Below are 55847 nucleotides of genomic sequence, written 5' to 3' on the forward strand. Positions count from 1 at the left end.
TTGATATGAGCCCATGTTTTCTCGATGGGATTGTACTCAGGTGAGTACGGAGGAAGTGGTAAGACTCTATGCCCCTGCTCCTTAGACAAGACCTTTAGCCTGCTCATTCGATGAAACTTTGCATTGTCCATAATGATAACTGATGGCGTCTCCAAAGTGGGTAGTAAGAATTTTTGGAACCAAGCTTCAAAAAAGTCGCTAGTCATAGTATCTTTGTATGTCATCGGAGCTATAAGCTCACCATTTATGAGACCTGCAACTAAAGATATCCGCTGGTATCTTCTTCCAGAGACCTTACCTTTTATCAACTGACCTTTCAAGGAGCGACCATATTCTCGATGAAAATATGTCTCAAACCTGTCTTATCAATATAAACAGGAGTCAAGTGGCTCAAGTTATTCAATTCTTTAAGGAACTGTTCTACTTTTTCAGGGTCTTGTTCGTAGTAGGTACAGCTCTTTTTTTTCGAGTATATCCCATGGATTTGAGAGCGTAATGAATAGCGGTTGGGTGACAGCCGAATACAGAAGCTATTTCAGTCAAATAAGCATCTGGATGAGTTTCAAGATAGTTCTTTAATTTCTCTCTATCAACTTTTCTTGGCTTGGTTCCTTTAACTTGGTGATGAAGCTCGCCTGTTTTTTCTTTTAATTTTAGCCATTGATAAATGGTGTTGCGTGAGATTTGGAATACAGCAGACGCTTCAGAAATACTGCCAGTTTTGTCACAGTATGCGAGAACTTTTTTACGAAAATCTAGTGAATATGCCATAAGAATATGATATCACAAATGTACTGATTTTACTTCATTTTACTATAACCTTGATAAGATGATAAAAATAATTATGGCTGACGAGGTGCTGAACTATAAACAAAGAGGAGAAAAATCTATCTATGACGATTTGGAAGTTCTCTTAACTCAAACGGATGCTAGTTATACTCCATTGTTATTTACTCCCTTTTTGTATGGCAGTAACCGACATCAAGCTGCAACCTCTCTTTTTATCGGAATGACGACAGCTAGCTCTAAATCTCAGATGATTAGGGCAGTTTATGAAGGAATTGCCTTTGCACACAGGGAACATATTCAGGGATTGATTGCAAGCAAAGGTAAAAAACCAGAAGTCATTCGAATGCTGGGGGCCACTAATTCTAAGGCATGGGTACAGCTGTTTGCTGATGTTTTAGAGATTCCGATTGAAACGGTTGAAGGATCTGAAATAGGGGGACTTGGAGGAGCAATCGCTTGTCTACAGGCTATCGAACATTTGTCTTTAGCACAAGCTATTCAGACGATGGTAACTGTTAAGGAGCGCTTTGTTCCAAATTCGAAAGAGTCGCTTATCTATACCAAAAAGTATGAGGTCTATCAGCATTTGCTAGATCAATTGGATCCTGTTTGGGAATCTGTCAAATCCTTACAAATATTGGCGAATAAAAAGGAGGGTGAAAAGTGAGTCAGGAATGGATTATCAACAGTATCGTCTTTAAAGAAAAATTAACACAAGGAGTATCGCAGTTGGATCTCTTGGAGTTTGCGTCCTCACTTGGAATTGATTGCTTTGAAATACGTCGAGAATACTTGACGCATCCTAGAAGAGAATTGATAAGTATTAAGAAACGAGCTGAAGGCCTAGGGATAAAGTTATTTTACAGTGTTAATGAGGATTTTTTTAAGAATCATGGTCTAAATCCATACTTGGAACAGTTCGTAGAGGAAACTCGTTTGTTAGACGCTCCTTTTCTTAAAATGAATATTGGTTATTTCGAACCGCTGTCTGAGGAGAATCGAATTCAATTGCGAGAATTGTGTCAAGAGGGTTTTAAGATCAGTCTTGAAAACAATCAAGACGTGTACAATGCTAGTATACCTAACTGCTATAAAGCTATGTCTTATTTAACCACACATTCCTATGAGATTGATTTTGTCTTTGACACGGGCAATTGGTTGGTAGTTGGTGAAGATCTAGATGAGGCTATTCGAATAATGAAAACATTTACTCATTATTTGCATTGTAAAAATGTTATTAAGACTTCCGCAGGCTATCAAGTCAGTTCCAGTCTTTTTACTGGTGCTATCAACATGGAAGAGATTCTAGGGCATTTTTTCTGATATGCCATATAAAGCTTTAGAATATGCGACAACAAAATCTCAGTTAGTCAAGGATAGAATGATCCTACAGCAGTATTAAATGCTTGTATCTTGGACGCTAATAAGAGTTAAGGTCTATGTGATTTTCTTCTATTCGCTAGCATTAATTTATGCTATAATATTTCTAATATTTTGACTATTTGGAGATGATTATGAAGACACCTTTTATTTCTCGGCAAGAGCTGGATAAGATTACTGAGCAATTCCCAACACCATTCCATCTTTATGATGAGAAGGGGATTCGTGAGAAAGCACGTGCTTTAAACAAGGCTTTTGCTTGGAATAAGGGCTTTAAAGAATATTTTGCAGTTAAGGCAACACCAACTCCTGCCATTTTGAAAATCCTTCAAGAGGAGAATTGTGGTGTGGATTGTGCGACAGGCGTGGAACTACTGATGAGTCATAAATTAGGATTTACAGATATCATGTTCTCCTCTAATAACACCACAGCATCAGAGTACGCATATGCCAAAGAAATCGGGGCAACAATCAACCTAGATGCTTATGAAATGATTGCTTTTGTCAAAGAAACCGTTGGTTTACCGGAGACAGTATCGCTTCGTTACAATCCAGGAGGTGTTTTCTCACTTGGAACTGATATCATGGATAATCCAGAAGAATCTAAATTTGGTATGACCCGTGCTCAACTGATTCAAGGTTTCAAAGACTTGAAGGCAGAGGGTGTTAAAGAATTTGGTATTCATTCTTTCTTGGCTTCCAATACAGTTACCAATGATTATTACCCAGAGTTGGCACGTCAGCTATTTACTTTAGCTGTGGAAATCCGTGAGGAAGCAGGTGTAGATCTTAGCTTTATCAACCTATCTGGCGGTATCGGCGTTAACTATCGCCCAGAGGAAGAAGCCAATGACATTGCGGTTATTGGTGAGGGTGTCCGTAATGTCTATGAAGAAGTGTTGGCACCAGCTGGTCTTGATGATGTCAAAATCTTTACGGAACTGGGGCGCTTCATGCTGGCACCACATGGCCTTTTGATCACTAAAGTGCTTCACCGTAAAAAAACTTACCGCGACTATGTGGGCGTCGATGCCTCAGCGGTTAACCTGCTGCGCCCAGCCATGTACGGTTCTTACCACCATATCACCAACATCAGCAATCCTGCTGGTCCTGTAGAAGTAGTTGATGTAGTCGGCTCACTCTGCGAGAACAATGATAAATTTGCCAAGCAACGCGACTTGCCAGAGGCGCGTGTAGGCGATACCTTGGTCATCCATGATACTGGAGCACATGGTTTCTCTATGGGTTATCAGTATAATGCGCGACTGCGTTCAGCAGAGATTCTTTATCAAGAAGATGGTACAGCCCGTCTTATCCGTCGTGCAGAGACGCCAGAAGATTACTTTGCGACCATCACAGGATTTGATTTTGAGTAGTCAAAAAACAGAATGCTATTTTATAATGAGTGATAAGAACTGGAAGTGGTTGTCCAGCTCTTTGTAACAAAAAAGGAGTTTTATGGTAGGATTAGGAACCCTTATTAATACTGGGGCTATTGTTTTAGCAGGTATTATCGGTAGTTTTTTTGGGCATCATCTCAAGCAAAAGCATCAAGAGACGCTTATGGTGGCTTCTGGTATCAGTGTGCTCTTTATTGGGATTGCAGGTGCTATGGAGGGCATGCTTAAGGTCAGCGATTCAGCCCTAGTCAGTGGTCAGGCCATGCTTGTGGTGCTATCTTTAACGATAGGTGGTTTGTTAGGGGAATGGTTAGGCATTGAAGAGGGATTTGATCATTTCGGTCAGTGGCTCAAGGAAAAATCGGGAAATGCCAAAGATACGAGCTTTGTCAATGCTTTTGTGACAGCTTCCTTAACCGTTTGTATCGGCGCTATGGCCATTGTAGGTGCTATCCAAGATGGGATTTTGGGAAACCCGAGTATATTAATCACCAAGGCGGTTCTTGATTTTATCATCATTTTGGTCATGTCGACTGGTCTTGGAAAAGGTTCTGGGTTTTCAGCTGTTCCTGTTTTTCTCTTTCAAGGAACGATTACCCTCTTGGCACAAGTGATAAAGCCCATCATGACAGAAGAGGCTTTGGCTAATATCAGTCTTGTCGGTTCTGTTTTGATCTTCTGTGTGGGGATTAACTTAGTCTTTGGGCAAAAAGTTAGGGTGGCAAACCTCTTGCCCAGTATTCTTGTCGCTATTCTTATGGCTTACTTAGGATCTATTTTCTAAATTTGTAAACCCTTGATTTTTCTGCTATAATAGAGCGGTAAAAAAGACTAGGAGTAAGAATTAATCATGTCAACACCACTATGGATTTTAATTGTTGTATTAGCTGCTATTGCCGGCGTTTTTGGAGGTATTTTCATTGCCCGCAAGCAAATTGAAAAAGAGATCGGAGAGTACCCACGTTTGACACCGGACGCTATCCGTGAAATGATGAGCCAAATGGGTCAAAAGCCAAATGAGGCTAAAGTTCAACAAACTTATCGTAACATCGTCAAACAATCAAAAGTAGCCGCTGCAAAAAAGAAAAAATAAAAAAGTAGAACTCATCTAAAATCAAGACAAGATAGCAGATTAGGTGATCATCAAAAGTGATTGCTGCTGCCAAACTGTCACAAGGGAGTCAGTTTCTCTGATGCGGGTTGTTATGATTTTAAGGAATGTAAGAGGGGTTGGGAGTTTGATTCTCAACCCTTTTTAGAAAGAAGAGACTATGGATAATCGCCCCATTGGTTTTTTAGATTCAGGTGTGGGAGGCTTAACGGTTGTTAAAGAATTGATGCGCCAACTTCCGCATGAAGAGATTGTTTATATCGGGGATTCAGCGAGAGCGCCCTATGGACCGAGACCAGCTGATCAAATTAGAGAATATACCTGGGAGTTGGTCAACTTTCTCCTAACCAAGAATGTCAAAATGATCGTTTTCGCTTGTAATACAGCGACAGCTGTTGCTTGGGAAGAAGTTAAGGCTGCCTTGGATATCCCTATTATTGGTGTTATCTTGCCTGGCTCTAGCGCTGCCATAAAGGCAACACGTCATAAAAAGATTGGTGTTATTGCAACTCCGATGACGGTGACATCAGATATTTATCGCAAGAAAGTAGAGAGTTTGGACCCTAGTGTTCGAGTGACTTCCCTCGCTTGCCCACGTTTTGTGCCACTGGTAGAATCCAATGAGACAGGTTCTAGCTTGGCTAAAAAGGTTGTCTATGAGACCTTAACACCCCTAAAAGGGCGCGTGGATACATTGGTTTTGGGCTGCACCCATTACCCCTTATTACGCCCGATTATTCAAAATGTGATGGGGCCAGATGTCAAACTGATTGATAGTGGTGCTGAAACAGTTCGTGATATTTCGGTTCTGCTTAACTATTTTGAAATTAACCGCAGTCGAGAGCTGAACCATAAGCAAGATGTTTTCTATACCACAGCCGGCGTGGCGAGTTTCCAAACCATCGCAGAAAATTGGTTACATCAGTCAATATCGGTTGAACATGTTAGTTTAAAGGAGGCGCTAAGTGACGAATAAAATATATGAATATAAGGACACTAATAATTGGTTTATTGCCAAGTGGGAATCATTTAATTATCTGACTTGTTTCGGCAATGATGAGGACTACGATAAGAGTCAAGAGATCTTTCATCCCCTCGTAAAGCAATTGGCTGTAGAAGGATTGCAAGTTCATATTATTAGTCTAGCCTCTGATTTTCAGTTGATTGCCTTTTTAGTAAATACTATTGCTACCGAAACCAAACGCCAGCTAAGTGTCAAGCAACACCAAGGCGCGGTTTTGGTTACCGACGGAGACAGACTTCTCTGGCTTCACCTGCCTAAGCAAGGTCTTCCTCTAGATACTTTTTGGGGGCAAGATCAGTCTGGATTTGGTGATAAGCTCCTTATTGCGACGCATAATGAAGGAAAAGTCAAGGAATTCCGCAAGATGTTTGCTTCGTTAGGCATTGACGTGGAAAGCCTCAATGACTATCCTGATTTGCCAGAAGTGGCTGAAACAGGAACAACCTTTGAGGAAAATGCCCGACTTAAGGCTGAAACCATCTCGGAATTGACTGGCCGCATGGTCTTGGCAGATGATTCCGGCTTGAAAGTAGATGCACTAGGTGGGTTGCCTGGTGTGTGGTCGGCTCGTTTTTCGGGACCAGATGCGACAGATGCCCAAAATAATGCTAAATTACTGCATGAACTAGCTATGGTTTTTGAACAGAAGGATCGCAGTGCCCAGTTCCATTCCACTTTAGTAGTGGCAGCGCCGGGTAAAGAAAGTTTAGTTGTTTCAGCAGACTGGCCAGGCTACATTGCTTTTGAAGAAAAAGGCGAAGGGGGCTTTGGCTATGATCCTTTATTCTTGGTTGGAGAAACTGGGCAACGTGCTGCAGAATTATCACCAGATGAAAAGAACGCTATATCGCACCGCGGTTTAGCAATGAAACAACTGATGGAGGCATTTGCAGAATGGCAGAACAAACGTTAATTGTTATGAGTGACTCCCATGGCGACAAGGCAGTCGTTCAAAGCATCAAAGACCATTATCAAGGAAAAGTCGACGCTATTTTTCATAATGGTGATTCTGAGCTCAAGTCATCCGACCCTATTTGGCAAGGAATTCATGTTGTGAAAGGTAATTGTGATTATGACAGCGGCTATCAAGAAGATTCTTTGGTCTCATTAGAGGGAGTAAGAGTTGCCCAGACGCACGGGCATCTTTACCATATTAACTTTTTATGGGATCGTTTGGTCTACTTTGCAGAGGAAGCCCAGGCAGATATTTGTTTATATGGTCATCTTCACCGTGCAGATGCCTGGCAAGAGGCGGGCATTGTATTCATTAATCCAGGGTCTGTTTTACAACCTCGGGGGGATATCAATGAGAAGCTATATGCCAAGATACATGTCACTGATGAGCGTATCACGGTTGATTTTTTAACCCTTGATCACCAAGTATTTCCAGGATTATCACAGGAATTTATGAGATGATAGCAAAAGAATTTGAAGTGTTTTTGACCGGATATACAGACCATTTCCTAGTACCTGCAAAAGATCTGGCTATTGTGGTCGGAACGCATAATATGGATCATGTCTTACTCCTAATGATGAGTAATGGCTATTCTAGGATCCCTGTTATCGATAAGGAAAAGCGTTATTTAGGGACGGTCTCCATATCCGATATCATGAATTATCAGTCTGAAAATGAATTGACAGATGATGCACTAGGCAATACTGACGTGGCCTTAGCTGTCTCAGACATTATTGAAACGATCAGTTCCAATGCTTCTTTAACGGAAATCATGCATAAACTGGTAGATAATTCCTTTTTACCGGTCTTAGATGAAGAGACGCAGTTTTTAGGGATTATTACTAGGCGTTCCATTTTAAAAGCGGTCAATGCTTTATTGCATGAATTTACTGAGGATTACGATATTGTCTCAAAATCTTAAAACGTTTATTGCCCCTTTTTTGTCAACGAAAGCCATTTCAGAGACTTCGCGGCTAGCTTATGGCTATGACCTGGAGCAGTTTGTGGATTTGATTGAGGCTGATATCACTGAGGCTCGCTTACTTTACTATCAGGAATACCTCAAATCCCTGAAAGTCAGTGCTCAAAAACGCAAACAATCCTCTGTTAATCAATTTTTGCTCTATCTTTATGATCAGGGGATTTTGGACCGCTATTACAGGTTGCAAAAAGTGACGAAAGATGAGGTATCAGCTCCTAGAGTAACCTCACTGTCTCTGGCCTTTTTAGAAGAACCAACTCCTGAAGTTTCTGGTCGTTTGATAGCCAGTTTAATCGCTTTAGGTGGACTGACGATAAAGGAAATAGCTGCTTTGGAATGGGATAAACTAGATATTGATTTTAAAGTGTTGACGGTTGAAAGAGCTGGACAAATTCGTGTTCTCAATCTTCCAGATCTTATTCTAGAACAATTATTACCTGATGCCCAGGCGCGTTTTGTCTTTGATAATGGTGGAAAGCCTTATTCAAGACAATGGTTTTTTATTCACCTGAAAGCCTATTTAGCTCATTTTAATCTCGAACATGTAACAGCACAGGATTTGAGAAAGCAGTATATTCTTGACCAGAAAGCGTCCGGCAAGACCATAAGTGATGTCGCCAAACAGCTAGGTTTAAAGTCAACACAAACCTTAGAAAAATATTTTAACGAATGGATATAAAAGTCAAAGATTTTGAAGGCCCTCTAGACCTCTTACTTCATTTGGTTTCAAAATACGAAGTGGATATTTATGATGTGCCCTTAGTAGACGTTATCGAGCAGTATTTAGCCTATTTAGCCACGCTACAAGCTATGCGGCTGGAAGTGGCTGGGGAATATATGGTCATGGCTAGTCAGTTAATGCTCATTAAGAGCCGTAGATTGTTACCTACGGTGGTTGAAGAAGCACCGTCAGAAGACGATTTAGAGATGGCTTTGTTGTCACAATTAGAAGAGTACAAGCAGTTTAAAGCTATTGGAGAGGTCATGGGACAGCAACATCAAGATAGGGCCAGGTTATTTTCCAAATCTAAAACGGAGTTTGTTTCAGAAGATATACAGTTAAATCATGATAAAACAACTCTAGATTTGTACCTGGCATTTTCTAAAGTAATGTCTCAAAAACAGATCGTTTTCAATCAAGAACATACCACTATCACGGCAGATGATTACCGTATTGAAGATATGATGCATTTTGTGGAGAAACAGTTGTTGCCCGATCAGCCAAAACCTTTAAGTCAGCTTTTTGAGAAATCTGAAAGTAAGGAACAGATGATCACAATCTTTTTAGCAGTATTAGAATTGGTCAAAAGACAATTGCTGAGCGTCCAACAGGACCATAATTTTTCAGATGTAACATTAGTACGGGAGGTTACATGACGACACTATCACGGATAGAAGCTTTGCTTTTTGTTGCTGGTGACGAGGGTCTGACCTTGCGGCAATTAGCGGAACTGATCGAGATTCCTCCTTCAGGGATGCAACAATCACTCGAAAAGCTTGCTGAGAAATATGACAATGATGACGACTCTGCCCTATGCCTTATTGAGACAGCCAATAGCTTTAAATTAGTGACAAAAGAACGCTACGCAGAACTTTTAAAAGCCTATGCCCATACACCGGTTAACCAAAGTTTATCGCGAGCTAGCCTAGAAACCCTATCAATCATAGCTTACAAACAGCCTATTACGCGTATTGAAGTAGACGGCATTCGCGGGGTAAATTCCAGTGGGGTGATTGGGAAATTGCAGGCTTTGGGTTTGGTCCAAGAAGTTGGTAAAAAAGATGTTTTAGGTCGTCCTAATTTATATGCAACGACAGATTACTTCTTAGATTTTATGGGAATTAATCATTTGGAAGAGTTGATCGATGTATCAACTATTGATATCAAAGAGGAAGAAGTCGCCTTATTTGCGGAAGTCCCTCCTCTAGAAGAATAAGGAAAAAAGATGAGAATTAATAAATATATTGCCCATGCAGGGGTTGCTAGTCGCCGAAAGGCAGAGACATTAATTAAGCAAGGACTAGTCACGATCAATGGGAAACGGGTGACAGAATTGGCTACGCTAGTCAAATCTGGAGATGTTGTCGAGGTTGAAGGCAGCCCCATTTACAATGAAGAAAAAGTTTACTACTTGCTCAATAAACCTAGGGGAGTTATCTCAAGCGTTTCGGATGAAAAAGGACGTCAGACCGTGATTGACTTGCTACCCGATGTGAAACAGCGCATTTACCCTGTCGGTCGTCTTGACTGGGACACGTCTGGTTTGCTATTACTGACCAATGACGGTGACTTTACGGATAAGATGATCCATCCACGAAATGAAATTGATAAAGTTTATTTAGCGCGTGTAAAGGGGATTGCGACTAAAGAAAATCTTAGACCATTGACACGTGGTGTGAGCATTGACGGAAAGAAAACCAAGCCAGCTCGTTATAACATCATCAAGGTTGAACCTGATAAAAACCGCTCAGTGGTTGAGTTAACGATTCATGAAGGACGTAATCATCAAGTGAAAAAAATGTTTGAATCCGTAGGCTTATTGGTCGATAAACTATCACGAACACAGTTCGGAACCTTAGATTTGTCAGGGTTACGTCCAGGTGAAGCCAGACGCCTCACTAAAAAAGAAGTCAGTCAATTGCATAATTTAGCCGTCACTAAGAAAAAATGAAACACTATGTTATTGTAAGCATCCGCTGGTATCAAAAATACCTATCGCCACTCTTTCCAGGAACGTGTCGCTTTCGTCCGACCTGTTCCAATTACATGATTGAAGCCATTCAAAAGCATGGTTTTAAAGGGATCTTGATGGGGATTGCCCGTATTTTACGTTGTCACCCCTTATCAAAGGTCGGTTACGATCCTGTCCCTGATCATTTTACCTTAAAGCGGAAAACGAAAAGCGACTCCTAACAGGGAATCGCTTTTTTGTCGTTTTTAGTAGTTAGACCAGGTCCGTTTTAAAAATAGCAAGAGCATAGGATAAATTTCGAGACGTCCGGCTATCATGGCAAAACTCATCAATAATTTTGAAAAAGGATTAAAGATGGCGAAAGTTTCGCTTGTTCCTAAAATAGGGCCGATGTTATTAAAAGTCGAAGCAGCAGCGCTAAGAACAACCATGAAGTCTTTTTGGTGATCGATCGTTAAGCAAAAGACCAATCCGATAAAAAGAATGACGTAAATCGCTAAATATTTCAAGACGCTATGCTGCGTTTCTTTATCAATGATATCTTGGCCGACATGTAGGGACATGATTCGTCTAGGATAAAGGGTTTTCAAGACCTCATTTTTAACAATCTTGGAAATGATAAGGGCCCTTATGACCTTAAAACCGCCAGCAGTAGACCCAGCTGACCCTCCCAAAAACATCAAGAGTAGGAGGATAAACTGTGGGAATAAAGGCCAGGTTGTCAGATCCGTAATGCCAAATCCAGTGGTTGTTATAATGGTGACAACTTGAAAGAAAGCATATCGGATTGATTGGCTTAGACTAGGGTACAGTTGCACAATATTCAGGGTTACCAATACTGTCGAAAGTAGGATAACCCCTAAATAAAGCCGCAGCTCGGCATCTTTGAAAAAGAGTCTAAATTTCCGAATTAAAATAAGGTAATAAAGGTTAAAATTGATCCCGAAAAGAAGTGTTCCGATAGAAACGACATACGTAATCAGAGGACTTTGGTAATGAGCGATAGAATCATTATAAACAGCAAATCCACCGGTTCCTGCTCCTCCCATAGCGGTTACAATGCTATCGAAAATAGGCATTCCACAGAGCCATAGAATGACGGCGAAAATGATGAACATGGCTAGGTAGATGATGTAGAGGATTTGCGCAGTGTCTTTTAATTTAGCCACCACTTTACCAAAAACGGGACCAGGAACTTCAGCACGCATCACCTCATGATGGCTGTTTTTACTATTAGTCATCATAGCCAGAGCAAATACCAATACCCCCATCCCTCCGATAAGGTGGGCAAAACTTCTCCAAAAAAGGAGAGAGTGGGATAAAACAGAGACATCTGGCAGTATGGTGGCACCAGTTGTTGTAAAACCGGAACTCACTTCAAAGAAAGCATCAATTAGACTTGGGATCTGACCAGAAAAGACGAACGGAAGTGCTCCAAATAAGGACCAGAGCACCCAACAAAGAGCAACGATGAGTAATCCTTCCTTGGTGTAGATATGGTGGTTACGTGGTTTAAAGAAACTTCCTAAGCCACCTAAAAATAAGAGGAGAACGATAGTCTTTACAAGGCTTAGTTTAATGGCCCAGTCTTCCTGATAAATAAATGAGACAATGAGAGGGACCAGCAAAAGAGCAGCCTCTATCATTAATAATTTCGATAAGAGATAGCGAACCATAGCTTTATTCATTTCGTGACCTCTTCATCAAATCGTAAATATGGGTAATGTTTTTCAACATCGTGATAACCACGATTTTATCTCCGACTTCTAGCACATCTTCTCCTGTGGGATAGATGGTGCGTCCTTTACGGATGATAGCTGCAATCAAAACATTGTCTTTTAGTCTGATAGACGACAGCTGTTGTCCAGCCATTTTATTTTTTTCGCGGATCTCAAATTGTAAGGTTTCAATGCGCCCGTTAGCAATATGGTGCAGAGCATCAAGGTTGGAATCTTGGGCATTGTCGCGTCCTCTAATGAAGTGCATAACAGCGTCAGCAGCGATACTTTTTGGAGTGACAATACTCGAAGAAACAAAATCATGATCAATGATCTCTAACAGGCTAGTTCGATTAACTTTGGTGATATTTTTTTGAACACCTAGTTTTTCTAAAAACAGGGAAGCAATAATATTTTCTTCATCCACACCAGTTAATGTTGCAACAGCGTCGTAGCTGGCAGCACTTTCTTCTAGTAAGACATCTTTAGCTGTACCATCTCCAACGACAATATTGAGTTGAGGGAATTCTTGGCTGAGCCACTGGGCATGCGCTTCATCTCGCTCAATGACCTTCAAGTTAACTTTTGTACTGTGCAGTAAATAAAGCAAGTAGTAGCCTATACGTCCGGCGCCGATAATCATCATATTTTTAATCAGTTTGCGTTTAACAAAGTTATGAAATAGCGCCATTTCAACACGGTTACCTGTCACAAAAATGCGATCACCGGGTAAAATTTGATTCTCACCATCTGGAATGAGAATATCTCCTTGCCTTTGAACGGCACAGATGACAATATTACCAAATTTTTTCCGAAATTGGCTAATGGTCAGATGAGTCAGGTTACTTTCTGCTGAAATTGAAAATTCCATGAGCATGACACGTCCGTTGACAAAATGTTCGACAGATTTCGCATTTGGAAAATCGATGCTATTGGCAATATAACGCGCAGTTAGCAACTCTGGGTTAACCACTAATGAGAACCCTAAAAAATTCCGCTCTTTAAAATAGGTATTGGAGTATTCAGGATTTCGAACACGAACAATGGTATCTTTAGCGCCCATCTGTTTGGCTAAGACAGCAGCGATCATATTAACCTCGTCTTTGTCTGTCATAGCAATAAAGATATCACATTCCTGAATATCCGCTTGCTCGAGAATTTTATGATTGGCACCATTTCCTAGAAGTCCCATGATGTCATATCGCTTGGTTAGGTGCTTTAGGACACTTTCTTTCTGTTCAATAAGGATGACATCGTGATTTTCTTCGACCAGAGAGCGGCAAAGGGCAGCACCGACCTTGCCTCCGCCAACTAAAATAATTTGCATGATTTTCCTCCAAAGTAATCACCTCCTATCTTACTCTTTTTTAGAGAAATGTACCATAGGAAACTATTATTTAAAAAAATGCATTTGAAATAGTTGACAGCGTTCGAGAAAGTGATATACTATCAATTAAGCTATTCGTTGGTTTAAATCAAACCTGTTATGATTTAAGGTAACGAATCATCACCAACCACGCTATCTGCCGAGCTTGACTCCGGGTAGCGTGGTTATTTTTATGGCTAAAGCATTAAGGAGTAACTGATTAATGACCGATTCAACAACGCAAAAAGGACGTAATCATGTCGTTCTTTACCAACCTCAGATTCCTCAGAATACGGGGAATATTGCAAGAACTTGTGCGGCAACTAATAGTCCACTGCATATTATTAAACCAATGGGATTTCCAATTGACGATAAAAAAATGAAGCGTGCAGGCTTGGATTATTGGGATAAACTGGAGATTTATTATTATGATTCTTTGGACGCCTTTATGAGCAGCGTGAAGGGAACTGTCTATCTAATCTCTAAGTTTGCTGATAAGACATATTCAGATGTCAACTATAACCAAACGGAAGATTACTATTTTATGTTTGGAAGAGAAGATACAGGCTTGCCAGAATCCTTTATGCGTGAGCATGCGGATCATGCCCTTCGTATTCCGATGAATGATGAGCATGTCAGAAGCCTTAATGTTTCGAACACGGTATGTATGATTGTCTACGAGGCTCTCCGCCAACAACAGTTTAAGGGATTGGAAATTTCGCACAAATACCAGAATGATAAATTAAAATAAATTTTTGGATTTTGAATAGACAATCCTGACTGAAAACAGAGGATATATTTGCCTTCAGTAAACTCGGGAATCCTAATAGAAATGCTAAAAATTGATGGTTTTAGCGAACTGAGCGAGCCCAGAATCAAAGGTGTGACTGCTCGGAGGATTTGAGGAGCTGCCGTACCGCTTCCTATTGCTAACCTCTTACTGTTCCCCCCCCTATTATTGAAGTTGCCTAATATCGCCTAAGGAAATCCTAAAAAAGATTCAGTCTCCAACATCAAGCTTCAATCGATGAAGCTTGTTTTTTATCTGGCTGTACGGTAAATTTAAACGATTTTATGAATGAGTAATAGGAACTATTGTTTGATGGCAAGTGACTATCGCATGAAGCGCCTAACCATTAAAAAAATATGCTATAATGAACCTATTAATTAGAAGGGAGATGACACCACTTTAGGCCTTCCCCTCTTTAAGATAACACATGCTTAAATAAAAAAACTAGTTTCCATCGGAGACTAGTTTTTTTCGGTCTTTTTGATAGTTAGGTGATTTTGTAGGTGATCGGTGTGGTCTTTGATAATCTTCAGTCTTGGTTCTAAGTCCTGCTGAAAAACTCTAGTGTTATATCCTATCTCTTGACTGATGGCATTGACTTTAGCCAGTTCGGATTTGATGATGGCCACTTGCTTTTGGATATTGTCTTTATCTTTAGACATGCTATCAAATCTTGCTTTTTCGATGGTATAGGTCTGTTTAATGTCATGCCGACGACTGAATGCCTTGTAGCTGATATAGGCTGCAACTGCAGTAGCTAGTTTCGTTTTGAGCCCCATTACTCCACCTCTTTTGCAATTTTTTCGGAGAGTGTACCTAAGGCCTGAAAATCAGGCTCGTGTGTTGTGTAGTTGATAGAGATGCCATCGTTGCTGTCAAATCGAGGAACCAAGTGAATATGGGCATGGAAAACGGTTTGACCGGCAACCTCCTCATTATTGTTAATAATATTCATTCCAGCTGCTCCCGTAGCTTTTTGAACAGCACGCGCTATCTTAGGAAGTTGGACAAATAAATCTTGTGCAGTCTCTGGATCCATTTCAAGGACATTGCGGACATGTTTTTTGGGGATGAGCAAGGTATGACCGTTAGTGGTTTGAGTGATATCCAGAAAAGCCATAACCTTATCATCTTCATAAACTTTTGAAGAAGGGATCGTACCAGATACAATTTGGCAAAAAATACAATTTTCCATGCGTGAGACCACCTTTTTACTTGAATTTGTTATAATAAATCTAGTATATCAAAGTTAGGAAAAATCGTCATGTTAAAAATTGATCACTTAGTGGGTGGTTATGTCAATATTCCAGTATTAAAAGACATCTCTTTTGAGGTGGCTTCAGGGGAAGTGGTTGGCTTGATTGGATTAAATGGTGCAGGAAAGTCAACTACAATTAACGAAATTATAGGTCTTTTACAACCCTACCAAGGGACAATTACCTTGGAGGGTCAGCAATTATTAGAAGACCCACAAACCTATCGCCGTAAAATCGGTTATATCCCTGAGACGCCCATTCTCTATGGAGAGCTGACCTTGCGAGAGCATTTGCAGACAGTGGCTCTGGCCTATGGTTTAGAGGATTATGATAGCCTGCAAGACAAACTCTTGAAGCTCTTTCGTTTAGAGGATAAGTTAGACTGGTACCCAGTCAATTTTTCAAAAGGGATGAAGCAAAAGGTCATGATCATTGCAGCTTTATTGATTGAACCGAGTTTGTTAATTGTCGACGAACCTTTTTTAGGTCTAGATCCTTTAGCTATCCGCGATTTGACCCAGCTGATCCAGGAAGAAAAGGAAAAGGGCACAGCTATCCTTATGAGCACACATGTTTTGGACTCAGCAGAGAAGATGTGTGACCGTTTTGTGATCTTGCATCATGGTCAAGTTCTTGCTAGTGGTAGCTTAGTTGAGTTGAGACAGCATTTTAATCTATCGACAGCTAGTTTATCGGATATTTACATGCAGCTGACGCAGGAGAACTAAAATGGAAAAAGTCTTTCAGAAGCGTCGTTCGCAATTCCTCCAACAAACGGCTAGGTATTTACGCTATGTTTTCAATGATCATTTCGTCTTAGTGCTGCTGTTTTTATTGGGATTTTTAGTGGTACAGTATACAAACTTCATCAATCATTTTCCAAAAACGTCTCGTCTCCCCTTGGTACTGGTCTTGCTAGTGACATTTTTTTTCAGTTTTATTGGGAAAGTGGCTACTTATTTGCAAGAGGCTGATCGTATTTTTTTATTGCCACAGGAGTCTTTTTTAAGGCAACATCTTACCAATGCGACACATAGAAGTTACCTCATATGGGGCAGTATTCAAGTAGTGTTCACGCTCTTATTTACCCCTATTTTTCTCTTATCAGGTTGGCAACCATGGCATTTGGTCTTGTATATTGTTGTTTTGTTAGGTGTCAGAGCACTTTGGTTACAGAGGCAGAAAAAACGAGCCTATCTTGGCGGTCTTCTTGATTTGGAACAGCTTATTCATGACGAAAAAACACGGCAACAAAACATTCTAATCTTCTTCTCACTATTTACAGGAGTCAAAGGTTTGTCAGCGACGACAAAACCAAGGGGGTATTTGACGCCTTTTATTACCCTCATATCGTTTACCAAAGAAAGTTCTGTTTGGTTTGGCCTATTTGTTAGAGCCTACTTAAGAAACGGGGATTATTTTTGGTTGAGTGTTCGCTTAATGCTTTTGGCTTTAGGTTTAGGGCTCATCATGCCAAACTGGTGGGGGATCGCTGTAGTCGCCTTGCTAGATTATCTTTTGTTATTCCAACTACTGGGTCTTTATCGTGTTTATGACTATCAGGTGATGACCCAGTTGTACCCGTTGAAAAAGGAACTCAAGCTAGCGGATTTTCGCGTTTTTCTACAGCGTTTATCAATCATCATTATGGGGATTCAGCTGCTATTGGTTATGGTAGAATGGCGGTTTATTATCATTCTACCGGTTATGGCCCTTCTTAATTGGGTTTACCTACCAAGTAAGTTGAAGAAGTTTGTTGACTAAGTCTTAAAAAACAAGTAAAATAAAAGTCAAAGTGACATAAAAAAGGAGGGTACGGTGACGGTTATTGATAACGATTTAACGTTGACCCCCATGCGTGGTAAGAGTAATAAAGCCTATATGGGAACCTACCCATCTGGGAATCGTGTTTTTGTCAAAAAAAATACAACGCCTATTTTAGCAGCTCTGGCTAAAGAGCAGATTGCACCACAGTTGCTCTGGGCAAAACGTCTGGGTAATGGAGACATGATCAGTGCGCAGGAGTGGCTCGATGGCCGTACTCTCTTGAAGCAAGATATGATGAGTAAGCAGATTGTTCAAGTGCTTTTACGTTTACATAAGTCTAAGCATTTGGCCAATCAGTTGTTGCAACTCAAGTATCAGATTGAAAATCCTTATGAATTATTAGCTAAGCTAGAGCGAGAAATGCCCCTTCAATTGCGAGAAAATACGTTTATTCAGACAATTGTTAAAGGTTTAAAGCAAAGTTTGCCGGATTTTGACCGTGAGGATGCGACGATTGTACATGGTGATGTCCGTCATAACAATTGGATTATCACGACTACGGGTTTGATTTATCTTGTTGATTGGGACTCTGTTCGTTTGACAGACCCTATGTACGATATTGGGCACTTGTTAAGCCATTATGTGCCTCGGGCAGCTTGGTCTGACTGGCTGATGTATTATGGCTATGATAATCCGAAAGCTATTATGGATAAGGTTTACTGGTACGGGCAGTTATCTTATTTGTCGCAAATACAAAAACATTTTGATAACCGTGACATGGAGCGCGTTAATCGCGAAATTTATGCCCTTAGAAAATTTAGAGAGTTATTTAATAAATGAGAGTGCGTAAGCGCAAAGGTGCTGAAGACTATTTAGAAAGTCATCCCCAGTACGTTATTTTAAATCCCGAAGATGCCAAGGGAAAGTGGCATCAGGTTTTTGGAAATACTAACCCCATTCATATTGAAGTTGGCTCGGGTAAGGGCGCGTTCATTACAGGAATGGCTTTGAAGAATCCTGATATCAATTATATAGGAATTGACATCCAGGTTTCAGTATTGAGTTATGCTTTAGATAAGGTATTGGAAAGCCAGGCGCCGAATGTCCGTCTGCTTCGTGTGGATGGATCTAGTTTGGTTAATTATTTTGAAAAAGGTGAAGTCGCACAGATGTATCTGAATTTCTCAGATCCTTGGCCGAAAACCAAACATGAAAAGCGTCGCCTGACCTATAAAACTTTCTTGGATACCTACAAAGATATCTTACCGGAGAATGGCGAAATTCATTTCAAAACAGATAATCGTGGTTTGTTTGAGTATAGTTTGGCGAGTTTTTCGCAGTATGGTATGATTTTAAAACAGGTATGGTTAGATTTACACGCTAGCGATTTCGAAGGAAACGTGATGACCGAGTATGAACAGAAGTTTTCATCAAATGGTCAAGTGATTTACCGTGTTGAAGCACAATTTTAATGAATAGCGGAATTGTTATCCGCTTTTTATGGAGAGGTCGCATAGTGGCCGAGTGCGCACGCTTGGAAAGCGTGTAGTCCTTAACGGGGCTCGGGGGTTCGAATCCCCTCCTCTCCTTTTATCTCCCTGATTTCATGGGCTTTGTCGGGGTTTCACCCACCATTCACCAAACAAATGTGATTTTTGAGACAATCGCTATCATGCGGTTGTCGTTTTTTGATGAAAACTATGCTATAATAACGGTGTGAAACGATTTCAAAAAGGGGGTCTTTACAATGCAAGTTAAGGAAATTTTAAATTTACTGGAAACAAAGATGTCACCATCTGTTTTTGCGACGACTGACAAAGATGGTAAGCCTCACGCACGTTTTATTCATGTAGGACTGGCTAACGAGAAAGGGATTTTCTTTATGACTAGCCCGAAGACCCATTTTTATCAACAGTTACAAAATAATCCACAGGTTGCCATCACAGGTATTAACCAAGAAGATTACCTCATTCAGGTGATTCGTATTGAAGGTCGAGTTCGTGAAATGGGGCAAGAGAAATTAGAAGAGCTTCTTGCTGGTAATCCATTTGTTGAGCAGGTTTACCCTGACCACAGTGAAAGAGAGAACGTCCGTGTGTTTCAACTGTATGAAGGTGAGGGATTTTACCAAAGCTTGACGCAAGGACACAAGTATACTTTTGCTATTAAAGCTGACCATGGTGCTTAGATCTATGAATGTATAATGCTTTAACTTGCATGTTTTTTCAGATTGTGCTATTATAGTTAAAAATAACAAGAAAGGGGCGGGGTTATGACTTCGCCTCTTATCTGTGTAAGGAGGGATTATTATCGCAACGATTGTCGAACAGGTGACAGAATTGGTTAGCCCCCATATCAAGGCTCCATATGAGCTTGTTGATGTTGAGTATGGAAAGATGGGTGGCGATTTTGTCCTTAGTATTCTAGTGGATAAACCTGGTGGTATTTCAGTAGAAGATACGGCAGATTTGACGGATGTTATTAGTCCCTTGCTTGATACGATCAAACCAGATCCCTTCCCGGAGCAATATTTTTTGGAAGTGTCAAGTCCAGGTCTAGAGCGTCCCTTAAAAACGAAGGAAGCACTTGAGAATGCTGTTGGTTCTTATGTAAACGTTAGTCTCTACAAAGCTATCGATAAGGTGAAAATTTTTGAAGGTGATCTCGTCGCTTTTGACGGAGAGACATTGACGATTGATTATTTAGATAAAACACGTCATAAGACCGTGGATATTCCTTACCAAACCGTCGCTAAAGCGCGTTTAGCTGTGAAATTATAAGCGTTAGTCATTGAGAAGAAAGGAATTGCCTTATCCCTAAGGCGAGACAAACATGAGCAAAGAAATGTTAGAAGCCTTCCGTATTTTGGAAGAAGAGAAGCACATTAACAAAGAAGACATCATTGATGCTGTAACAGAATCATTGAAATCAGCCTACAAACGTCGTTACGGTCAGTCAGAGAGTTGCGTGATTGAGTTCAATGAAAAAACAGGTGATTTTCAAGTTTATACTGTCCGCGAAGTTGTTGACGAAGTTTTTGATAGCCGTCTTGAAATTAGTTTGAAAGATGCCTTAGCTATCAGTTCGGCTTATGAGCTTGGTGACAAAATTCGTTTTGAAGAGTCTGTAGCTGAATTTGGACGTGTAGCGGCACAGTCTGCTAAACAAACGATCATGGAGAAAATGCGTAAGCAAATGCGTGAAGTGATGTTTAATGAGTACAAGGAACATGAAGGTGAAATCATGACTGGTACTGTTGAACGTTTTGACCAACGTTTTATCTACGTCAACCTTGGTTCACTTGAAGCGCAATTGTCACACCAAGATCAAATTCCAGGTGAAACTTTCAAATCTCACGATCGTATTGAAGTTTATGTCTACAAGGTTGAGAACAATCCTCGCGGTGTTAATGTCTTTGTTAGCCGTAGTCATCCTGAGTTCATCAAACGCATTATGGAACAAGAAATTCCAGAAGTTTTCGATGGTACTGTTGAAATCATGAGTGTTTCTCGTGAGGCTGGTGATCGTACAAAGGTTGCTGTTCGTAGCCATAATCCTAATGTGGATGCTATTGGTACGATTGTCGGTCGTGGTGGCTCAAACATCAAGAAGGTTATCAGCAAATTCCATCCAACACGTCTAGATGCTAAGACAGGTATTGAAGTTCCTGTTGAAGAAAACATCGACGTGATTCAGTGGGTAGAGGATCCAGCAGAGTTTATCTATAATGCGATCGCTCCCGCGGAAGTTGACATGGTTCTTTTCGATGAGGAAAATAGTAAAAAGGCTACTGTTGTGGTTCCAGATAGTAAACTGTCGCTGGCTATCGGTCGCCGTGGACAAAATGTTCGCTTAGCGGCTCATTTGACAGGGTATCGTATTGATATCAAGTCAGCATCAGAGTACGAGGAGATGGAAGCCCAACAAGCCTTAGAACTCGAAGCGGCTAGCACATCATTTGCAGAAACAGAGGTCGCTCAAGATTTTGTGGTTGAGAATAACAGTGATGTGACATCAACTGAAGAAACATTGAACGAAGAATAAAAAATCGAGGTGTTTATGGCCAAAACACGTAAAGTACCTTTAAGGAAGTCTCTTGTTTCCGGTGAGGTTATTGACAAGCGTGATTTATTGCGGATTGTGAAAACCAAAGAAGGTGAGATTTTTATCGATCCAACTGGAAAAGCTAACGGCCGTGGGGCATACATCAAATTAGATAATCAAGAAGCTCAAGAAGCTAAAAAACGCCGTGTTTTTGATCGTAGCTTTAAAGTTGCAGTGGCTGATGATTTCTATGATGAGCTGATTGCCTATGTGGACCATAAAGTGAAAAGAAGAGAGCTTGGCCTTGAATAATGATCAAAAATTAGCCAATTTAATCGGATTAGCACAAAGGGCTGGAAAAGTTATTTCGGGAGAAGAGCTTGTTATTAAAGCTATTCAACACCAGGAAGCTAACTTGGTCTTTCTAGCCAATGATGCTGGTGATAATTTGACTAAAAAAATTACTGATAAAAGTAACTACTATCAAATAGAAGTCTCCACAGTGTTTAATGCACTGGAATTAAGCATGGCAATTGGTAAGCCTAGAAAGGCGATCGCCATTGTAGATGCTGGATTTTCAAAGAAAATGAGGACTCTTATGGCATAAAGAATAGGAGGACATCACGTGTCAAAAAAACGCTTATATGAAATTGCGAAAGAAGTCGGTGTCGCGAGTAAAGAGGTTGTTGCGAAAGCGCAAGAGTTTGGACTGTCTGTGAAAAGTCACGCATCGAGTGTAGAAGGCAATGATGCTGAACGATTAGTGGCGGCATTTCGACCAACATCAATCTCTAAAGTGGCTGATCAACAGTCGCCGATTTCCAAAGTAATAGAAGAAAAGAAAAGCCCTGTAGCCACTGGGGTTCAAAAAACTGAAGCAGAAGGAACGACCGCTGGTAAATCATCAGAGGCAACTTCAGAAAAGACGGCTCCTGCTGCTGCGACTCCCAAACCTAAAAGTCGAAACTTTAAGGCTGAGCGAGAAGCTAAAGCTAAGGCTGAAGCGGAGCGTCGTGCTCAATCGGGAAATCGTACAACCCATTCAGGGCAAAAACGCCGAGACAATCGCCAAGCAGATCGTCATCAAGATAATCGCTCACAAGTTGGAGGACGTCAGCAGGATCGTTCTCGTCAAAATAATCGACGATTTGATAATACTGCTAATCGTAATGATCGCAACCGCGATAACCGCTATAACGATAATCGTCAATCTCAAACGGCTCCCAAAATTGACTTTAAGGCACGTGCTGCAGCTTTAAAAGCGGAACAAAATGCCGAGTATTCTCGTCAAAGTGAAACCCGTTTTCGTGAACAAGAAGAAGCTAAACGTCAAGAGAAAATAGCTCAAGAGCAAGCACGCAAAGCGAAACAACTAGAAGCCGAGCGCGAACAAAAAGCTAATGAGATGGTACGAAAAGAGCAGGTGAAACCTGTGACAACCCCAGTCTCATCAGCACCTGTGCAAACAGATGTTCGCCGTAAAAAACAGGGACGTCCTGAAAAATCTCGTGATTTTGACAAACAGAATGAAGACGGACCAAAACAAAGTAAAAATAAGAAAAATTGGACAAATCAAAACCAAGTGAGAAATCAAAGAAATAGTAACTGGAATAAAAACAAACAAACTAAAAAAGGTAAAAATAATCGTAACGGTAATAATGCTCCTAAACCAGTAACCGAGCGTAAATTCCATGAACTACCGAAGGAATTTGAATATACCGAAGGGATGACGGTTGCCGAAATTGCAAAACGTATTAAACGTGAACCAGCTGAGATTGTCAAAAAACTCTTTATGATGGGAGTCATGGCAACACAAAACCAATCTTTAGATGGCGACACTATCGAACTATTGATGGTTGATTACGGTATTGAAGCCCATGCTAAAGTTGAAGTAGATGATGCTGATATCGAACGCTTCTTTGCTGATGAAGGCTATCTAAATGCTGATAAGATGGTTGAGCGTGCACCTGTTGTAACTATCATGGGACACGTTGACCATGGTAAAACGACCCTTCTTGATACCCTTCGTAATTCTCGTGTCGCAACGGGTGAAGCTGGTGGTATCACTCAGCATATCGGTGCTTACCAGATTGAAACAAAAGGTAAAAAAATTACCTTCTTAGATACGCCAGGTCACGCAGCCTTTACGTCAATGCGTGCGCGTGGTGCCTCTGTGACAGATGTTACTATTTTGATTGTGGCAGCCGACGACGGTGTCATGCCACAAACAATTGAAGCAATTAATCACTCAAAAGCTGCGGGTGTTCCAATCATTGTTGCGATTAACAAGATTGATAAACCTGGTGCTAACCCTGAGCGTGTTATTGGTGAATTAGCTGAGCATGGTGTTATCTCAACTGCCTGGGGTGGCGATTCTGAGTTTGTTGAAATTTCAGCTAAATTCGGTCAAAATATCGATGAATTGTTAGAGACAGTTCTATTGGTTGCCGAGATGGAAGAGTTAAAAGCCGATCCAACCGTTCGTGCCATTGGTACAGTCATTGAGGCTCGTCTTGACAAAGGAAAAGGTGCGGTTGCGACCCTCCTTGTTCAGCAAGGGACACTTAATGTTCAAGATCCTATTGTTGTCGGAAATACCTTTGGACGTGTTCGTGCTATGGTCAACGACCTTGGACGTCGTGTCAAGACAGCAGCCCCATCAACCCCAGTTTCCATTACTGGTTTGAATGAGACACCGATGGCGGGTGATCATTTTGCGGTTTACACTGATGAAAAAGCTGCTCGTGCTGCAGGTGAAGAACGTGCCAAACGTGCCCTATTGAAACAACGTCAAAATACACAACGTGTTAGCCTTGAAAATCTCTTTGATACCCTTAAAGCTGGTGAAGTTAAGACGGTTAACGTTATCATCAAAGCTGATGTACAAGGTTCGGTCGAAGCTTTGGCAGCATCGCTTCTTAAAATTGAAGTGGAAGGTGTTCGCGTTAATGTGGTTCACTCAGCTGTAGGTGCGATTAATGAGTCAGATATTACCCTAGCTGAAGCTTCTAACGCTGTTATTATTGGTTTCAATGTTCGCCCGACACCACAGGCGCGTCAGCAAGCAGAAGCTGATGATGTTGAAATTCGCCTTCATAGCATTATCTATAAAGTCATCGAAGAAGTCGAAGAAGCTATGAAAGGGAAGTTGGATCCTGAATATCAAGAAAAAGTTCTTGGTGAAGCGATTATCCGTGAGACCTTTAAAGTGTCTAAGGTTGGTACGATTGGTGGATTCATGGTCATCAACGGAAAAATTACACGTGATTCAAGTGCCCGTGTTATCCGTGATGGCGTGGTTATCTTTGATGGAAAACTGGCTAGCTTGAAGCATTATAAAGATGATGTTAAAGAAGTTGGTAATGCCCAAGAAGGTGGTCTTATGATCGAAAACTTCAATGATCTTAAAGTGGATGATACGATTGAAGCTTATATCATGGAAGAAATCGTAAGAAAATAACCAACATAATTATTGAAATACTGAATAAAGCTAGGTGAGTAGCCTAGCTTTTCTTTAAAGTATTGGTTCACAGATAATATGAGTGTATTAAAAAAATAATAGAAAGGATTAATCCGTCTTAGACGTTGAGTGGAAGGGTGTTTGGTAACTTGAAATGTATTTACCACATCTTGTTTCTTCAGCTTATTTTGACGGACTTGGTAGCATAGTTATGGGAAATCATCGTGTTGACCGCGTTGGAATGGAAATCAAACGCGAAGTGAATGAGATTTTACGTTTAAAAGTGCGTGACCCTCGTGTTCAAGGTGTAACAATTACAGATGTCCAAATGTTGGGTGACTTATCAGCAGCTAAGGTCTATTATACAATCATGAGTGATCTTGCTTCAGATAATCAAAAAGCCCAGATGGGTTTGGAGAAGGCAACAGGAACTATCAAGCGTGAACTTGGAAAAAATCTTCAGATGTATAAAATTCCAGATCTAACCTTTGAAAAAGATGAATCGATCCAATATGGAAATAAAATTGACGAACTCCTACGTCAACTAGATCAAAAAGATTAAAAAAGAGCGTAAATTAAGTTTTGAGATTGAAGGCTATCATCTATTGGGATGATTCTTCAATCTTTTTTCATTAGAGGCAGTTAGCTTTCTAAATTCAATCTCATGATGGTTGTGCTGAATAGTGCCAGTATGAGTGTTAGTGTGTTAGAAGCGATGGAAAAGAAGCTGCTTTATCTTTTCATTGACATCTGGAGGAGACTTCGGTATACTTTATTTACAATTGTAAACGAATTGGAGATAGAGATGTTGCAGATTGCTAATGCTGAGTGGGAAGTGATGCGTGTAGTGTGGGCATCAGAAGAAGTGACTAGTTCCTATATTATCGATGTTTTGCAGCAAAATCATGATTGGTCTGATTCTACTATCAAGACGATGATTACGCGTCTTTCTGAAAAAGGTCTTTTAAGCAGTCGGCGGGAAGGACGACGATTTTGGTACCGTGCTGTGATTTCGGAAGAAGAAGGGCAATGGAAATGTATCGAAGAAACGTTTGACAAGATTTGCATTACTAAGCGTGGGAAGTTGCTAGCAGCCCTGATGACTGATACGCCGATGACTGAGCAAGATATTGCCATGTTTGAAAGTATTTTACAAGCTAAAAAAGCTACTCCGGTATCTAAGATTGTGTGCCAATGTTTGCCTGGACAATGCTCTTGCCATCATTAACCCCTAAGAGGTGGTATTAAAAAATAAAATAAGTCAAGAAGCCCAAATCAAGAATATAAAATCTTGATTTGGGCTTTTTGTTTGTAAATAACTACTATAGAGTTTCTTTTACTAGCTTGTTCTCTATAGACGTGAATTAATCGTGTTTGCGTTTAGCAACCATCCCAGCCATTCCGAGAATAGTAATACCTGTCAGAATAAACGTAGCTGAGTTATGCTCGCTAGTTTCCGGTAAGTTACCAGTTTTGCTCTGATAATGTTCAGTATCTTTGTTAGTTACTTTTCGGTTACCAAGACTTTGAACACTGGCAATATTTTGTGCTTGGAAAAGTGGTTTTTGGCTGTTCACTTTTGGTGCATTCACGGACGCTGGGGTAACGGATTCTTCAGTTGTTTCTGTTGCACCTGTCTCAGACTCTGTAGTTGTACCAGTATTAGTATCTGATGGTGATGGCTCATCTCTTGGTAGTTCTGCTAGGTATCGTTTCACATTGTTGATTCCAGCAGTTATTTTTTCTCCTTTGGCTTCTAGTTGACTAATGTACTCAATAAAGGTCTCTGTATCAGGGTTGATCGCACCCACTAAGGTAGCATTTCTAAAACTTGCAAATCCATCTCCACCACCGTATAAGAAATCATTGATTACCAATGTATAAGTGGCACTTGGGTCAATTTCTTCGTCATTATCTTTGTAGGCTTTAACGACCTTAAATGGGACCTCTTCGCCTCCGTCAGGATTATCTGTGTAGGTATAGTATAACCCTGACATTTGAAGAAAGTAATTTTCCTTGCCATCATATTGTTCGTTTAGAACTTTATAAATATTCTCGCCGGACATTTGAACAATTTGAAGGATGTTGCCAAATGGTTGTACAGCTTGAGCAGCTCCCCAAGTAATGCTACCGTCATCAGTGACGATAAGGTCCGCGCGAATACCACCGTTATTTGTCATTGCAAAGTCAACGGGGATGTCAGAAGTTTGGTTAGCAATAGTGAGCTGAGCTGTCGTTACTAAGTTTCCGACGGGACTTTCCTTGAAATCATTTACCTCACGGCTGATAGTGTCAGATGAAAGGGCAGTACCTATTTTGGTATCGGTCACTTGTTTAACGATGGCATTAGCCTCATCTACGATGGCTTGGATGTCTTTGCTACCAGTTTTCACATCAGGTGCGACAGCGACAACTTCAGCACCCGGTACAGCTACAAAATCCTGAGTATCGGTATCTAAAATACCACGGACGTCAGCATAAGCTTTCCCTTGTGATAATGCTTGAACGATGCGCGTGTTACCAACGAGTCCGTTAGTGTATTGGTGACTGTGACCCGCAAAGAGGATATCAATGCTATGCTCAGGGAAAATCTCGTTCACCCGATTCATAATATCTGCAGCATCCCCTACAACGGTATCACCATCGTTAGCAGCTGGAACATGGGCTAAAACGACAATAGATTTGACGCCTTTTTTCTGCAATTCTAAAGCGTAGGCAGCAATGGTTTCTGCTTCGTCCAAAAAGTCATATTGTTCGTAATTTTGGCGGAGAACTAAGTTAGGGATCTCTTTGGTAACGATACCGATGAAGCCAACTTGAACGTTTTTGTCATTGATCGGAACATTTTTAATGGCATAGGGTTGCCAGTTGTTAGGAATTTCGCCGGTTGCTTTATCAACTACATTAGCGATGACGATTTCTTGGGTCGCAGGGACGTGCTCATAGTCGTAAACAATTGTGTTGTATCCGGCTTCAGGACTAGGTGCCTGACCTTGTACAATACGGTTATATTCGTCTAATCCTTCATCAAATTCATGGTTGCCGATGGTGCCATAGGCAACATCCATTTGGTTAAAGACTTTGATAGTAGGTTCGTCTTGCAATAAGCCAGAGTTAGCTGGACTAGCACCGACCATATCCCCTGCTTGAACACGGATGGAGGTTGCATCTGGGTTTTCAGCAATAAATGCTGTTTCCGCATCGTCCATGTAGGCGTCTAGCTGAGCAGCTGTTCCTGCATTAGAGACCTTGCCATCTGGCATGTAGGCAGAACCAGTTGTATCTAAAGCGCCATGGAAATCATTGATGCCGAGGATTTGAATCGCTCCTTGATCGGCGAAAGCGGGACTAGTTGCCAAGCCAAAACCAGCGACCACAGCCAAGAGACTACTTTTTAGGATTAACTTCTTTTTCATCATAACTCCTTTTTGAATGCCATAAAGTAATGTCCACAGATAGTTTACTATGCCAAAATGTAAAATTCAAGTGTTTTTTAGGTAAAAAACGAATATTGTTTGTTTCTCTTATCAAAAACAGACGTCATTTAAACGATTTCAGTGGTGTTTTCTGAGCATAAAGCCAGTGTTTTAGAGAGAAGATCGTGAAATCATGGGTAAAAAATGGTATACTTCTTGTATAAAAAACGATATGGAATAGTGAAGGAGAACAAGATGTTGCAAGAAATTGGACAGACGACATTAAAGGGATCACGTATTGTTTTGGGAGCTATGCGTATGGGAGCACTGGAGATCTCAGAAGCAGAAAAAGTCATTGCTAGTGCTGTAGAGTCAGGGATTAATTTTTTTGATCATGCTGACATTTATGGTGGTGGTGAGTCTGAAATATGTTTTAGAGATGCCGTTAAGCAGCTTGGACTTAGTCGTCAGGACCTGATTTTACAATCTAAATGTGGGATTCGAAAAGGTTTCTTCGATTTTTCAAAAGAGCATATAGTGACTTCGGTTGACGGTATTTTACAACGCTTAGGAACTGATTATCTGGATATTTTAGCCCTACATCGTCCAGATGCTCTTTGGGAGCCAGAAGAGGTAGCGGAAGCTTTTACACAACTTAAAAAAGAAGGAAAAGTGAACCATTTTGGTGTTAGTAACCAAAATTGTAGTCAAATAGCTTTCTTACAATCCTATTTGGAAGAACCGCTTGCCGTCAATCAATTACAGCTATCGCCTGTGCATGCCCCGATGATCTCGGTGGGCCTCGAGGTTAATATGACGACTCCTGGTGCTACTGATCGCGACGGTGGTATCATTGATTATTGTCGTCTTAGCAAGGTCACTATCCAAGCTTGGTCACCATTCCAGATTGACCTTTCAAAAGGATTGTTTTCTGGAAATCCAGATTATAAAGTGTTGAATGATACTATTGCTAAATATGCGGAACAATATCAGGTTTCTGATGAGGCTATCGTTGTTGCTTGGATTCTTCGTCATCCTGCTAAAATTCAGACCATAGTGGGATCTATGAATCCAGAACGGATTAAGCGCATTGCAGAAGCAGAAAAAGTCGTTTTAACACGTCAAGAATGGTATGACATTTACACTAAGGCTGGTCATATTTTGCCTTAAAATGGGGAGTGAAAACCATGTCCAATCATGAGTCTAAATCCAAAAAGAGAAAGAACTTTTGGTTACAATTTAGCTTTTATTTGCTCCTATTTGCGCTCATCAATGTGATTGCTAAAGGACTCTTTTATTTCTCTGTCTATGAGCGACCGCTTTCTTCTTCAGAGCTGCAATTCGGAACAAGTCTTGGTTTTGCCTTTGGCTTTAGTGTCTGGGGAAATGACAGTCTAGCCTTATGGAAGAAATGCTTGGGCTCTGTTTTCTTGATACTCATAGGAGCGCCACTAAGTATCCTAATTTGGGAGCTGGTGCCCCCATTTGTTCTACAGTTTTGGCAATGGGGTATGCTTGTGATGATTGGTGGTCTGAGTTTAGCGATTTTTTACCGACGATTCAAAGCTTATTTGAAATAATGCCTAAGGAAAAAGTACCTCAAAATTGGGGTACTTTTCTTATCCTTCGATATATTCACTCAAGGTTTGTCCCTCAAGTCCAGCATTAATAGCGATTAGTAATTTAAGGCGCGCTTTTTGACTGTTGAGTTCTTTGACAAACATAATCCCGTTAGTGGCGAGATCCACACCACCACCTTGATAGGCATAGACAGGTTCTGCGATGCCATTAAAACAGCGCGATACCAAGACTATCGGAAGGCCTTCTTGAGCAAGGGTAATGAGGGTTTTTGCTGCTTCTGGAGGGAGATTACCAGCCCCTAGAGCTTCAATAACGACACCGTCAATATGACTAGCACGTAAGAGTCTTAAAATCCCATCACCCATACCAGCATAGGCCTTGATAATCGGAATGGTTCCCTGTATGTGATCGAGATCAAAGCGTACACGAGGTTCAGTAGTTTGAAAAAATAAAATCTCATGTTTCATAATAATCCCAAGGGGGCCATGGGTGGGTGTTTGAAATGTTGAGACATTGGTTGTATGTGTTTTGGTAACATACTTGGCAGCATGTATCTCGTCATTCATCACAACGAGAACCCCTTTTCCGAGAGATTTTGGATGGCCTGCGACGCGAAGGGCTGATAGGTAATTGTAAATCCCATCACTTCCTAACTCATTTGATGATCGCATGGCACCGGTAATAACTATAGGAATAGATGGGAGGTTCATCGTATCCAGAAAGTAAGCTGTTTCCTCTAAGGTATCGGTTCCATGTGTGATGACGATTCCATCATAATTAGCCCCGATGGCTTTGATTTTCTGGTAGAGCTCATACATATGGTACTCTGTAATATGGGGGCTAGGTACATTGAAGAGATCAATGGTTGTGATGTTAAAGTCATTAAGTTCGACTGCGACATGGTTCATGGGATTGTCATTAGAAGAATTGACGTGTCCCATTTCATCTGCGGTCATTGAAATAGTCCCACCAGTATGTAGGACCAGAATATTTTTAGTCATTGAAATACTTCTTTCAAAATTGTGATATAATTTATTCTAACATAATTTAGGAAAATGGAGATTGGTATTGGCGATCAAGGCTGTGTTTTTTGATATTGATGGCACGCTATTAAATGATAGTAAACGCGTTGAAAAGGCGACTGTCCTTGCCATTAAAAATTTAAAAGAACAAGGTATCCTTGTCGGTGTTGCTACTGGACGAGGACCTGGTTTTGTGCAACCCTTTATGGATAATTTGGGGCTTGATTTTGCAGTAACTTACAATGGGCAGTATATATTCACGCGTGATAAAGTGCTCTACCAAAACCAACTTCCTAAATCTTTGATTTATCGTGTCATTCGTTATGCAGGGGACAAAAAAAGAGAAATTTCTTTAGGAACAGCTTCGGGATTAGTAGGTTCAGGTCTCATCGAAATGGGGACTAGCAACTTTGGGCAATTGGTCAGTCGCTTGGTTCCTAGTCGCTTGACCAAGCTTGTCGAAAATAGCTTTAAGAAAATCATTCGCCGAATCAAACCACAAAATATGGACTATCTTAAGACTATCATGCGTGAGCCGGTCTTTCAAATTGTTCTTGTCGCTACAGAAGGGGAAAGTCAAAAACTCCGTGAGAAATTTCCGCAAATTACGATCACGCGTTCTAGTCCTTACTCCATCGACCTTATTTCTCAAGGACAATCAAAGCTAAAAGGTATTCAAACGGTCGGTCGACAATTTGATTTTGAATTGAATGAAGTGATGGCATTCGGGGATTCTGAAAATGATATGGAAATGCTGACAGGTGTTGGTGTGGGTATAGCCATGGGAAATGGTCAAGATACCTTGAAGTCCGTAGCTGATTATACGACTGATAGTAACAATCGTGATGGGATTTCAAAAGCATTAGCGCATCATGGGCTTATCCATTTGGATCCAGAACAAGGTTTCAAGAGTCGTGATGAAAACTTTAATAAGGTTAAAGACTTTCATATGTTGATGGATGGATCAGTCAATCACACCCCACGACTCTATCAAATTGAAGAAGGCGAACATCGTGCCGGTTTTAAAGTTGAAGAAATTGTTGAATTTTTATATGCCGCAAGTCAAGGTGATCAACATGATTTTACGCAAGCTATTTTAAATCTACATGCCGCTGTGGACCATGCCGCCTATAAAGTGCAACATAAGCCTCATCCTGAAACGCCTTTAGTAGGTGAAGTGGATGCCCTGACGGATTTGTTATATTTTACTTACGGTTCGTTTGTCCTCATGGGAGTTGATCCTAGGCCTTTTTTTGATATTGTGCACGAAGCCAATATGGGTAAAATTTTTCCAGATGGTAAAGCACATTTTGATGCCAAAACACATAAAATCTTAAAACCTGATCATTGGGAAGAGACTTTTGCACCGGAGCCTGCGATCAAAAAAGAGTTAAACCGACAAATTCATAAATCTTTACAACGTACAGAAAAATAAAAAGCTTGCTGAGGCGACTTGGCCTCAGTCAGCTTTTTGGGCTGGTTATAAAATTTTTTCCTTATCGCGTACGACAAGAATATCGATTTTAGCATTGCGTAGAATGTATTCGGATGATGATCCCACCAAGAGTCGCTCGAAAGCATTGAGTCCGGTCGCACCTAGCATGATAAGGTCCGCCCCCTCACGATCAGGAATATCAATGGCTAACAGAGACTTAGGATTTCCAAATTCAACAATTTGTGTGACCTTTTCAAGTCCAGCTGCCCGAGCTTTTTCCTTTAATTCATTTAAGACGTCGTGTGCCTCACGTTCCAGTTTTTCGTAGACGGTTGCATCGAATGTCGCAACACTCTGAAGGGCACGTGTATCAATAACGTGAGTTAACAGCAGGGCAGCATCATTTCGCTTGGCAACATTGACAGCTTTCTCGAAAGCTAGTTCAGACTCTGCAGACCCATCGATAGCAACTAGAATTTTTTCGTATTGATAAGACATATATGCGACCTCCTTTTTTCCTATAAGTTCATTATACTCTTTTTTTGATTTTTTGAAAGCGTTTCACATTCTCTTTCTGAAAAAAGGTTTTTGGAAACTTTTGGATAATCCTTTTAAAAATTAAAATGAAAAAATGTGTTATTTTAAATAAAATGCGCTATAATATCAAAAAATGAGGTAACGCATATGAAGACTTTTGAAAAATCATCAAAATTAGAACATGTTGCTTATGATATTCGTGGTCCAGTCTTGGATGAGGCCAACCGAATGCGAGCTAATGGCGAGAAAATTCTACGATTGAACACTGGAAATCCTGCGGAATTTGGATTTACGGCTCCTGACGAAGTAATCAGTGATCTTATTATGAATGCGCGTAGTAGTGAAGGATATTCAGACAGCAAAGGTATTTTTCCAGCTCGAAAAGCCATCATGCAATACTGTCAGACAAAAAACATTCCTAATGTCGATATTGATGATATCTATATTGGTAATGGTGTCTCTGAGTTAATCACTATGTCTATGCAGGGGTTATTAGATAATGGGGATGAAGTCTTAGTGCCTATGCCAGATTATCCTCTTTGGACAGCAGCAGTTAGCCTGTCTGGGGGGCATGCTGTGCATTATATTTGTGATGAATCCGCTAATTGGTACCCTGATTTAGCTGATATTGAAAGCAAAGTATCTGGTCGAACAAAAGCCATTGTATTGATTAATCCTAATAATCCCACAGGAGCCCTTTATCCTAAAGATGTTCTAGAAGGTATTGTGGATATTGCCCGTCGTCATAATCTAATTATTTTCTCAGATGAGATTTATGACCGTATGGTTTTTGATGGAGCGACACATATTCCAATTGCTAGTCTAGCTCCTGATCTTTTTGTTGTGACTATGAATGGTTTGTCAAAATCGCATCGTATCTGTGGTTTCCGTGTGGGATGGATGGTTCTTTCGGGACGTAAGGATCATGTCAAAGGTTACATTGAAGGGCTTGATATGTTATCTAATATGAGGCTGTGTTCCAATGTGTTGGCTCAACAGGTTGTTCAAACCTCTCTAGGAGGTTATCAGTCTGTCGATGAGTTGTTGATGCCGGGTGGTCGCCTTTATGAGCAACGTGAATTTGTCACTAAAGCCATTAACGATATTCCAGGATTGACTGCTGTAAAACCTCAAGCTGGTCTCTACGTCTTTCCTAAAATTGATCAGACTATGTATAACGTCGCAGATGATGAACAATTTGTTTTGGAATTTCTCAAGCAGGAAAAAGTCATGTTAGTTCATGGAAGAGGCTTCAATTGGAAGGATCCTGATCATTTCCGAATAGTTTATTTGCCTAGAGTTGAAGAGTTGGCGGAGATTCAGACTAAGATGGAGCGTTTCCTAAAACAATATCGCCGCTAAAAATCTTAAATTAACCGAAAAATTAATGTAAAAAATGAAAATTCTGTGTTTTTGCTAGTATTGTAAGCAATTTTCTGACAATTACTTGCCATTTTGAAGCCTGCTTGTTATAATGATTTGTAATATATTTTCATAGATAGAAAGGTTTCTTATGCCTAATTTATTATCAAAGACACGAAAAATCACCTCGATTTTGCAACGCTCTGTAGATAGTTTAGAGAATGAACTGCCTTATAATCTGATGGCGACTCAGCTCGGGGATATTATTGACTGTAATGTTTGTATTATCAACGGAGGCGGTACCATTTTAGGGTATGCTTTGAAATACAAGACTAATAACGATCGTGTCGAACACATGTTCGAAGAGAAAAAACTTATAGATGATTACGTCAGAACAGCTAGTCGTGTCTATGACACAGAGGCAAACTTGCCTGTTACACACGACTTGAGTATTTTTCCGATCGAACTTCAGGATGAATTTCCTGATGGTTTAACAACACTTGCTCCAATATACGGAGGCGGTATGCGCTTGGGAACGCTTATTATTTGGCGTAATGACCAAGATTTTAAAGATGATGACCTTATCTTAGCAGAAATAGCCTCTACAGTAGTCGGGATTCAACTCTTAAACCTCCAAACAGAAAACCTTGAGGAAACGATTCGTAAACAGACAGCTGTAACAATGGCGATTAATACACTATCCTATTCAGAAATGAAGGCTGTAGCAGCCATTTTAGGTGAACTGAATGGAACGGAAGGACGCTTAACAGCATCAGTGATTGCGGATCGTATTGGTATTACACGTTCAGTGATTGTAAATGCTCTTCGTAAGCTTGAGAGTGCTGGTATTATTGAAAGCCGCTCTCTTGGTATGAAGGGGACTTACCTTAAGGTCATTAATGAAGGTATTTTTGATAAAATCAAGGATTATAACTAATAATGTCTAAAGCCCTTATTTCAATTGACTATACAGTAGACTTTGTCGCAGATGACGGGAAATTAACAGCAGGCAAGCCTGCTCAAGCTATTGAAAGTGCGTTGGTGAATGCAACACGTCAAGCCTTTGAGACTGGTGATTATATTTTCTTTGCGATTGATCGTCATGATGTAGATGATAAGTTTCACCCAGAAAGCAAACTTTTTCCACCTCATAATTTAGCCGGTACTTCAGGTCGGAATTTATATGGCACTTTGGCTCCCCTATACCAGGAAATCAAAGATGATAGCAAGGTCTTTTGGATGGATAAACGCCATTACTCTGCCTTTTCTGGTACGGATCTGGATGTGCGTTTGAGAGAACGTGGGGTCAAGACGCTTGTTTTGACTGGTGTACTGACCGAGATTTGTGTACTACATACGGCTATAGATGCTTATAACCTAGGGTATGAGATCGAAGTGGTGGCTGGAGCAGTGGCCTCTTTGACGCCTGAAACTCATCAATTTGCTCTCAATCATATGGCATCTGTTTTAGGGGCTAAGATTATTGAAAATTAAAACATAAAAAAGGCTCGTGCAAAATCTTTTTAAATGATTTTGCACGAGCCTTTTTTATGAATTTTAGGTTTATATACCCCTGTGGGTAAAATATTATTTTTTGATAATCATCTTTAATGCTTCTTGAATACGCTCTTCTTGGTCCTTAGCATCTTCTTCTGGGTGGTGAATAACTTGAGATATGCGGTTACTGATGACGACACCGAGCGTACTATTGATACTGGATCGGATGGCAGTTAATTGGGTAACGATATCAATACATTCTTGATCCTCTTGGATCATTTTTTGGACACCGCGCAGCTGTCCCTCAATACGTTTGAGGCGATTAATGACCTCTTTTTTTTCAGTTTGCATAGACACCTCATTTCTGAAAATTTATTATACTGAAGCCTTTTTGGTTTGTCAATTCTTTCTGTTGACTTGGATAAAGGCTCATGATATCATTTATATACCTATAGGGGTATATAAAGTTGGAAGGTAAATAATAAACTTATGAAAATTATCATTGTAGGTGGTGTAGCAGGTGGTATGTCTGCTGCAACCCGTTTGCGCCGTTTGATGGAAGATGCGGAAATCGTTGTTTTTGACAAGGGCCCATATGTGTCCTTTGCGAATTGTGGTTTGCCTTATCATCTGTCTGGAGAAATTGAAGAACGCTCTGATTTGCTGGTTCAAACACCGGAGCGGCTTAAGGAGCGTTTTCAATTGGACGTTAGGCCCGAAAGTGAGGTAACAGCTATTGATCCTGTGACAAAAACAGTTACTGTCGGCTATAAGGGACAGAGTTACAGAGAGTCTTATGATCGCTTGATTTTATCGCCAGGAGCCAAACCTGTTGTTCCCAATCTGGAAGGATTGGATAAAGCTACCAATGTGTTTACCCTACGCAATATACCAGACTTGGATTATATCATGACACATTTAAAAGGTAGATCAGGTGGCAAGGCAACTCTTATAGGGGCCGGCTTTATTGGTCTTGAAATGACTGAGAGCTTGGTTAAAAAAGGATTTGACGTGACTATTATTGAAAAAGCACCGCATGTCTTACCGTCTTTCGATCAGGAAATGGCTGCCTTTGTTAGAAAAGAATTGTTATCAAAAGGTGTGACGCTACATACCAATCAATCCGTAAAAAGCTTTAAACAAGAAGGCAAAGTCATTGTTTTAGACGATGGCACAGAAGTGCTTTCCGATGTCACCATTCTTTCTGTCGGCGTTACGCCAGAAACAAGTCTAGCTGCATCAGCTGATATAGAGTTGGGACTTCGAGGAGGAATTCTTGTAGATCAGCATTATGAAACCAACCAAAAAGATATTTTCGCAGTTGGAGATGCTATCGTGGTTAAAAATCAAATTACTGAAGAAGATGATACCATAGCCTTGGCTAGTCCTGCTAATCGACAAGGCCGCCAAGTAGCAGATATCCTTGCGGGTATTCCACGGGAACATAAGGGAAGTATAGGGACTGCTATTGTGCGCGTTTTTAATTTAGTGGCGGCATCGACCGGGATAAACGAAATAAGAGCTCGAGAAAATTTTGAGCACGTGGCAGTCGTTCATACTAACGGAAAAGACCATGCTAGCTATTTCCCAGGCGCTACAGATATTACCATAAAGCTGGTCTTTAATCCTAAAACGGGAGCTATCTATGGTGCTCAAGCGGTTGGTCAAAAAGGCGTAGATAAGCGCATTGATGTCTTGGCAACAGCTATTAAGGCTGGTATGACTATCTTTGATTTACCGGAGTTAGAACTGACTTATGCGCCACCATTTGGATCGGCAAAGGATCCTGTCAATATGATTGGCTATGCGGCCAGCAACCTAGCTGAAGGACAAAGTGAATCTATCCAGTGGTATGATTTAAAAGGGGCATTGGCGCAAGGAAGCATCTTAATTGATGTGCGAAACCCAGGAGAAGTCGTAAAGGGACGCTTTGCTGATGCTCTAAATATACCACTTGATCACTTACGAGAGCGACTTGATGAATTGGACCACTCTAAAGACTATATTGTGTCTTGTCACAGCGGGTTGCGCTCTTATATTGCTGAACGCCTCTTGAAACAGAAAGGTTTTAAAGTTCGTAACTTAGATGGGGCTTATTCACTTTATCAAACAGTTCTTCCGGAGGAAATGATATATGATTAAATCGCTAACGATGAGACAAGCATTATCTCTTATCAAAGATGGCGAATTACACTTGATTGATGTTCGTGAGATGAATGAGTATGCAGGAGGCCATATACCTGGCGCCATCAATCTCCCTTTAAGTCAGTTGGCGGCTCGTTTTGAAGATCTGTCCAAAGACAAGACCTACTACATTATCTGTCAGTCAGGGATACGCTCTGAACGTGCCTGCTCCTTTTTAGAGAACCAAGGGTATGATGTTATTAATATTCAGGATGGTATCAAGGCATGGCAAGGCTCTTTAATATAAAAGTGTCAAAGGCCTTAGTACATGCCGGTATCAGGCAGAACGGGTTCGGAGTGTCACTAGCCTAAAAGCCCCTTCTAGCTTAATGTTTGCGGGTTGCAAAGTACTCTTAGCCCTAATTTTTTGTCGTTCTTAATTTTTCAATCGTAATAAGAGAGACTAGAGATACTGGCTTGTGTTACTTACTATCGCAATCAATCTCCTTTTTTTACACGCCATCTTTTCGAAAAAATAGTTTGAAATATGGTATACTATTTGAGACTATGCAAACTTTGAAAGAGGAGAGGTCCAATGAAAATTTCTGAAGAAGAAGTACGTCATGTTGCCAAATTGTCTAAACTGAGCTTCACAGATCAAGAAACCAGTGAATTTGCTCAAAGTTTAACCAAGATTGTCGATATGGTTGAGTTATTAAACGAAGTGGATACTGAAGGTGTGCCCGTGACAACAACTATGGCAGATCGAAAAAATGTTATGCGTGAGGACGTGGCTGAGCAAGGTCAATCGCGTGAGGAGCTCTTTAAAAATGTTCCTGAAGCCAAAGATTATTTCATCAAAGTTCCAGCTATCTTTGAAGAAGGAGGGGATGCTTAATGTCATTTAATCATAAGACCTTAGAAGAGTTGCATGACCTCCTTGTAAAGAAGGAAATTTCAGCAACAGAGTTAACCAAGGCTACTTTGGAGGATATTAAAAGTCGCGAGACAGCTATCGAAGCTTTTGTAACCATTTCAGAAGAAGAAGCTTTGAAACAAGCCCAAGCTGTTGATGCTAAAGGCATTGATGCGGATAATGTGATGAGCGGTATCCCGCTTGCGGTTAAGGATAATATTTCGACCAAAGGGATTTTAACGACCGCTTCATCAAAAATGCTCTATAATTACGAGCCTATCTTTGATGCCACGGCTGTTGCTAATGCCTATGCTAAAGATATGATTGTCATTGGTAAGGCCAACATGGATGAATTTGCCATGGGGGGGTCAACTGAAACGTCCTACTTTAAACAGACGAAAAATGCCTGGGATCAGACCAAGGTTCCTGGTGGTTCATCAGGTGGCTCGGCAGCAGCAGTTGCTTCTGGTCAAGTTCGCTTGTCACTAGGTTCTGATACCGGTGGATCGATTCGTCAACCCGCAGCCTTCAACGGTGTTGTTGGGATGAAGCCGACCTACGGTATGGTATCACGTTTTGGTTTGATTGCCTTTGGTAGCTCTCTTGACCAAATTGGACCATTTGCGCCAACGGTTAAGGAAAATGCCCAGCTTTTGAATGTCATTTCTAGCTATGATTCCAAAGATGCGACATCTACCAAACATCAAGTGGCGGACTTTACTAGCAAGATTGGTCAAGATATTAAAGGCATGAAAATTGCCCTTCCAAAAGAATATTTGGGAGAAGGGATCGATCCTGAAATCAAGGATAATATCCTAGTAGCTGCTAAACACTTTGAAAAACTTGGTGCTATTGTGGAAGAAGTTAGCCTTCCCCACAGTAAGTACGGAGTGGCGGTTTATTACATTATTGCCTCTTCAGAAGCTTCCTCAAACTTGCAACGTTTTGATGGTATTCGTTATGGTTTCCGCGCTGAAGATGCGACAAATCTAGATGAGATTTATGTCAATACACGGAGCCAAGGTTTTGGAGACGAGGTTAAACGCCGCATAATGCTTGGGACTTTCAGTCTGTCTTCTGGTTACTATGACGCTTACTACAAAAAAGCAGGTCAGGTGCGTACCTTGATTATTCGTGACTTTGACAAAGTCTTTGCCGAGTATGACTTGATTTTAGGTCCAACGACGCCAAGCGTAGCCTTCGGTTTTGGTGATAAATCCAAAGACCCAGTTTCCATGTATTTAGCTGACCTCTTGACTATCCCAGTTAACTTGGCTGGGCTTCCAGGGATTTCTATCCCATCAGGCTTTGTCGATGGTTTGCCAGTTGGTCTTCAGTTGATCGGTCCAAAATACAGCGAGGAAATCATTTACCAAGCGGCAGCAGCTTTTGAAGCAACAACGGATTATCACAAACAACAACCTAAGATTTTTGGAGGTGACAAGTAATGAATTTTGAAACCATTATCGGACTTGAAGTTCACGTTGAGTTGAACACCAATTCTAAGATCTTTTCACCATCATCAGCGCATTTTGGTCAAGAAGCTAACGCCAATACTAATATCATTGACTGGTCATTTCCAGGGGTACTTCCTGTCATTAATAAAGGGGTTATTGATGCAGGTATCAAGGCGTCTCTAGCCTTAAACATGGACATTCATCAAGAGATGCACTTCGACCGTAAAAATTATTTTTACCCAGATAATCCAAAGGCCTATCAAATCTCTCAATTTGATGAGCCCATTGGTTACAATGGCTGGATTGAAGTAGAGTTAGAAGATGGTTCAACTAAAAAAATCCGTATCGAACGTGCTCACCTAGAAGAAGACGCTGGGAAAAATACACATGGTACAGATGGTTATTCTTATGTCGACCTCAATCGTCAAGGTGTACCTTTGATTGAGATTGTTTCAGAAGCCGATATGCGTTCGCCTGAAGAAGCCTATGCCTATCTGACAGCCTTGAAAGAGGTCATCCAATACACAGGCATTTCAGACGTTAAGATGGAAGAAGGTTCTATGCGCGTTGATGCCAATATCTCTCTTCGTCCGTATGGACAAGAAGCCTTTGGTACTAAGACCGAGTTGAAAAATCTCAATTCTTTCAACTATGTTCGTAAAGGCTTGCAATATGAGATTGAACGTCAAACTAAGATTCTGCGTTCAGGCGGCCAGATTCGTCAGGAGACGCGTCGTTATGATGAAGCAACTGGGGAAACCATCCTCATGCGTGTTAAGGAAGGGGCAGCGGATTACCGTTACTTCCCAGAGCCTGACCTACCGCTTTATGAGATTGACAATGCTTGGATTGATGAGATTCGTTCAGAATTACCTGAATTTCCAAAAGAGCGTCGTGCTAAGTATGTGTCACAATATGGACTTACAGCTTACGACGCTAGTCAGCTGACAGCGAGCAAAGCGACGTCAGATTTCTTTGAATCAGCAGTGGCACAAGGCGGCGACGCCAAACAAATTTCTAACTGGCTTCAAGGTGAAGTGGCGCAATTCCTTAATGCGGAAAGTAAGACTTTATCGGAGATTGCTTTGACACCTGAAAATCTTCTTGAAATGCTAGCTTTGATTGAAGATGGTACCATTTCCTCAAAAATTGCTAAGAAGGTCTTTGTTCACTTGGCTAAGAATGGCGGTTCAGCGCGTGAATACGTTGAAAAAGCTGGATTAGTTCAGATTTCAGATCCAGAAGTTCTGATTCCAATCATTCACCAAGTCTTTGCGGACAATGAATCAGCAGTTGCTGACTTTAAATCAGGTAAACGTAATGCCGACAAAGCTTTCACAGGATTCTTGATGAAAGCAACCAAAGGACAAGCCAACCCACAGGTCGCTCAAAAACTGTTAAAAGAAGAATTAGTTAAATTGTTGGACTAAAAAGGAGGGAATCTCCTTCGAGTTTGTAGACAAAGTCTCTTTTAGGACTTTGCTGAGGTGATGTCGGACGGTAGTAAACTTTATTCTTTATAGGTTTACTCCTCAAACAGTCTCCCAGACTGTTTGAGCTATCTTCGAAATTCCATACCTAGTCAATGAGTCTTTTATCGCTTACTTGTTTCCAAGCGACAACCTAAAAGGTTCCCCCATACCTTTTTAGTTCTAATAGCTCCGAACGCTAGAAACGAAAACGTTTCTAGCGTTTTCATCACATCGGAAAGTCCCGACCTAGGGCTCACTTTGCTCACTTGTTTATGGAGAGCTACTAAGTTTAATTTCCCTAAATGTAGCTTGTCTACGTTTTGAAAGGAGGGAACCTCCTTCTTTTTTGCTCCCCAAAAATTACATACCCTAAGTTAAGGAGGAAAGGAAAAAAGTTGTCAAAAAATAGTCAGAAAGCGCTTGACAGCAATATATATAATAGTTATGCATTTTAGGAGGAACAGTGATGAAGTTTTTAGTCAAAAGTTTTTTGAATAAGCTAATTTGGATTGTTGCTTTACTGGTCGTAATCGCTGCTGGTGTATTTTATGTTATTCAACGCCAAAATGGGAAAGTTGAGCAAGAAGATCAATTTGTTATCAAACGTTTCTCTAAGCAAAGTCAGCTAGTTGTTGCTGATGCAGGGATTGAAACGAAGGCGCATAAAACGTTTGAGTCAAAAGCAATGAAAGATTGGCCAAAGTGGACTGAGTCAATCCAAAAAGTTTTTGTTAACAGAGAGCTAAATTTAGAAATTCCAGTAAAAACCGAGTTTAAATTGGAATTAAAAGACCTTTCAAAAACAGATGTTAATATCAAAGATAATACATTAACATTTAAGCGTCCTTTGACAGTTAATGTTGATTCGCAGCAAGTCGGTAATGTAGTAATAAAAGATACCAAATCTGGTGTTGTTGATAAAGCTGTTGACTTGGTTACCTCAAATAAGAAAAGTCAAGAGTTTTTAACTCAGAAAAGTACAGATGCTTTAGAGGCGACTTCCAAAAAGATTATGTCTCAAAAAGATAAGCGTGAAAAGGTTGCTAAATATTCTGAGGAAGCATTGGAGAACATTCTCAATTTAAATTTTGATGAAAAAATAACAGTTAAGATTTCTGAGTCGGATTTACAATTTGTCAATGTAGATAGTAAAGAAAAATAATATAAAGCTAACTCTATTGTCATGCGATGACTGGAGTTAGCTTTTTTCATATGAGAACAGGGCAGAAGCTAGACAGATGCTTTTGTCCTCTTTATGTACCCTCTGTGTGGTAGCCATTCGCCATCAATTCCTCATTGATGAGGTTGCTAACTTTTTTAATAGGAGCAATGACCACCTCTAATGACTTTATATAGAGCTTAGAAGTTTAGTATTCTTTTGATATCGTAAAAATGACTTCTCAAAAAGATGAGTGCAATTTTTTCAAAGCCTTCAAAATGTGCTATAATAAAGAGTAATATTATATTTGGAATAAAAAGTGGCTGAAAAGCCTATAAAATAGCGGTTTAGGGTAGTGACCTAGACCGCCTTTTTCTTTTTAGTTACCCTTTTAGTTATACTTTCAATTCATTTATGGCATTTTCGAAGAATGAAACAGCTGATTTTTTATTCATTTCTGAAAGATGGCCGTATATATCCATAGTGGTTGAAATATTATTATGACCTAATCGGTGTTGCAATTCTTTATAGGGAATACCAGCATTGAGAAGCAAGCTAGCATGTGTATGTCTAAATCCATGGAAGCCTACATTTTCAACACCAGCCAGTCTGAAGTGACGTTCAAGACGTTGTCTGAGACTAGCAACCTTGGCATAAGTGTCTGTAATAGGTGAAAAAACAATCTTAGGCTGGTAACCGGCTTCGAGACGTTGTTGCTGACGATAGCTTTTAAGCATTTTAAGTGTTGCTTGGTCAATATCTATAACACGTATGCTTGATTTTGATTTAGGGCTATTAACAGTACGATACCTGTTCAAAGTCTTTGTAATGCTAATCTGAGCCTCGTCAAAATCAATGTCTGACCATTCTAGCGCCAACAGTTCACTAATGCGGCAACCAGTTGCTAAGAGCGTTTTATACAGCATGATTTCAAACATATGCTGATAGGTTGGCTCTAACCGTGATAGATAAGTCAAGAAAGCCTTGAGGTTATCTTGATCTAGGTGTTTGATTTTATCTTTTGCCTTTACCCTTGTCTTACGAGGCAACACAATATTTTTAGCTGGATTGAATGATAAGAGTTCCAAAGTCACGCCGTATTGGAGTATTCTCCTATTTAGAGAACACAATAATCCATAACGTTGAAATGCCCCAGTCGCCCCTTTGTTAGCCTTAGAAGCCCACTCGTTGACTTGCATTTGGATCATTGGAGTAGTCATCTTATCCAAAGGATAATCAGCAAAGACAGAAAGCAGATGATTTCTAACAAAGCTTTCCATCATACAGCTAGTGTTTGGCTTGACGGTATGCTTGTAACTATCCCACCATAACTGAGCCAACTCACCGTAGGTTTTCACAACTAGCTTAGGTTTAATGGTATGGCCGTTAGCTTCAAAGTCAGCGATAGCTTGTCTAGCTTTTGTTTTAAGAAGTTTCTTAGTAGGAGCTGTAATGGTCGTCCTAACTTTCTTTCCAGTTACTCGGTCAATTCCAAGATAGATATTGGAACGGTAAACCAGCTCACCATTTTTCTTTTTGTATTCGGTTATTGTCATGTTATATCCTTTTCTAACATCAACAGGCAAGTATGGGTCTAGAATTGGATATTTAACACCTATACGATAGCATAAGCAGTTGAGAATGTAAATAGATAACCCTGCTTCAAAACGTCTGTATGGGTCTTATATGAGCTTGTGGGAGGTGGTTAGACACTAAGGACAAATAGCATTTTGCTAGCCTAAACACTACAAAAAAAGCCCCTTGGAACTGGCATTCCTTGGGGTTTTGGTGTTCGCATTGAACAATTCCTATTACAATTATTATCGAACAGAATAGTAGATAAGTCAAACGAAAATACTTGATTTTAATATCTTAGTATCATTTAACAGTATGTTAGACATGAATATCATATATTAGTGTTTTGAAATCGTAGCATAGTATTATCTTTTTTAAACAAAATGTGTTACAATGTAATACAAAAGGAGGCTACGTTATGGCAACAATTTCTGTTCGATTGAATCAAGACGAAGAAGCGTTATTTAAAAGCTACGCTAGCATGCAAGGTGTTAGTCTATCAACCTTATTCAAGCGATCATTGGCGGAGGAAATAGAGGACGCTCACGATTTGAATATCTATAAACAAGCCAAGGCTGAGTACCTAGAGGATACTGAAACAATGTCTCACGCTGATTTTAAGAAGTCATTAGGATTCTAGTATGTATCAAGTAGAGTATTCAAAAAAGGCTCAAAAGCAGATTAAAAAGCTAGATAGGTCAATCCAAAAACTTCTCTTTTCTTGGATTGATAAGAATTTGGATCAGACGAATAATCCTAGACAACATGGAAAAGGTTTGACAGGAAACCATTCTGGAGAATGGCGATACCGTATCGGTAATTACCGTTTAATTTGTGATATTCAAGATGATAAGATGATTATTTTAGCACTTGAAGTTGGTCATCGTAATAATATATACAAATAAAGCTAACACTATCACGGTGCTAGCTTTTTTTCTATGTTGAGAGAACTATGAGAATACCTCTTTTCCTGAGGTCGTTTTAACCGTCCACGCTATACTTTGAAAGTATGACGTGACTTGAAAATACGCAACAGACATTACTATTAGTAAGGGCTGTTTTTCTATGCTGAGATAGCGAATGATGACGGTTGCTAAACAATTACCAAATCTGACAACGTTGTCAGATTTGGGGTCATCAGCCCTCTACTTAGTCGCAACTTGTCCAAAATTTGGACGACAGGAGCAGTGCAGAGAGAGCGATTCTGAGAGCGTTTCGCTTTAATTATGGTTAGTTGTCTTTACTGATCCATAGATAAACTAGTAAACAGAGTATGAATGCTGGTAAATCACTGTTAATCCTTTCCCTTCCCGTCATTTTGGCGGGGCTTTTGTTTCGGAAGAATGAGGTTGATATTAACTAATCAATTTTTAATTCCATTTTTCCTGAAAAGGCTGTTTGAGAAGCTAGAGATTCTCCATCTTCAGTCTTTATAAAAAGCATAGGCGGAAGGTTGTAATCTACGCCATTCATTGCAGACCAAACGTTGAAGGCTTCGTGTTCTTTTGCTTGAATTCCGTCCGCAAACTTTTGTAACTCATTTTTTTCGTAATATTTGTAATCATTCGGAACGGTCATATATAAAGCGTTATCTTTATTAGTAAAAGAATATAAGCTAATATCTAGCCCTTTTTCTGTTAAATCATTTTGTAAGTATTCAATAAAATCAGGCATTTGTTCGGCTGTGATTCTTGGCAGTTCTTCTTCGGTAGAAGAGGAAGGAGAGCTGCTTTCCTCGCTTGAGCTTGATTTTTTGGTAGTAGTCTGTTCAGTTTTCTCTTCTTTTATTGAGTCAGATCCATCAAAAATACCATTTAGGAAATTGTAGATGACAAGTGCAATAACAATAGCAAAAATAGCTTTAGCAATGGTTAGTTTATCTTTTTTCATTTTTTCTCCTTTGATTTTCAATTCTATCCATAATTCTTTGTTGCGCTTCGTTTCCAGATGAACGTACTTTTTTAATGGATTCATCACTGATATTATCAAATTTGGTTTTCTGCTGATCTCGTAGCAGTAAATGTCCATAGTCTAGCAGTTTATCCTGATTATCATTATTAAGTTCATCATACAGACTTTGGATTTCTGATACAGGTTCGTCAGTAACAGTATCTTTGAATAAGTAACGTTCCTCTTGATAACCAAGTAAGTAAGCGACATCAACTCCAAAATATTCAGCGAGTTTTTGGGCGTTTTTCTTATTTATTTCTCGCTCGCCACTTTCCCAGTATTGAAGAGTGCGTCTAGATACACTGTAGGGTTCATTTTCGTTAGAAAATTTTTCCTTAATAGCAGTTGCCAGTTCTGATTGGGTCTTATTATCTTTTTCTCTAAGTTCTTTTAATCTATTCATAGCATTGTCCTTGAGGTGATTATAACATAGTTAGCGCCTTAATTGTGCGCGTTAAAAAAATAATTTTCATTAAACACTTGACAGCGCATTTAAAGTGCGCTAAAATACAAAATATATTTGGAGCGCAATAAAAATGCGCTTTAGAAAGTGAGGTAAGTTAATGCTAATTGACAATGCTATGGCTATTAAAGTCCGTAAAAAGCGAGCAGTTGATAATTTAGGTAAAGTTGCTTTGTCTAAGAAATTAAAAATAACAACTCGTACTCTCGCCAAAATCGAAGCAGGCAACTATGACGCACCGAAGCGAATTTATCAGTCAGTTATGAATTGGCTGGTTGAGGATCTATAGAAAGGAGGTGTCGTATGGCACAAACACCATTTACGCAAGAATTGCTTTACCAGATTTATGATGACAATGGTCTTGTCACTATGGATTTATTGAGGGAGCGACTACCAGATTGGTCTGATGATAAAATCAAGCACCGTTTGGGAACGTGGAAAACACGAAAAAACATTTCTTACTCACTCGAAAATGGTGAGATTACTAATTTTGTATTTCTCAAGATCAAGGAGGAAGAGGAGGCAGAAATCACCGAAGGGCGCAAGCTTAAGCTTGAAGAATACTACATTCAAGTTGTCGTGGCTCGTGAGATCATGGCCAAAGAGACAGCTAGTGACACTAATAAGCTAAAAGCTATGCAATTACAACAAGAGGCGATGGATGCGATTCCTGATAGATACTTCAAGGAATTTAATGAAATCTATGGTTAATGACAACAAAAAAAGACTTCCGAACGCCAATTCATGAAAGTCTTTTAGCAGAAAATAATTACAAACCGAATACAGGCAAGTATGGGGCTTAGTAATTTTTATTTAACACTATTATAACATATTTTCCAGACAAGAGGGCGAAAATCCTAACACACCGTTCGCCAACTTAGACAGTGAAAACTGTAGCGGTGTAAGAATCCATGTACAGTAAAGTCAGGCGAAAATACCTAGCAGGAGTGACCAAATGGCAATAACAAGAATGATTGAAGAATTAAATGAAATTGCTGATTATGTTTTGTCAGTCATGACAGAAGCAGAAAAAGAAAATTATTTAGAAATGACGGATCAGGAACAGCGTTTACTGATCGTCAATCACTTAGCAAAGAGGGGATAGAAGATGACTGTAGAAATTTATGAAGAAAATGGAGTAAAAAGAATGAGAACAGGAACACCTCATGGGAATGTTATTAGTATGTTTGGCAGCAACCTTAACTTGTCACCTCAAAAAAGGGAAGAGTATCGTTTAAGAGCTGAAAGCAAAACAGAAGCTGAAGCATTTTTGACAGAACGTTTTGGTCAACATAATGCGTGGGTAATTGTGGCTAATGTTATGGCGAATTTTACAACAAAAAATAGAAAATCAGCCAAGAGTTTTGAAGAGGCGTGGCATGATTTAGGTTTTCAGGTTGTAACAGATATTATTTATAGAACTTTAAACGACTTACCAGCGGAAGGAAACATACAACTATGATCCAAGAACTTAATTTAAGCCCTAGAGGCTATGTCATTCTGCTCCTGATTCTAGCTTGGGTGTTTTATCAACTCGTAAAGACACCGAGCAAAATAGAGCCTACAAAGGGGGTTACTAATCGTAACAACCATTCTGAGCCTGCTTACCTAACAAGGTATGGGGCAGTAATACAAATGCAAGGGAGGGATTAGATGACAAGTAAAACAGACGAACTGATTTTATCTCTTGAACGTGATACAGCTTCACGTTTGATAGAATTGGCAGAGCGTATGGCAAAGGATAAGCGTATCAAACCAAGGCAGACAGGACTTATTTCTCAAAAGGAATTGGAAGAGGAACTCAAGGTTACTTATCAAACCATTAAATTATGGCGAGACAATGGTTTGAAGCCTTATATTCCACCCGTAGAGGGGACTAGAAAGGTGTTCTTCAAGATTTCTGATGTGCTAGCATTCCTGGAGGTGAGCTAATGCGATATATCGATATTATGATTGCTCCCGAGTGGGTAAAAGATTTCAAGGGGTTAGATGGCGTGGAGACACGGCTGCTCTATAAACAGGGCTATTGTATCATGACCTATTTTGAACCGACCGATTGTCATTTTGAAAACCTTGGTAAAAACGGTATTCAAATTTCAGTTAGTGACGAAGATAGGCTAGATCATTATTTAGCCAGCAACTGGCAATTAGTCCGTGATATGACACCAACTTATCTCGGTGGGCAGGTACTGGATTTTGTCAATGCCTTGCAAATTGCAACCGTGAGAGCAGAAAAAGATAACCATGGCTTATCACTTACAGGAATCATAGACATTGCTTTCTGTTATGGGATCAGTACCAAAGATGAGATTATCAGCTTTGTCAGACAATGTTACCGAGCAGGAGTTCCTCAAGAAAAAGTGTATCTGTATTTAACGACGGCATTAAGGACAACCAAATTAAACGAGTTTTTGCTTAATGAAGTGAGCAGGTATTATAGAGAGGGGGCAAGTGCTTGACAATAACTGACCAATTAAAAACTTTAGTCAACACTGATTGGAAAGAGGCGGTTTTTGGTAAATCCAAGATGAAAGCCGATTATAAGAAACAGATCCACCAGTTGGTTCTATTAGATGATTTTAACAAGGTTCATTATAAAAATCACGAAGCGTTTATCCCTGAAAGTGAAGTGATGTACACGACGGAAATCAGTGGCAAGGTTTATAAATTTATTTCTGCTGATCTAAAGATTGTTGAAAATAAGCAAAAGAAAACGTCACGGCTTCAAGTTACCAGTGGGACAGGTGTTTCACCTTTTGCTAAGTTGGTGATTGACTATTTGTTAGGACGACTGACTTTCTATAACAGTAAGCTTTATGATGTTAATGATAAGCAAGTGGTGGTTTTAGATGACTACACCATCCGGAAATTATATAACTTCAAAAATGAAGGGGAGTACGTCCTTGAAATTCTTGAGGGGATTCATAAAACCTTGCATGTGCAAGCTAAGCGGAAATTAGAACCCCACAAAATTTTAGGTCAAGATTTTGTCATTGATTTAAAGAAACATACACTGACTAGAATTTCAGAGGACAACCATAGTTCCTATTTCAAATACTATGATGTTTCATTTAACAAAGCTACCGAAAGTGTAGAGATGGCTATTAAATTTCTAAAGTACGTTATCGCTGATAACGATAGCTACCACAATGCCCAGCTTCAAGCTTATTATATCGCTCAAGTGGCTAGTGGACTATACCCTAAACTTAATTTCTTCATTTCAAAATCAGACATTAGAACAGGTAAAGGGTTAAGACATATCGCTCTATCTGGACTATTCAATAAGGTAGATGTAGAGTTGGATAACCTAACGGGTGGTGCTTTTGAGGCAAGTAACGCTTGGGCAATGTTTGCTGGTGGTGAAATGGCTCTTGCGACTGAGCAAGGGGATATTATGGGCGACAAGATGGAACGTGTCCTAAAAATTATTGCCACTGAAAAAACGCACCTATCAAGGTTGGTTGGTCAAAATTATGGCTTAATTGACCTAACCAGTGTCCTATGCATTGATACAAACAAGAAAGTTTTGCTATCTGATGAAATGAACGGACGTAAGGTGCTGATCCAATATCAAGACAGACCGAAAGGAGAAACCGATTTGGAGAGACAAAAAATATTCGCTCCCTATTGGGAGGCATTTACCAACCCCGATAAGTCACCAAACATTGAGGGCTCTATAGGATTTCTAATTGCTTCAATGGAATACTTCAAAAAACAAGGTTGTCAGTTTGAGTTTAGAGACGTTGAACTTAAGAATGAAATTGAGCTGAATGACTATCTGCTTTATTTGATCGAAGCCCTTGAATTTAATGAGTTTGTTCTCAAAGATGATACGATGGAATTTTTGAGAGGGCAAGCATATGGGAAAAATGACAAAAAAGTCGGAGATGATTTTAAAGCTATTGGTGTTGAAGGCTTTAAAAAGAAAATTAATGGCAAGCCAAAACAAGCTTATCGGATTGTTAATCATAAAAGGTTCAATAATGCCAAGCAAGGAATTGAAGAAGAACCAGATCGAAATATCTCTCTAGAAGGTATTTTTAACCAAATTAAGCAAGGGTAACTTGAGGTAACTAGATGGTAACTAGGTTTAATTAAATTTGCCAAAATCACTAAACGGTTGATATGAAAAGGTTTATAGACGATGAGGTAACTAGGTAACCAGGGTAACGTGGTTTTACTATGGATTGTGTAGTTAAAAAAAACATAAAGTGTTTTTTTCTTCCCTTATATCCCTATAGAAAAATCTAGTTACCCCAGTTACCGACTGAAAAAGTATCAATAAACGTTGATATAATAAGGTTTTAAGGTAATTAGGTACCTATTTACCACCTCGTTACCTAGAATTATACCTCGTTACCTTTTCAAAATTTAAGGAGAAAGCATGAAAATCAAGATATTTTATCAAAGAGGCTCACTGACAGAGTTTGAAGAAGAAATAAATAATTTTATGGCTACCGCTAACGTGGTAGATGTGAAGCTCACAGAAGGAACATATGGAGATTATGAAACGATTAATTGTTCTCTAACGGCGGTTATCGTTTATCGGGAAATCAATGGCGTTTTCAATCCAGTACCAACATATCACAACTAGGAGAAATATATTATGACAAACACAGACTTAAAACCATTCAAAACATTTTCAGACAAACCAAAATCATTTTTGTTTACTTATACGTTTAAAGACTTTGACACGGCACAAGTGGCAGGTCATGCGGTAATGGGTTATATGACAGGTACTTATGAACAACCTGTTATAGAAGTGACTTATCAAGGTGATGGTTTTAATAGGTTGGTTATTGGGTACGCCGAAGATAAGAAGTTAAACTATATTTTCAAACGTATCTGCGATAGTTTCAAGGGTTACTATCATCAACCTGAAGATATGACGGATGAAGAACTTGACACTCTGTTTCAAGAATAGGAGCTACTGAATGAAGTATTACTGGACGTATAGCACACTCTTTCAACCAACGGCACAAGATATTAAGTTGGCTATTCTAGGTTACTTTATAGGCACGCTATGGCCATGCGAAGTGGACGTAGTGGAAATACACGGTACTGGTTATGGTGTCTTTGTGACTTATGAGGGTTACTTTGACAAGTCGGATAGGTTGAAGAAGATAGCTCGTGCTGTAGAAAACGACGAATTATGACGATTGAGGAGGGTTAAAACGTGGTCATGCAACTAAAAGAGGGGTTGATTTATTATTTAAACGGCGGTAAAATAGAACCAAAGGAACTTCCAGATTATGGGGAGGTGACTTTAAAAATTCAAGATGGAAAAATTGTTCATATTCGTAAGATTGAAGATGAACGGATTGACCAAGCTGACTAGATCAAGACGACTAGAGGCATATTCAATTAGCTTAATTGCTTTTTGGGTATGCCTCTTTTTGCATTAATAAGAAAGGAAGTTTTATGTACACACCAACTAATAAGACTTATGCTGACATTATGACCAAAGTAGAGAAAGCTACTGAAGAATGGGTAAAAAATAAGATGGCTTCTGCTGATTCAAATGAGGATCCAAAAACCGTGGTTACCGAAGAAGATAAGCAGGAACAAATGGAGCGTATCTTCATAGAGAAATACGGAACAGCTTTATTTGATTACAAGGTTAAGTCATATCAAGAGGAATTAGACGGTCTGAAAGTCAAAGCTCGTGAGCATGTTGATAGCTTTAATGATTTTGTAAAAGAGTTGGAAGCTGATGAACGCTATACTGAACGAGGAAAAGCAGACTTATACCGTGTTGAACGTAAGAAAGTTGAAAAGGATCTGATTGAGATTGGAGATGCTCAATATAATTTAGGCATCAATATCCAGGAGATTGAAGTGGAATCGGCTCAAACAGCGTGGAAGAAATTAGAAGATGAAATGACACCCGATTCTATCTCGCCTAGTGAATTTCATTATATCGATATGATCTTATCCCGTAATAATAGTGATGAAATGCGACAAAAAATTGCTAAACAATTCCACTATCATATTGCCGTATTAGATTTATTAAATTCTGAAAAAGGTGTAACCCCTATTCATCACCCCTTGGAAAGTGTCAAAAATAGAGGTGTTAATTATATTAGAGTAGGACAAGTGAACATGCCAGAACCATATGCAAGCACATATCTGTCTGACCTCTTGCGGAATTTAGATGGCAAACTTTTCCTAGCTGGAGATAATGAACGTAGAGCAAAATCAGAAAAGACATTGGTCTAAGGTGATTGCCTATGCTTAGTAGAGAGTACTTAAATTTGTATTTGAAAAAAGCTCACTTTACAAGCTTAGAACATTTGTTGTTTAGGATAGCTGTTAACGGAGAATTTCCAGATGATATGTATTTCTCATCTAGGGTTAGAACAACAATAACTCACCTAATTAATGAAATCCGTAAACGTGAAGCCGTTAAAGGACATTCTGGCGTAGCAGAGTTATATCAAATGATTGATGAAGTGGTAGAAAGAGAATTGGGGTGATGTCATGCTTAATAGAGTACAGTTTGATTTTCTTGAATATACAGTTACAGAAAATGAGAGCGAAGATTTTTCTGATGAACCCACTAAAGATGAGGCTAGAGAATTTTATTTGAGAAACTTGATTGCTTTTATGCTGGTAGCTGAAGATGATGATATAAAACGTTCTTGTGCCAAAGCATTCTTGACGTTCCCAGAAAAAAACCTGGACATTGCTTTGAGTACAGAACTATTGACTAGAGAAGATTTAGAGAGGTGGTCAAAATAGCAAAAGGAAAATATAAAGAATGGCTAACAAATGAGAAGTTAGATATTGTAGCTGGTTGGGCACAGGATGGTTTGACCAATAATGATATCGCTTACAATATTGGAATTAATCCTGATACTTTGTACACTTGGATAAAAAAATATCCCGAATTTTCCGAGGCCTTAAAAGTAAATAAAGAAGTTGCAGATAGACGAGTTGAGAACGCTCTTTATAAGTCAGCAATAGGCTTTACTTACGAAGAGGAGACCGTAACTAATCAAGGCGAGGTGGTGACGGTTAAGAAATACAGCAAACCTAACACAACAGCACAAATATTTTGGTTGAAAAATCGTAAGCAAGAATGGTCTGACAGACAGGAAATTGAACATACTGGAACGGTGGTGTTTGCGAATGAAGACAACATCCCAGATTAAAGTTGATTTGCCAACTATAGTTGGAGAAGGTTACGGGGCTTTTTGGGGTGATAAACATTTTTATAGAGTGGTAAAAGGTAGCCGTGGGTCTAAAAAATCTAAGACTACCGCCCTTAATTTTATAGTTAGATTACTGAAATATGAATGGGCGAATTTATTAGTTGTCCGCAGATATTCAAACACTAATAAGCAATCAACCTATACCGATTTTAAGTGGGCATGTAATCGATTAAAAGTTACCCATCTTTTTAAGTTTAATGAAAGTTTACCAGAAATTACCGTTAAGAAAACTGGGCAAAAAATTCTGTTTCGTGGTTTAGATGATGAACTAAAAATAACCTCTATTACCGTCGATGTCGGAAGTCTTTGTTGGGCTTGGTTTGAAGAGGCTTATCAAATTGAGACAGAGGACAAGTTTTCTACAGTCGTCGAATCTATCCGTGGTAGCTTGGAAGTCTCTGACTTTTTCAAGCAGGTCACTGTAACTTTTAACCCGTGGAATGAACACCATTGGCTAAAACGTGCTTTCTTTGATGAAGATACAAGACGGTCAGATTGTTTTACCCAAACAACAACTTTTAGAGTCAATGAGTGGCTTGATGATGATGATAAACAACGTTATGAAGAATTATATGTAACAAATCCTAGACGAGCTAGAATCGTTTGTGATGGTGAATGGGGAGTGGCAGAAGGGCTTGTCTTTGAAAACTTTGAAACTCGTGACTTTGATATACAAGAAGTTATCCAACGGGTTGGAGAAACAACCGCTGGTATGGACTTTGGTTTTACACAAGACCCAACAACTCTTATATGTGTAGCGGTTGACTTACGCAATCGAGAACTTTGGTTGTATAACGAGCATTATCAGAAAGCGATGTTGACAGATGACATTATTTCAATGATTTATAAAAAGGGTATGCAGAATGCTAGAATTATTGCAGATAGTGCTGAACAGCGTTTGATTACTGAAATTAGAAGCAAGGGAATCAGAAGACTATCTGCTAGCCTAAAAGGTAAAGGATCGATCATGCAAGGGATACAGTTTATCCAAGGATTCAAAGTTTATATTCATCCTTCTTGCGAACATACGATTGAAGAATTTAATACTTATACTTTCAAACAGGACAAAGAGGGAAATTGGTTGAATGAACCAATTGATAAAAATAATCATATTATAGACGCACTCAGATATAGTTTGGAAGATTTTCATATTGAGAAAAGAGAAGCTAGCAGTCAATTCGATATATTTGTAGAAGCAGGGTTTGGAATTTATTAGCACCATAGGTAGGCAGAGGGTGGGGATGTTTTATTGTCGGCCTCCTTGGCATAGATGGATAGAGAGGGGAAACCCTCTTTTTGTTGATGTTGCAGCTATTTTGATGTATAATTAAATTAAAGGTAGGGAGGTCGAGCACCCACTGGAGCGCGGTTTCTCTGCCAAAGAAGTATAGGTGGTCTAACGCCCATGAAGCAGTTTGCTGTGGAGGCGGTGGGTCACCTATGTTTTTTATTTTTGTCTTTTTGAGTGCTTTAAAATGTTATAATATCAGTATATTCAAAGGTTTGGAGGGCATTAAATGGACGCTAAACAGCTAATCAAAGAGTTACAGACTATTCCAAAGTTTATCAGAGACTTAGAAGAGGAACGACAAGCGACTTTAAGCCTATTAGGTGGTTCTCACGGCTATTCTGATACAAGAGTGCTGACTAGCAAAACAAACGTACAGGAAGCTAAAACAGTGGCATATATAGATAGTTCTAACTATCTAGTTAAACAGGTTGAGCTATTGCATGAGAAGCGCCAGAGATTGCTTGAATACGTTTATGCGGTTAAAGACATGAAACTTGTTCTAGTATTGATCACCATAATCAATAGTCAAACGTTGACTGAAGCGCAGGACAAACTAGATATTGGTCAGTCAAAATTTTTCAGAGAGAAGAGGCAAGCTATGAATGCTCTTGATGAAGTGCTTAACCAAACAGAAAAAGCAC

Annotated in this window: 68 protein-coding genes, 1 tRNA gene and 2 pseudogenes (1 of these 71 running past the window's edge); 59 read left to right on the forward strand and 12 right to left on the reverse strand. The window is 39.8% G+C overall.

The window, feature by feature from the left end:
* Positions 1–771: pseudogene (locus tag G574_RS11340) on the reverse strand (IS630 family transposase); the annotation flags it as partial.
* Between the two features lie 58 nt (positions 772–829).
* Between G574_RS11340 and G574_RS0106635 the strand changes: the two are divergent.
* The 14 genes from G574_RS0106635 to yidD all read left to right on the forward strand — a co-directional run bounded on the left by G574_RS0106635 (position 830) and on the right by yidD (position 10555).
* Positions 830–1456: an FGGY-family carbohydrate kinase gene (locus G574_RS0106635; protein ID WP_245540404.1), complete on the forward strand. Its 627-nt coding sequence runs from the start codon at positions 830–832 to the stop codon at positions 1454–1456.
* Complete coding sequence (locus G574_RS10890; protein ID WP_051130547.1) at positions 1453–2112, forward strand: sugar phosphate isomerase/epimerase family protein; 660 nt, start codon at positions 1453–1455, stop codon at positions 2110–2112. The genes G574_RS0106635 and G574_RS10890 overlap by 4 nt, the downstream gene beginning before the upstream one ends.
* Positions 2113–2303: 191 nt before the next feature.
* Positions 2304–3545: a diaminopimelate decarboxylase gene (locus tag G574_RS0106645; RefSeq protein WP_029691505.1), complete on the forward strand. Its 1242-nt coding sequence runs from the start codon at positions 2304–2306 to the stop codon at positions 3543–3545.
* An 82-nt stretch (positions 3546–3627) separates the two neighbouring features.
* The gene (locus G574_RS0106650) at positions 3628–4353 is read left to right on the forward strand and encodes a DUF554 domain-containing protein (protein ID WP_029691506.1); all 726 of its coding nucleotides are present in this window, start codon (positions 3628–3630) and stop codon (positions 4351–4353) included.
* 66 nt (positions 4354–4419) lie between these two features.
* Positions 4420–4662, forward strand: a complete 243-nt coding sequence (locus G574_RS0106655; RefSeq protein WP_029691508.1) for a YneF family protein — start codon at positions 4420–4422, stop codon at positions 4660–4662.
* A gap of 178 nt (positions 4663–4840) precedes the next feature.
* Positions 4841–5656 (forward strand): glutamate racemase, encoded by an 816-nt coding sequence (gene racE / locus G574_RS0106660; RefSeq protein ID WP_029691509.1) that lies wholly within the window; start codon positions 4841–4843, stop codon positions 5654–5656.
* Positions 5646–6617, forward strand: coding sequence for a nucleoside-triphosphate diphosphatase (locus G574_RS0106665; RefSeq protein ID WP_029691510.1), 972 nt, complete (start codon positions 5646–5648; stop codon positions 6615–6617). Before racE ends, G574_RS0106665 begins: the two co-directional genes overlap by 11 nt.
* Positions 6599–7120, forward strand: a complete 522-nt coding sequence (locus tag G574_RS0106670) for a metallophosphoesterase (protein ID WP_029691511.1) — start codon at positions 6599–6601, stop codon at positions 7118–7120. Before G574_RS0106665 ends, G574_RS0106670 begins: the two co-directional genes overlap by 19 nt.
* On the forward strand, positions 7117–7581 hold the full coding sequence (gene cbpB / locus G574_RS0106675) for a cyclic-di-AMP-binding protein CbpB (protein WP_029691512.1): 465 nt from the start codon (positions 7117–7119) through the stop codon (positions 7579–7581). Before G574_RS0106670 ends, cbpB begins: the two co-directional genes overlap by 4 nt.
* Positions 7565–8320 carry a site-specific tyrosine recombinase XerD gene (gene xerD, locus G574_RS0106680; protein ID WP_029691513.1) on the forward strand — a complete coding sequence of 252 codons (756 nt, stop codon included), beginning with the start codon at positions 7565–7567 and terminating at the stop codon, positions 8318–8320. Before cbpB ends, xerD begins: the two co-directional genes overlap by 17 nt.
* Positions 8311–9018, forward strand: a complete 708-nt coding sequence (locus G574_RS0106685) for a segregation/condensation protein A (protein ID WP_029691514.1) — start codon at positions 8311–8313, stop codon at positions 9016–9018. Before xerD ends, G574_RS0106685 begins: the two co-directional genes overlap by 10 nt.
* The gene (gene scpB, locus G574_RS0106690; RefSeq protein ID WP_029691516.1) at positions 9015–9578 is read left to right on the forward strand and encodes an SMC-Scp complex subunit ScpB; all 564 of its coding nucleotides are present in this window, start codon (positions 9015–9017) and stop codon (positions 9576–9578) included. The genes G574_RS0106685 and scpB overlap by 4 nt, the downstream gene beginning before the upstream one ends.
* 9 nt (positions 9579–9587) lie before the next feature.
* Entirely contained in the window at positions 9588–10313 is a 726-nt protein-coding gene (locus G574_RS0106695; protein WP_017770284.1) for a pseudouridine synthase, read from the forward strand.
* Entirely contained in the window at positions 10310–10555 is a 246-nt protein-coding gene (yidD, locus tag G574_RS0106700) for a membrane protein insertion efficiency factor YidD (protein ID WP_017770285.1), read from the forward strand. The genes G574_RS0106695 and yidD overlap by 4 nt, the downstream gene beginning before the upstream one ends.
* A 24-nt stretch (positions 10556–10579) precedes the next feature.
* On the opposite strand, the gene G574_RS0106705 is transcribed toward yidD, so the two are convergent.
* Together G574_RS0106705 and trkA are read right to left on the reverse strand one after the other, a co-directional pair.
* A complete protein-coding gene (locus G574_RS0106705) occupies positions 10580–12022 on the reverse strand; it encodes a TrkH family potassium uptake protein (RefSeq protein WP_029691517.1) in 1443 nt (480 codons plus the stop codon).
* On the reverse strand, positions 12015–13379 hold the full coding sequence (gene trkA, locus G574_RS0106710) for a Trk system potassium transporter TrkA (protein ID WP_017770287.1): 1365 nt from the start codon (positions 13377–13379) through the stop codon (positions 12015–12017). Before trkA ends, G574_RS0106705 begins: the two co-directional genes overlap by 8 nt.
* 262 nt (positions 13380–13641) lie before the next feature.
* Between trkA and trmL the strand changes: the two genes are divergently transcribed.
* On the forward strand, positions 13642–14169 hold the full coding sequence (gene trmL / locus G574_RS0106715; protein ID WP_017770288.1) for a tRNA (uridine(34)/cytosine(34)/5-carboxymethylaminomethyluridine(34)-2'-O)-methyltransferase TrmL: 528 nt from the start codon (positions 13642–13644) through the stop codon (positions 14167–14169).
* Between the two features lie 500 nt (positions 14170–14669).
* Here trmL and G574_RS0106720 read toward each other — a convergent pair whose 3' ends face one another.
* A complete protein-coding gene (locus G574_RS0106720; protein ID WP_029691518.1) occupies positions 14670–14987 on the reverse strand; it encodes a hypothetical protein in 318 nt (105 codons plus the stop codon).
* The gene (locus G574_RS0106725) at positions 14987–15403 is read right to left on the reverse strand and encodes an HIT family protein (RefSeq protein WP_029691519.1); all 417 of its coding nucleotides are present in this window, start codon (positions 15401–15403) and stop codon (positions 14987–14989) included. The genes G574_RS0106720 and G574_RS0106725 overlap by 1 nt, the downstream gene beginning before the upstream one ends.
* A 69-nt stretch (positions 15404–15472) precedes the next feature.
* Here G574_RS0106725 and G574_RS0106730 point away from each other — a divergent pair, with 69 nt between their 5' ends.
* The 13 genes from G574_RS0106730 to G574_RS0106790 all read left to right on the forward strand — a co-directional run bounded on the left by G574_RS0106730 (position 15473) and on the right by G574_RS0106790 (position 25963).
* Complete coding sequence (locus G574_RS0106730; RefSeq protein ID WP_029691520.1) at positions 15473–16192, forward strand: ABC transporter ATP-binding protein; 720 nt, start codon at positions 15473–15475, stop codon at positions 16190–16192.
* A 1-nt stretch (position 16193) separates the two neighbouring features.
* Entirely contained in the window at positions 16194–17228 is a 1035-nt protein-coding gene (locus G574_RS0106735) for an ABC transporter permease (RefSeq protein WP_029691522.1), read from the forward strand.
* Between the two features lie 54 nt (positions 17229–17282).
* Complete coding sequence (gene ccrZ, locus G574_RS0106740; protein ID WP_017770293.1) at positions 17283–18071, forward strand: cell cycle regulator CcrZ; 789 nt, start codon at positions 17283–17285, stop codon at positions 18069–18071.
* Positions 18068–18703 carry a tRNA (guanosine(46)-N7)-methyltransferase TrmB gene (trmB, locus tag G574_RS0106745; RefSeq protein WP_017770294.1) on the forward strand — a complete coding sequence of 212 codons (636 nt, stop codon included), beginning with the start codon at positions 18068–18070 and terminating at the stop codon, positions 18701–18703. The genes ccrZ and trmB overlap by 4 nt, the downstream gene beginning before the upstream one ends.
* 30 nt (positions 18704–18733) lie before the next feature.
* Positions 18734–18820: transfer RNA gene (locus G574_RS0106750), tRNA-Ser, on the forward strand.
* 158 nt (positions 18821–18978) lie between these two features.
* Positions 18979–19419 carry a pyridoxamine 5'-phosphate oxidase family protein gene (locus tag G574_RS0106755; RefSeq protein ID WP_017770295.1) on the forward strand — a complete coding sequence of 147 codons (441 nt, stop codon included), beginning with the start codon at positions 18979–18981 and terminating at the stop codon, positions 19417–19419.
* A 142-nt stretch (positions 19420–19561) separates the two neighbouring features.
* Entirely contained in the window at positions 19562–20011 is a 450-nt protein-coding gene (gene rimP, locus G574_RS0106760) for a ribosome maturation factor RimP (protein ID WP_029691523.1), read from the forward strand.
* Positions 20012–20063: 52 nt separating this feature from the next.
* Entirely contained in the window at positions 20064–21275 is a 1212-nt protein-coding gene (gene nusA / locus G574_RS0106765; RefSeq protein WP_029691524.1) for a transcription termination factor NusA, read from the forward strand.
* A gap of 15 nt (positions 21276–21290) precedes the next feature.
* A complete protein-coding gene (gene rnpM / locus G574_RS0106770) occupies positions 21291–21587 on the forward strand; it encodes an RNase P modulator RnpM (protein ID WP_029691525.1) in 297 nt (98 codons plus the stop codon).
* Positions 21580–21882, forward strand: coding sequence for a YlxQ-related RNA-binding protein (locus tag G574_RS0106775; RefSeq protein WP_029691526.1), 303 nt, complete (start codon positions 21580–21582; stop codon positions 21880–21882). Before rnpM ends, G574_RS0106775 begins: the two co-directional genes overlap by 8 nt.
* An 18-nt stretch (positions 21883–21900) precedes the next feature.
* A complete protein-coding gene (gene infB / locus G574_RS0106780) occupies positions 21901–24735 on the forward strand; it encodes a translation initiation factor IF-2 (protein WP_029691527.1) in 2835 nt (944 codons plus the stop codon).
* Positions 24736–24946: 211 nt separating this feature from the next.
* Entirely contained in the window at positions 24947–25297 is a 351-nt protein-coding gene (gene rbfA, locus G574_RS0106785) for a 30S ribosome-binding factor RbfA (protein ID WP_029691528.1), read from the forward strand.
* A gap of 243 nt (positions 25298–25540) precedes the next feature.
* Complete coding sequence (locus G574_RS0106790) at positions 25541–25963, forward strand: CopY/TcrY family copper transport repressor (RefSeq protein WP_029691529.1); 423 nt, start codon at positions 25541–25543, stop codon at positions 25961–25963.
* Between the two features lie 136 nt (positions 25964–26099).
* Here G574_RS0106790 and G574_RS0106795 read toward each other — a convergent pair whose 3' ends face one another.
* Positions 26100–28151 carry a surface-anchored 5'-nucleotidase gene (locus G574_RS0106795; protein WP_029691530.1) on the reverse strand — a complete coding sequence of 684 codons (2052 nt, stop codon included), beginning with the start codon at positions 28149–28151 and terminating at the stop codon, positions 26100–26102.
* A 255-nt stretch (positions 28152–28406) separates the two neighbouring features.
* On the opposite strand from G574_RS0106795, the gene G574_RS0106800 reads away from it, so the two are divergent.
* Together G574_RS0106800 and G574_RS0106805 are read left to right on the forward strand one after the other, a co-directional pair.
* Positions 28407–29321, forward strand: a complete 915-nt coding sequence (locus tag G574_RS0106800) for an aldo/keto reductase (RefSeq protein ID WP_029691531.1) — start codon at positions 28407–28409, stop codon at positions 29319–29321.
* Positions 29322–29338: 17 nt separating this feature from the next.
* Positions 29339–29731: a hypothetical protein gene (locus G574_RS0106805; RefSeq protein ID WP_029691532.1), complete on the forward strand. Its 393-nt coding sequence runs from the start codon at positions 29339–29341 to the stop codon at positions 29729–29731.
* A 39-nt stretch (positions 29732–29770) separates the two neighbouring features.
* Here the strand turns inward: G574_RS0106805 and G574_RS0106810 are convergent, their stop codons facing one another.
* Positions 29771–30733, reverse strand: a complete 963-nt coding sequence (locus G574_RS0106810; protein WP_029691533.1) for an asparaginase — start codon at positions 30731–30733, stop codon at positions 29771–29773.
* A gap of 67 nt (positions 30734–30800) precedes the next feature.
* Between G574_RS0106810 and G574_RS0106815 the strand changes: the two genes are divergently transcribed.
* Entirely contained in the window at positions 30801–32189 is a 1389-nt protein-coding gene (locus tag G574_RS0106815; RefSeq protein ID WP_029691534.1) for a Cof-type HAD-IIB family hydrolase, read from the forward strand.
* A gap of 45 nt (positions 32190–32234) precedes the next feature.
* On the opposite strand, the gene G574_RS0106820 is transcribed toward G574_RS0106815, so the two are convergent.
* Positions 32235–32687: a universal stress protein gene (locus G574_RS0106820; protein WP_029691535.1), complete on the reverse strand. Its 453-nt coding sequence runs from the start codon at positions 32685–32687 to the stop codon at positions 32235–32237.
* A 186-nt stretch (positions 32688–32873) separates the two neighbouring features.
* Here G574_RS0106820 and G574_RS0106825 point away from each other — a divergent pair, with 186 nt between their 5' ends.
* The 3 genes from G574_RS0106825 to G574_RS0106835 all read left to right on the forward strand — a co-directional run bounded on the left by G574_RS0106825 (position 32874) and on the right by G574_RS0106835 (position 35582).
* The gene (locus G574_RS0106825; protein ID WP_029691536.1) at positions 32874–34088 is read left to right on the forward strand and encodes a pyridoxal phosphate-dependent aminotransferase; all 1215 of its coding nucleotides are present in this window, start codon (positions 32874–32876) and stop codon (positions 34086–34088) included.
* 151 nt (positions 34089–34239) lie between these two features.
* On the forward strand, positions 34240–35025 hold the full coding sequence (codY, locus tag G574_RS0106830; RefSeq protein ID WP_017770310.1) for a GTP-sensing pleiotropic transcriptional regulator CodY: 786 nt from the start codon (positions 34240–34242) through the stop codon (positions 35023–35025).
* Positions 35026–35027: 2 nt separating this feature from the next.
* Positions 35028–35582 (forward strand): cysteine hydrolase family protein, encoded by a 555-nt coding sequence (locus G574_RS0106835; protein ID WP_029691537.1) that lies wholly within the window; start codon positions 35028–35030, stop codon positions 35580–35582.
* Positions 35583–35675: 93 nt separating this feature from the next.
* Here the strand turns inward: G574_RS0106835 and G574_RS0106840 are convergent, their stop codons facing one another.
* On the reverse strand, positions 35676–35936 hold the full coding sequence (locus tag G574_RS0106840) for a metal-sensing transcriptional repressor (RefSeq protein ID WP_017770312.1): 261 nt from the start codon (positions 35934–35936) through the stop codon (positions 35676–35678).
* A 138-nt stretch (positions 35937–36074) separates the two neighbouring features.
* On the opposite strand from G574_RS0106840, the gene G574_RS0106845 reads away from it, so the two are divergent.
* From G574_RS0106845 to G574_RS0106870, 6 genes are all read left to right on the forward strand, one after another.
* Positions 36075–37727: an FAD-dependent oxidoreductase gene (locus tag G574_RS0106845; protein ID WP_029691538.1), complete on the forward strand. Its 1653-nt coding sequence runs from the start codon at positions 36075–36077 to the stop codon at positions 37725–37727.
* On the forward strand, positions 37720–38016 hold the full coding sequence (locus G574_RS0106850) for a rhodanese-like domain-containing protein (RefSeq protein ID WP_029691539.1): 297 nt from the start codon (positions 37720–37722) through the stop codon (positions 38014–38016). Before G574_RS0106845 ends, G574_RS0106850 begins: the two co-directional genes overlap by 8 nt.
* Before the next feature lie 288 nt (positions 38017–38304).
* Complete coding sequence (gatC, locus tag G574_RS0106855) at positions 38305–38607, forward strand: Asp-tRNA(Asn)/Glu-tRNA(Gln) amidotransferase subunit GatC (protein WP_029691540.1); 303 nt, start codon at positions 38305–38307, stop codon at positions 38605–38607.
* Entirely contained in the window at positions 38607–40073 is a 1467-nt protein-coding gene (gene gatA / locus G574_RS0106860; RefSeq protein ID WP_029691541.1) for an Asp-tRNA(Asn)/Glu-tRNA(Gln) amidotransferase subunit GatA, read from the forward strand. The genes gatC and gatA overlap by 1 nt, the downstream gene beginning before the upstream one ends.
* Entirely contained in the window at positions 40073–41512 is a 1440-nt protein-coding gene (gene gatB, locus G574_RS0106865) for an Asp-tRNA(Asn)/Glu-tRNA(Gln) amidotransferase subunit GatB (RefSeq protein WP_029691542.1), read from the forward strand. Before gatA ends, gatB begins: the two co-directional genes overlap by 1 nt.
* 508 nt (positions 41513–42020) lie before the next feature.
* Positions 42021–42716, forward strand: a complete 696-nt coding sequence (locus tag G574_RS0106870; protein ID WP_029691543.1) for a hypothetical protein — start codon at positions 42021–42023, stop codon at positions 42714–42716.
* 392 nt (positions 42717–43108) lie between these two features.
* Here G574_RS0106870 and G574_RS0106875 read toward each other — a convergent pair whose 3' ends face one another.
* A complete protein-coding gene (locus G574_RS0106875) occupies positions 43109–44269 on the reverse strand; it encodes a tyrosine-type recombinase/integrase (protein ID WP_029691544.1) in 1161 nt (386 codons plus the stop codon).
* 437 nt (positions 44270–44706) lie between these two features.
* On the opposite strand from G574_RS0106875, the gene relB reads away from it, so the two are divergent.
* Together relB and G574_RS0106885 are read left to right on the forward strand one after the other, a co-directional pair.
* A complete protein-coding gene (gene relB, locus G574_RS0106880; protein ID WP_029691545.1) occupies positions 44707–44928 on the forward strand; it encodes a type II toxin-antitoxin system RelB family antitoxin in 222 nt (73 codons plus the stop codon).
* A 1-nt stretch (position 44929) separates the two neighbouring features.
* The gene (locus G574_RS0106885; RefSeq protein ID WP_029691546.1) at positions 44930–45193 is read left to right on the forward strand and encodes a type II toxin-antitoxin system RelE family toxin; all 264 of its coding nucleotides are present in this window, start codon (positions 44930–44932) and stop codon (positions 45191–45193) included.
* Positions 45194–45647: 454 nt separating this feature from the next.
* Here G574_RS0106885 and G574_RS0106895 read toward each other — a convergent pair whose 3' ends face one another.
* Both G574_RS0106895 and G574_RS11120 read right to left on the reverse strand, forming a co-directional pair.
* Positions 45648–46178: a hypothetical protein gene (locus tag G574_RS0106895; protein ID WP_029691547.1), complete on the reverse strand. Its 531-nt coding sequence runs from the start codon at positions 46176–46178 to the stop codon at positions 45648–45650.
* Positions 46165–46641, reverse strand: coding sequence for a helix-turn-helix domain-containing protein (locus tag G574_RS11120; RefSeq protein ID WP_051130548.1), 477 nt, complete (start codon positions 46639–46641; stop codon positions 46165–46167). The genes G574_RS0106895 and G574_RS11120 overlap by 14 nt, the downstream gene beginning before the upstream one ends.
* 160 nt (positions 46642–46801) lie before the next feature.
* Here G574_RS11120 and G574_RS0106905 point away from each other — a divergent pair, with 160 nt between their 5' ends.
* The 17 genes and pseudogenes from G574_RS0106905 to G574_RS0106995 all read left to right on the forward strand — a co-directional run.
* The gene (locus G574_RS0106905; RefSeq protein WP_029691549.1) at positions 46802–46990 is read left to right on the forward strand and encodes a hypothetical protein; all 189 of its coding nucleotides are present in this window, start codon (positions 46802–46804) and stop codon (positions 46988–46990) included.
* A 14-nt stretch (positions 46991–47004) separates the two neighbouring features.
* Positions 47005–47412 (forward strand): hypothetical protein, encoded by a 408-nt coding sequence (locus G574_RS0106910; RefSeq protein ID WP_029691550.1) that lies wholly within the window; start codon positions 47005–47007, stop codon positions 47410–47412.
* A gap of 244 nt (positions 47413–47656) precedes the next feature.
* Positions 47657–47806, forward strand: coding sequence for a hypothetical protein (locus G574_RS11655; RefSeq protein WP_169343464.1), 150 nt, complete (start codon positions 47657–47659; stop codon positions 47804–47806).
* A 3-nt stretch (positions 47807–47809) separates the two neighbouring features.
* The gene (locus G574_RS0106925) at positions 47810–48163 is read left to right on the forward strand and encodes a hypothetical protein (RefSeq protein ID WP_245540405.1); all 354 of its coding nucleotides are present in this window, start codon (positions 47810–47812) and stop codon (positions 48161–48163) included.
* A gap of 191 nt (positions 48164–48354) precedes the next feature.
* Entirely contained in the window at positions 48355–48633 is a 279-nt protein-coding gene (locus G574_RS0106935; protein WP_017768747.1) for a hypothetical protein, read from the forward strand.
* Positions 48633–49160, forward strand: coding sequence for a hypothetical protein (locus G574_RS0106940; RefSeq protein WP_029691554.1), 528 nt, complete (start codon positions 48633–48635; stop codon positions 49158–49160). The genes G574_RS0106935 and G574_RS0106940 overlap by 1 nt, the downstream gene beginning before the upstream one ends.
* Positions 49157–50764, forward strand: a complete 1608-nt coding sequence (locus tag G574_RS0106945; RefSeq protein WP_029691555.1) for a hypothetical protein — start codon at positions 49157–49159, stop codon at positions 50762–50764. The genes G574_RS0106940 and G574_RS0106945 overlap by 4 nt, the downstream gene beginning before the upstream one ends.
* A gap of 321 nt (positions 50765–51085) precedes the next feature.
* Positions 51086–51295, forward strand: a complete 210-nt coding sequence (locus G574_RS10895; protein WP_037590662.1) for a hypothetical protein — start codon at positions 51086–51088, stop codon at positions 51293–51295.
* A 12-nt stretch (positions 51296–51307) separates the two neighbouring features.
* Positions 51308–51622, forward strand: a pseudogene (locus G574_RS0106955) (hypothetical protein); the annotation flags it as partial.
* Positions 51623–51635: 13 nt separating this feature from the next.
* Entirely contained in the window at positions 51636–51857 is a 222-nt protein-coding gene (locus G574_RS0106960; RefSeq protein WP_029691557.1) for a hypothetical protein, read from the forward strand.
* Between the two features lie 26 nt (positions 51858–51883).
* A complete protein-coding gene (locus tag G574_RS11345; RefSeq protein WP_156828116.1) occupies positions 51884–52039 on the forward strand; it encodes a DUF2292 domain-containing protein in 156 nt (51 codons plus the stop codon).
* Positions 52040–52122: 83 nt separating this feature from the next.
* Positions 52123–52920: a hypothetical protein gene (locus G574_RS0106970; RefSeq protein WP_029691558.1), complete on the forward strand. Its 798-nt coding sequence runs from the start codon at positions 52123–52125 to the stop codon at positions 52918–52920.
* A gap of 11 nt (positions 52921–52931) precedes the next feature.
* On the forward strand, positions 52932–53177 hold the full coding sequence (locus tag G574_RS0106975; RefSeq protein ID WP_029691559.1) for a hypothetical protein: 246 nt from the start codon (positions 52932–52934) through the stop codon (positions 53175–53177).
* A 4-nt stretch (positions 53178–53181) separates the two neighbouring features.
* Entirely contained in the window at positions 53182–53442 is a 261-nt protein-coding gene (locus tag G574_RS0106980) for a hypothetical protein (RefSeq protein ID WP_029691560.1), read from the forward strand.
* Complete coding sequence (locus tag G574_RS0106985; protein ID WP_342664173.1) at positions 53430–53855, forward strand: helix-turn-helix domain-containing protein; 426 nt, start codon at positions 53430–53432, stop codon at positions 53853–53855. The genes G574_RS0106980 and G574_RS0106985 overlap by 13 nt, the downstream gene beginning before the upstream one ends.
* On the forward strand, positions 53833–55131 hold the full coding sequence (locus tag G574_RS0106990; protein ID WP_029691562.1) for a PBSX family phage terminase large subunit: 1299 nt from the start codon (positions 53833–53835) through the stop codon (positions 55129–55131). The genes G574_RS0106985 and G574_RS0106990 overlap by 23 nt, the downstream gene beginning before the upstream one ends.
* Before the next feature lie 301 nt (positions 55132–55432).
* Positions 55433–55847 carry the 5' portion of a hypothetical protein gene (locus G574_RS0106995; RefSeq protein WP_029691563.1) on the forward strand. Its footprint extends 8 nt past the window's final position, so only the first 415 of its 423 coding nucleotides appear in the window; it begins with the start codon at positions 55433–55435; the stop codon falls past the right edge of the window.

Origin of the sequence: Streptococcus hyovaginalis DSM 12219 (assembly GCF_000420785.1) — a bacterium.
Lineage (GTDB): Bacteria > Bacillota > Bacilli > Lactobacillales > Streptococcaceae > Streptococcus > Streptococcus hyovaginalis.

Coding starts and splice junctions, on each gene's coding strand:
- G574_RS0106635 (WP_245540404.1), top strand. CDS start 830: ATGATAAAAATAATTATGGCTGACGAGGTGCTGAACTATAAACAAAGA.
- G574_RS0106645 (WP_029691505.1), top strand. CDS start 2,304: ATGAAGACACCTTTTATTTCTCGGCAAGAGCTGGATAAGATTACTGAG.
- G574_RS0106650 (WP_029691506.1), top strand. CDS start 3,628: ATGGTAGGATTAGGAACCCTTATTAATACTGGGGCTATTGTTTTAGCA.
- G574_RS0106655 (WP_029691508.1), top strand. CDS start 4,420: ATGTCAACACCACTATGGATTTTAATTGTTGTATTAGCTGCTATTGCC.
- racE (WP_029691509.1), top strand. CDS start 4,841: ATGGATAATCGCCCCATTGGTTTTTTAGATTCAGGTGTGGGAGGCTTA.
- G574_RS0106670 (WP_029691511.1), top strand. CDS start 6,599: ATGGCAGAACAAACGTTAATTGTTATGAGTGACTCCCATGGCGACAAG.
- cbpB (WP_029691512.1), top strand. CDS start 7,117: ATGATAGCAAAAGAATTTGAAGTGTTTTTGACCGGATATACAGACCAT.
- G574_RS0106685 (WP_029691514.1), top strand. CDS start 8,311: ATGGATATAAAAGTCAAAGATTTTGAAGGCCCTCTAGACCTCTTACTT.
- scpB (WP_029691516.1), top strand. CDS start 9,015: ATGACGACACTATCACGGATAGAAGCTTTGCTTTTTGTTGCTGGTGAC.
- G574_RS0106695 (WP_017770284.1), top strand. CDS start 9,588: ATGAGAATTAATAAATATATTGCCCATGCAGGGGTTGCTAGTCGCCGA.
- yidD (WP_017770285.1), top strand. CDS start 10,310: ATGAAACACTATGTTATTGTAAGCATCCGCTGGTATCAAAAATACCTA.
- G574_RS0106705 (WP_029691517.1), bottom strand. CDS start 12,022: ATGAATAAAGCTATGGTTCGCTATCTCTTATCGAAATTATTAATGATA.
- trkA (WP_017770287.1), bottom strand. CDS start 13,379: ATGCAAATTATTTTAGTTGGCGGAGGCAAGGTCGGTGCTGCCCTTTGC.
- trmL (WP_017770288.1), top strand. CDS start 13,642: ATGACCGATTCAACAACGCAAAAAGGACGTAATCATGTCGTTCTTTAC.
- G574_RS0106720 (WP_029691518.1), bottom strand. CDS start 14,987: ATGGGGCTCAAAACGAAACTAGCTACTGCAGTTGCAGCCTATATCAGC.
- G574_RS0106725 (WP_029691519.1), bottom strand. CDS start 15,403: ATGGAAAATTGTATTTTTTGCCAAATTGTATCTGGTACGATCCCTTCT.
- G574_RS0106730 (WP_029691520.1), top strand. CDS start 15,473: ATGTTAAAAATTGATCACTTAGTGGGTGGTTATGTCAATATTCCAGTA.
- G574_RS0106735 (WP_029691522.1), top strand. CDS start 16,194: ATGGAAAAAGTCTTTCAGAAGCGTCGTTCGCAATTCCTCCAACAAACG.
- trmB (WP_017770294.1), top strand. CDS start 18,068: ATGAGAGTGCGTAAGCGCAAAGGTGCTGAAGACTATTTAGAAAGTCAT.
- G574_RS0106755 (WP_017770295.1), top strand. CDS start 18,979: ATGCAAGTTAAGGAAATTTTAAATTTACTGGAAACAAAGATGTCACCA.
- nusA (WP_029691524.1), top strand. CDS start 20,064: ATGAGCAAAGAAATGTTAGAAGCCTTCCGTATTTTGGAAGAAGAGAAG.
- rnpM (WP_029691525.1), top strand. CDS start 21,291: ATGGCCAAAACACGTAAAGTACCTTTAAGGAAGTCTCTTGTTTCCGGT.
- rbfA (WP_029691528.1), top strand. CDS start 24,947: ATGGGAAATCATCGTGTTGACCGCGTTGGAATGGAAATCAAACGCGAA.
- G574_RS0106790 (WP_029691529.1), top strand. CDS start 25,541: ATGTTGCAGATTGCTAATGCTGAGTGGGAAGTGATGCGTGTAGTGTGG.
- G574_RS0106795 (WP_029691530.1), bottom strand. CDS start 28,151: ATGAAAAAGAAGTTAATCCTAAAAAGTAGTCTCTTGGCTGTGGTCGCT.
- G574_RS0106800 (WP_029691531.1), top strand. CDS start 28,407: ATGTTGCAAGAAATTGGACAGACGACATTAAAGGGATCACGTATTGTT.
- G574_RS0106805 (WP_029691532.1), top strand. CDS start 29,339: ATGTCCAATCATGAGTCTAAATCCAAAAAGAGAAAGAACTTTTGGTTA.
- G574_RS0106810 (WP_029691533.1), bottom strand. CDS start 30,733: ATGACTAAAAATATTCTGGTCCTACATACTGGTGGGACTATTTCAATG.
- G574_RS0106820 (WP_029691535.1), bottom strand. CDS start 32,687: ATGTCTTATCAATACGAAAAAATTCTAGTTGCTATCGATGGGTCTGCA.
- G574_RS0106825 (WP_029691536.1), top strand. CDS start 32,874: ATGAAGACTTTTGAAAAATCATCAAAATTAGAACATGTTGCTTATGAT.
- codY (WP_017770310.1), top strand. CDS start 34,240: ATGCCTAATTTATTATCAAAGACACGAAAAATCACCTCGATTTTGCAA.
- G574_RS0106835 (WP_029691537.1), top strand. CDS start 35,028: ATGTCTAAAGCCCTTATTTCAATTGACTATACAGTAGACTTTGTCGCA.
- G574_RS0106840 (WP_017770312.1), bottom strand. CDS start 35,936: ATGCAAACTGAAAAAAAAGAGGTCATTAATCGCCTCAAACGTATTGAG.
- G574_RS0106845 (WP_029691538.1), top strand. CDS start 36,075: ATGAAAATTATCATTGTAGGTGGTGTAGCAGGTGGTATGTCTGCTGCA.
- G574_RS0106850 (WP_029691539.1), top strand. CDS start 37,720: ATGATTAAATCGCTAACGATGAGACAAGCATTATCTCTTATCAAAGAT.
- gatC (WP_029691540.1), top strand. CDS start 38,305: ATGAAAATTTCTGAAGAAGAAGTACGTCATGTTGCCAAATTGTCTAAA.
- gatA (WP_029691541.1), top strand. CDS start 38,607: ATGTCATTTAATCATAAGACCTTAGAAGAGTTGCATGACCTCCTTGTA.
- gatB (WP_029691542.1), top strand. CDS start 40,073: ATGAATTTTGAAACCATTATCGGACTTGAAGTTCACGTTGAGTTGAAC.
- G574_RS0106870 (WP_029691543.1), top strand. CDS start 42,021: ATGAAGTTTTTAGTCAAAAGTTTTTTGAATAAGCTAATTTGGATTGTT.
- G574_RS0106875 (WP_029691544.1), bottom strand. CDS start 44,269: ATGACAATAACCGAATACAAAAAGAAAAATGGTGAGCTGGTTTACCGT.
- relB (WP_029691545.1), top strand. CDS start 44,707: ATGGCAACAATTTCTGTTCGATTGAATCAAGACGAAGAAGCGTTATTT.
- G574_RS0106885 (WP_029691546.1), top strand. CDS start 44,930: ATGTATCAAGTAGAGTATTCAAAAAAGGCTCAAAAGCAGATTAAAAAG.
- G574_RS0106895 (WP_029691547.1), bottom strand. CDS start 46,178: ATGAAAAAAGATAAACTAACCATTGCTAAAGCTATTTTTGCTATTGTT.
- G574_RS11120 (WP_051130548.1), bottom strand. CDS start 46,641: ATGAATAGATTAAAAGAACTTAGAGAAAAAGATAATAAGACCCAATCA.
- G574_RS0106905 (WP_029691549.1), top strand. CDS start 46,802: ATGCTAATTGACAATGCTATGGCTATTAAAGTCCGTAAAAAGCGAGCA.
- G574_RS0106910 (WP_029691550.1), top strand. CDS start 47,005: ATGGCACAAACACCATTTACGCAAGAATTGCTTTACCAGATTTATGAT.
- G574_RS11655 (WP_169343464.1), top strand. CDS start 47,657: ATGGCAATAACAAGAATGATTGAAGAATTAAATGAAATTGCTGATTAT.
- G574_RS0106925 (WP_245540405.1), top strand. CDS start 47,810: ATGACTGTAGAAATTTATGAAGAAAATGGAGTAAAAAGAATGAGAACA.
- G574_RS0106935 (WP_017768747.1), top strand. CDS start 48,355: ATGACAAGTAAAACAGACGAACTGATTTTATCTCTTGAACGTGATACA.
- G574_RS0106940 (WP_029691554.1), top strand. CDS start 48,633: ATGCGATATATCGATATTATGATTGCTCCCGAGTGGGTAAAAGATTTC.
- G574_RS10895 (WP_037590662.1), top strand. CDS start 51,086: ATGAAAATCAAGATATTTTATCAAAGAGGCTCACTGACAGAGTTTGAA.
- G574_RS0106960 (WP_029691557.1), top strand. CDS start 51,636: ATGAAGTATTACTGGACGTATAGCACACTCTTTCAACCAACGGCACAA.
- G574_RS11345 (WP_156828116.1), top strand. CDS start 51,884: ATGCAACTAAAAGAGGGGTTGATTTATTATTTAAACGGCGGTAAAATA.
- G574_RS0106970 (WP_029691558.1), top strand. CDS start 52,123: ATGTACACACCAACTAATAAGACTTATGCTGACATTATGACCAAAGTA.
- G574_RS0106975 (WP_029691559.1), top strand. CDS start 52,932: ATGCTTAGTAGAGAGTACTTAAATTTGTATTTGAAAAAAGCTCACTTT.
- G574_RS0106980 (WP_029691560.1), top strand. CDS start 53,182: ATGCTTAATAGAGTACAGTTTGATTTTCTTGAATATACAGTTACAGAA.
- G574_RS0106990 (WP_029691562.1), top strand. CDS start 53,833: ATGAAGACAACATCCCAGATTAAAGTTGATTTGCCAACTATAGTTGGA.